The following is a 57,671-nucleotide window of genomic DNA, read 5'->3' on the forward strand; positions in this document are numbered from 1 at the left end:
TTTGACATCTGTAACTCCTCGTTATTCAGATTATATCTGTTAAACAAGGTGTACGGTTAATCGAGGGAGGATCAGAATTTCATTTTTATTGGGTGCGTTTACGGGATTTATAGGGGTAGCTCTAAGAAAATATGTGAATGAATCTGAAGAGTTTATTCAGTTCAAAACCCAAACTATCAAAACAAAATCTTTCAGCACGTTAATTTTAGAACAAAAGAAAAATATCATAATTACATTTGGATTATATGAATTATGTGCATTGATTACGTATGTGGTATTTATGTACATGCCGAATTATTTAATCATTGTTACCGAATACAATAATGAATTCGTTAGACTTATAAATACAATTTCGTTGGCTTTAATGTTGATAATGGTCCCATTTTTTGGGTATTTAGGAGATGTTTATAATCCAAGAAAGCTATTGATTATTTTTTCTTCTTTACTACTTCTTTTGTCATTCCCATTATATAAGATGATGTTAAAGGGATTTTACTGTGTAATTTTTGCCCATTTAATTTTAGCAGTAATATCAGCAGGTTATCAAGGGTTGATTACTTGTTTTGTGCTTTCACGATTAGATATTGAAGTGAGGTATCTGGTTGGAGCAATTGGATATAATTTCAGTTATGTAATTTTTGGAGCAGGATCCCTTTTGCTTTTGTCTGCGACTATCGACAACCCATTGTATGTAAATATTCCTCCAATTGTTATCTGCTTAGGAGCATTGATTTCCTTACTATTTATCTTCACTTTAAGGGTAAAAAATTGATATCTTAGGTGTAAAATATTGACACTTAGTTAATGGCTTGATATCTTTTCAGTATTAGCCACTTCCCTAGAAAAATGATAAAAAAGGATTATGAGCCAATTAATATTACTCCACATCTAACTGAACGAAGAAAATTATAGGAAGCAGGCTGCGAATAGAAGATTACTTATTTTATTCAAATAAATTTCAAACAACCCAACTATTTAAATTCAAAGGTAGCAAAGGAAGCTAAATATGCCTGTACTTCAAGAAAAATTAAATTAACTTTGTCATTGGGGTTTGGAACCCTCTGGAGCGAAAAGATCGCGAACTAACTTCATGATCTATAAGCGATTAAAACCACTAATTAACCGGGCGATGATATTCTAGCCTTGAAAAATATAAATTAATATTGTTCTTAATTAAATCATAATTTTGCTTAACCTACGTTTCCACCCTTGAGGACGTCAATCCCCTCATATCAGTTCGGCGACTGTTGGGACAAATGAGTACTAACTGAATTTTGTTAAAAATATATTTTATTTGGGGATCTACTGTGATGATAAGGAGTTACGAATATGTTTGAATCTGTCCACCAAATTAAAAATCAAGGGAAGCAATACCTTCCAATCTATCATTCCCCCAATGAACTGCTCCATATCCAAAATATTCTACATTCCCAAGCACCTTTGGTTTCTATTAAAAAAATTAATCAACTCCGCCAATTAATAGCAAGAGCAGCAGTAGGTGAGTATTTTTTAATACAATTAGGAGATTGTGCAGAAAGCTTTTCTGAATGCGACAAAGAAACTACCTATGCAAAATTAGACTTTATTCAGCTGCTGGCCGAATTTTTTCAAAGAAAAACTGGAGTTAGGGTAATCCAAGTAGGCCGCATAGCAGGTCAATACGCGAAGCCCAGAAACAATCTCTATGAGATTTCTCACAATAAAAGGATTTATTCCTATTTTGGCGATATGGTGAATCAGTTTCATGAAAAACATCGTACCCCGGATCCTTGGCGAATGCTGCTGAGTTATAATTGTTCAGCATCCATTTATCGAGAAATTAATCAATGGAATCGAGATCTAAGACCGGAACAAAAAATATATACAAGTCATGAAGCATTTTTACTTTACTACGAACAAGCGTTAACTCAGTTGGATAAACGCACGGGATTCTATTACAACCTTTCAACCCATTTTCCCTGGCTTGGTAAACGCACGGTTAGCAGCACTTCACACGTTAACTATCTGAAAAAAATAGCAAATCCTATTGCAGTAAAAATAGGCCCCGATACTTCCATCAAGCATCTTATAAAGACCATCAATGCATTAGATCCAGATTATATCCCTGGACGCATCACACTTATTCCCAGATTAGGAGCGCAATCTGTCCATCGCATTTTGCCGCAATTAATTGATGCGGTGAAAAAAACAAACCGTACAGTTTTATGGAGTTGTGATCCTATGCATGGGAATACCGAAACTATCAGTTCTGGGCTAAAGATTAGGAAACTAGGTCACATTCTTGAGGAGATAAAGAGTTCTTTTGTGATTCATAGAAAAATGGGCAGCAAACTTAATGCCATACATCTTGAAGCAACCCATCAGGATGTGACGGAGTGCTTGGATTACAATTCATCAATTAATGAGTTAGTAACTGACTTTAAAAAAAGCTACAAAAGCCTAGTGGATCCGCGTCTCAATTACGCACAAACTATCCATATGATGCAGGGTATTGCAAAGCTTTATATTGAATATTAATAAGTGATTTAAATATAGAAGCGCAAGAAATTCGCTAGTTAATTTTTAAATTCACAAAAAAGAGATTAAATGTAATAATTTGATCTTTAAACCCATTTATTTTTCAGCTTTGTATGTAAGATACAGCACTGAAAACTATATCTTTTTATTTTCCTTCTCTTGAGTAGATGAAAGTTTTTCTTTGTCAAGAAGATACTCTTTAAGAGTATCAATATCTTCCATGTAAGAAGTGATATAAAATTTACTTCCATCTTTTAAAATTAAATCTAATCCAGGTGCAAATTTAGCAAACCCTGTTAAAAATTTATCTATGATGGAAAATTTTGAAGTTTCTACTAAAAAAATATCAGAAACTGCAAAATTTGTTTTTTTTTCAAAAACATTGGTCAATGTAAAAAAACTATCTTCTTTTTTTATACTCTTTACATAACGACTTCCTGTTAAAATCATGAAGACGTTACATATTCCAAAATAAGCGAGAAAAACTATAACAACTGAGCCAATTATTTTATCTTGTATATCCGAACCGATTACAACACCAAAACCTGCGAGACCTGAAACCCAAAAAAGGACGCAAGCTGTGAAATAATAAAGCGGCTTAGGCAGACAATCTCTAGAACTTAAATGCGTATCACACCAAATCATAATCATAATCCTGTACGTTTACCTAAATAATAACCTACTGAGCTTGTAGGAGCATTAATAAGAGAATCTATCATAGCTTTAGAAAAACCTACATTTACTTCTTTAGTAACAGCATGAGAAACTCTAGCACCTGCTAATGAAAACCCTAAGTAGAAAAGACTGTAATGATTATTTTGGGGATCTCTTAAATATGAATAAGTTTGACCTGCTAAATTTGATAATCCAGCCGAAATATACGGACTACTTAAAAAAGCGCTTAGTCTTGGCTGCAATCCGCCAATGGCCACTAAAGAACCGATTAATGCTCCAACTTCAATATCACGACAATCTCCACCAACCGCAACAGCTCCATACCCTCCTGAAAACCCGCCATATGTTCCATGTGCAGCAAGATTACCCCATTTCACCCCCTTTCCAATTTCAAAACTTGCAAGTCCGATTGGACCTGCATATTCTTTGAAATAATTTTCTTTCGCGACTCTTCTTTCTATATTAAGGATTGATGTCAATGATAAAACATTGTCGATCCCTTCGATAGTACCTTGGGATAATGGAGTTTTTTGTAAAGCAGTTATGGTCTGAAGCTGAAGATTTTCGCCTGTAAACATTCTTCTGATGCCTGTAATGAGCTTATCTGAGCCGTGAGCACCTATTACGAAACCGGGAAGAGCTAAACCCCCGAATGTGCCATCGATTAAAGCTGCAGCGGTTGCTAACTCTCCAATGCCTTCTGCTACTTCCATTGCCCCCTCTACTCGATTACCTATTTTTCCAGCTTGCCACATTGAGGAACCCAATTGCCTCGTCCAATTGACTAGCGCACTTTGCACAAAACTACCTAGTCCGCTAGTTAAGCTATCTGTTTTGGATTCTTTATTTCTCTCAACGGTAATTAATGGGGGTTGATAGGGAATATAGTTTTTTTCATAATCGTTCCATAGCTGATGCATTTTTTCCATGATGGAAGAATGGCTAGTTGTTTCTTGATGAAGGCGCTCATAGAAGCCTTTAGGAATAGGACTGTAGTTTTCTTCATTTGCGGTGTCTGGGGTTGGGCAATATTCTCCTTCAATTGATTCGGGTTGTTCTTCTATGATCGCAGCTGTTTGGGAGTGGATAAATCCATTTCCAATTGCTGAGCCGAGATTGTCGCTGAGGACTTGGGTTGCATTTAAGTTTTCTCCGTTCATTGCGGTTTGCAAGACGTCGGTTGTTAGGGCACTTAATTCGGAATGAATGATACTGCCTCCCGCCTCACCGAGGCGTCGCTCCAGCGATTGAGTTACTGTCCTGCCCGACTTACTTCCGGCGACGCCGCCTAGGATTCCTCTTGCTCCTAGTTCAGACCAGCTAAAATGTTGATGATTTTGTAGTGCTAGGCTTACTCCTTGGCTAACAGCGTCCTCACCCATCATTTGCGCTGCTGTGGAAAAACTAAATCCTGCGGGTGATAGTTTGTCAAATTTTCCGAGTAGGTTTGTAAAAGCCGCGCTTGAATTTAATCCTTGCAAAAGCCCAGCAGAGGCTGCTGTTGAAAAGCCGGAGATTAATGAGCCTTTCAATTTTATACCTTTTTGCAAACCTAAAATATTGGCAAGTCCCTGACCTGCAAGATTGCCAGCCAGACCGGCAGCAAATCCTGCGGCTAGGGAGCCAGTCATGCCTAAAGCTTGACCGGCTAATACTTTCATACCTAAATGCAAGGCCCCACCTAGCCCCCCGCTTAAGCTTGCGCCGATTACGCCAGCAAGAGCCCCAAAAGCCGCGGCCGCTAAGACTGTGGCAATGACAGTGATTGCGGCAATTGCTATTTTCTTAAATAAAGAGGGTGACTTTCGACGCTGCGATACAGGAGTAGGCGTAGTCGAGGGTAACGACGGCGTCGGCAAAGTTGCAGAGGTATCTCCGATCAGTTCGGCACCACTGATGATTCGGCGAGTGCCATCATTATGGTGCTGTCTTGTTGCAACAGGGGGGATTGTAATTCGTTGACCATTATGTAATTGGCTTGGCTGTCTATCGGTAATGCCATTGCTATCCGCAATAAGGTACCACAGACTACTATCCCCATAAACTTGCAGAGCAATACCATCCAAACTATCACCCGCTTGCACGATATAAGTTCCAAGATTGTCTTGTGGAGTATTTGCTAAAATTTCATTATTCGTATCGTTTTGTAAGCTCCCATCTCTCTGCAAAAAATAAGCAGTGATTTCCGGAGCAAACACGCCAAAATCCTCCAAATAAGCCGCCGTTGATCCTGCGCGTGCATTACCTTTTGGCGTAAAGCCACCGTAGACATTTAAATGCTGGATCCCGTTGTTGTCTAATTGCAAATCACCAATAGTTTTACCAGCTACAGTTAGATAGCTTGTTTGACCATTTTTATTTGATCTTGCACGAATTCCTTCAAGGGTACTAATCTTATAATTACTAATGTTATTCCCATCAACCGCTTGATACAGTTGACCATTAACACTGTAGTAACGTCCACTTACTCCATAGGTTTGAGGACCATTATCGATTGATTGAGTGGCTGTATCAGTTGATTGTAGATAACTATCCCAATACACATAGCTATAATGATGAGAGCGCTGTATTAGCGTATTATTTTGATAGAACCTGCCGTCTACATGCTGTAAATTTCCTACAGCATCATAGAAATATTGCTCTGCCTCTGTTTGTTGCCAACTACCTGAAAGCAGTGTGATAGTGCTTTGCATTTGCAATAGATCAGCAACATACTGCATTGTTGTGATACTTGCTGCGTGCCCAAAGGCATCATATAGCCTTTCCTCATCGACTCGTCCTATCTCATCATAATGAATTGTCTTCAATTTGATATTATTTTTGCTAATGATCTCTAATTCATTACTTGTGTTATAGGTATAGTTATATTGTTGAAAGGCACCGTCCTCAAACTTGTAGGCCTTTTTGACGTTACCTGCCGCATCGTAATCGAGATAAGAACTTTGAAGGCCAAATAGGCTAATTTCACCGTTAAGGAAACTCCCTTTGTTAATCAACATGCGATTATTAGCATCATAGGTATAAAAATCATCATTCCTAACTTTCTGATAACCAGTGTAGTTAGCCTCCACCGCGGTATGGCGAATATTACCCCCCGCATCGTACTGATAATCGATACTCAATAGAGCATGATCTTTATCAGGTAGCTGATTCACTTTATCCTGAGGAAGACGACGTTTCACAGTCGTTAAGCGTCCTAAAGCATCATAGGCATAGACATCATTTTCTGTTATCCAACCACCATCACCTGAACCTTGAGTAGTCTTTGAGACCGATTTAGTAATCATATTGCCATCGGCATCATAGCTATAATAATTCGTTTCTTGATATACATTATCGGAATAGGATAAAATTTGACCATCACCTTGATAGCGATAGCTGATGCTTTTACCGGCTGTAGAAGTTTCTTCCAATAAAAGACCATTTTTATTGTATTGATAAGTAGAAGTATGACTGCCTAAATCGGTATGTGATTGCAAGCGTCCATTGGCGTCATACGTCCAGGTTTGAACAAGCCCATTCGCATCTTGTTCAGAAATCTTATGCCCGGCATCATCATAATCTGAGTAACTCAAGCGTCCGCCAGCATCTTTTTTAAGAAATTGATGCCCCAAGTTGTCATACCAAAATAATAAAGAGTGATCTAAAGCGTTGCGTTGGGCGATTAACTCGCCACTTTCGTCATAAGTGTAGGTTTGCTGATTATTTGGTGAGTTGACCTTTGTTAAACGATTGGCTTTATCGTAAACATAAGTCGTTATGCCACCTAGTTCATTCTGATTACTAACTAAATGACCCAATAAATTGTAAGTTTTAATTCGCTGGTGACCCTTAGCATCAATCTCTGTAAGGGCGCGACCTTCGGCATCTAAAATTTTGGCTACGGTATGGCCATTAGCATCTGTCATCGCAATTGCCCGACCTAAGGCGTCGTAGGCATAATAAACGATAGGTTTAAGTGTTTGGGCTTGCATTTTTTCGTCAAAGGCAACCACCTCAGGAAGTTCCTGTTTAACCACTTGATCGAAAGCATTGTATTCATAATGAGTTTCAAACCCTCGCGCACTCGTATGGGATAACACATTACCCCAACGATCAACGCTTTGCTGCTGCGAAATAGTTTCTAAATGAACCTCTTCTCCTAATTTTGTCGCAGTCAGGGTGAACTCTTTGGTCTGGTTTAAACAACGACCCAATCCATCATAGCTATTATTCTGGCGCTGCAAATTAAAATGCCATTGCTCGTTGGTGAATCGCTCTGTTTCGTTAAAGCGTTCCTGTGACAAATCGACCCCCAGGTCTCCATACTCTGCAGAAAAAACATTAGTAGAGCTAACAATCTGGGTAAGGTGATCAATCAAATCATAGACAAAAATCTGATAATAACCTTGAGTATTGGAGCGCCAAATTCTTCCTAAAAAATCATAATCAATATGAGTCGTTAAATTGCCATCAATTCCTTTGGCAGTCATTTCACCAAATACATTATAAACAGCATCTTCAGTCATCAGCAGGCCATTGTTTTTGAAGGTACCTGTCTGTAAAAGATGCCCCTCTTTATCATAGGCATAGCGTTTATCAATAAGTCGCTGACTACCATCTATCTGAGTCAGCTGTTGCCAACTTCGTACTTTTTGACCATTGGCATCATAGCTGTAGTAAACCGCATGATTTAGGCCGTCAATTTCTGCCAATAATCGACCTTGATTGTCATAAATAGCATGCGTACTTACGTCTGCTACCGAAGACTCATTAAGTACATAACTATCTTTGTTTGCAAAAGCAGCTCCCTGAGCAAAACGGGTCACTTCAACCAGTTGTCCTAAAGGATCATAACTGTAGGTTGTCGCCGCTCGCCCCCCTGAAGTAGCAGGGCCTACTTTGGCAATCAATTGACCTAAAGCATCGTAATAACAATAGCTTGTCAATCCTAAAGCGTCTGTTGTTGCGGTTAAATTGCCCAAGGCATCATAGTTATAGTAGGTGGTTAAATCACTGGCTACGGTCGTATATTGATTAGACTCATTAATGAGTTGCTGATAGCTGGCCTGCTTTAGAGTTTTACTGGTTAATCGACCTAGCTCATCGTAACCAAAAACCACATGACGATCTTTTGTGCTGTTATCGGGAATACCGACGTGACTCTCATCCCATTCATTTGCGCGATTGGCGTATTGAAGTTCATCAGTCAGTTCGCCGAAACTACCATAGGAGTAAGTTGTTAGATAATGCTCCGCATCTAAACTCGCTTGCTTTAAGCCATCGTTGTCGTAGTAATAATTGGTCTTGGCCCAATCAATTTCATTACGCTTAACGCTTAGTTCAATGACTTCACCAAAGGCATTATAACGAGTGCGGGTAGTTGGGGTCAGTGTTTCGTAATGTTTTGTTGCGGCGTTATAACTGTGGACTGCCTTCTGTGTAGTTTCGACTAAACGATTATCTAAATCATAACTATAATGCTCTTCCCGATCATAAGTACTGAGCTGTAGCGATTTGGCAAACGTTTCTGCATCATCTATTCCTGTAGACCAGCTTAAGGTATTAGCATAGCGTTTTTTTGACAGCAGATTGCCAACAGCATCATAGCTAAAACCAGTCACCGCGCCTTGAGCATTCAAGCTATACAATAATTGGCCTTTTTTATCGTAGGCATTATAACGCCAATTACCTGCACGATCTTTGCTGGCAATCACTTCCCCATAGGCATTGTATTGCTGTTCTTCGACTAAGGTTTGCGCCTGCTCTTGTCGCAGAGCGCTTGCTTGATTACTAGCGATATTCACGGAGACATTAGGATAGATCGTTTGTATTTTACGGTTATTATTATCATAACGATATTGGATGATTTGATTTAGACGGTCTGGATCGCATACGGTGGCTATAACATTGCCAAAGCTATCATAAGTATGGCGTGTAATTAGAGAGCGGAGTTCTGATACCCATTGTCCAGCTTTTAAACTCATCATTGCCGTGCTGGGTGAACGAGTTTCGATTAAGTGATTTGCTTCGTCGTAGAAATAAGTCCATTGTGCTGCATTGGCCTCAGTCTTTGTCAGTACATTACCGTTGTTGTCATAAGCAAAGTGTGTGGCTTGTTTTTTCGCATCTAGTTTGGTTGTAAGACGACCAATGACATCATAGTTAAAAATAGTGATTCTGTCCTGCTCATCTTGTTTCAAAACTTTTCTTAGACCTTGCTCATCATAAGTGGCTACAGTCAAGCGTTCACCATGAGCAATTTCGCTTGTTACATTGCCTAAAGCATCGTAGCCTCGTTCAAGAACACGACCTTCCGGGCTAATACGGTAAACCTCTCTGCCAGCAGCATCAAAAACGAAATGAGTCAGTCTATCTTGATCACACGTTGATAACTGCTTTTCCCAATCGCTCTTGGAATCCAACGCAAAACGCGTCGCATACTGTAAACTGGCAATCGTATTTCCAACTCCATCATAAAAATAAGCATTAGCAATACCATTAGCACTTAGTTGATAGCTCAATCGACCGGCTTGATCATAGGCATAACGGCTGCATTGATCAAAAGGAGAGGTTTGAATATTCTTACGCAATAGATCGAGTGAATAATGAGCAGATTCAAGTGCTAGATTTGTAGCAAACTTGATTTTGCTAATCATTTGGCCGCTCGCATTATAACTGTATTCAGTTAAATAGTTTTTCTCATCCAGTTGGTACACGAGTTGGTTGAGACCATTGTAGGCAAAATACCGATGTCTCGCTAAAGCTCTCTCCTCCTTGGAAAGCTCAAATACTCCCTTTTTAAGTTCGCCTAAGGATTTCACCGCAGCAAATCGACTGAGGTGGAGCAAATTACCATTACCATCATAATCATAAGATGTACCATAGCCTTGGGCATCGAAGGACAGAGTGACTCGTCCTTCAATATCAAAAAGCCGAAATTGGTATTGATCATTATCAGCTGGTTTCAAAACCAGACGCAGCTCTTTTTCTGTGTAACTTTTAAGAGCTGAAATGCGATTAGCATAGATCAGAGTTTGATATTCATTTCCATTCGCATCATAGATATGTTCTGTGACTACACCGCGCGCATCGATTTGAAAACGGCACTGGTTTTTAGCATCGTAAATAAAATGGCGCGTATTGTTGTTAGCATCGGTTTCGCTGATAAGATTACCATTCTCATCATAGCTATAGCTTGTTCTAAGACTTAGTCCATCAGGATCCAGAATTGTGGCTTTACGTCCTCCTAAAATGTCCCATTCATAGGCGGTTATTCTGTCTTTGCCTTGTGGGCTGCATTCCGTTTTTCGAGTTAATAAACCACGATCATCGTAGGTAAATAAAATGGTTAGATTAAGTCCGTCAGGGTCGGTGCGAGTTTGAATCAGATTCCCACTATCATCGTAGCTGAATTGCTTACGAAGCCCGCTGGCTTCAGTAATTTCTAACTGACGACCAATACCATCGTAGTGGTATTTTGTTGTGAGTGCTAAGCCATGGGGATCAAGCGTTTTAGTTAGTAAGCGTCCTTCTGCATCATAACTATAGTAAATAACTTGTCCACCATTGTCTTGCTGCCAAATCAGATGACCCACCTCGTCATAGTGATAGTATTTGGCCTGCGACTGGGGAGCGCTTTCAGTGATCAATTGTGCTTTAGCATCATAGTAGTAGCGTGTCGTTTGACCATTTGCATCGGTCACTGCGATTTTGTCGCCGAATGCATTGAATTGAGTGACTATTTTGCTTTTTTGACCTGGATGTTGGATTGTTAGGGTATTGTTTTGATCATCATAGCTAAAGTTATTATAGGAATTAGTTTCACTTAAGATACGTCCAAAAGCATCGTAGTCCATTTCCTTTTTAATCTTAGCTGGATTTTCAATAATAATTTTCTCGCCACGGCGGTTATATAGATAGCTTGTTATTCCTCCCCGGGGATCGATTATCTTTTTAACATTGCCAAAAACATCATATTGGGTTTCTGTGTGGCGGTTCACCCCCCCGATATCATCCGCTTGATGACGTACTAATCCTCGTCGATCATAGGCATAACCCTTAACTAATTCATGAGTCTGATCAATGCTGAGACTTGTTAGTTCTAATTCGCCAAACGCATTATATTCGATCGTTTGAAGCCCCCTGCTGCCAGTTAATTTTTTTACTAATTGGCCTAGGGTGTTATATTCGTAGACAATTTTTTCATCGCTTGATTCATCGCGTAATTCATCCAGTTGAGTAGCAAGTTCTGCCGTCGTTAAATCCCTTAAACTTTGCTTCAAAGATTTACTGTAGCGATAAACTGTCTCGACTTGGTTAAAGTGATTGTAGTGATTTTCAGTAACTTGCCCCTCTGCATTGACCGTGTAGGTAAGCAAGCCTGCCTCATTATAAAAATAACGAGTTGTTTGCTTTAATGCATTGGTCAGACTCACCACTCTGCCTGATAAATCATACTCATAATGAAGACTATGTTGTAGCCAGATAGTCTCGATCTCCGCTTCGGCGAGTTGAGGATTTTTTAATAATAGCGCTGCTCCTAAAGCATCTAATTGTTGAATTACCCTTCCCAGCGTATCGTAGCGAAACCGCTGTTGACGCATTTCCTGCGTTTTTGTATCAGTGAGTGTTTTCTCAAGAACTAAGCCATTTTCATCGTAGCGAAATTGGACCAGCAATCCATTTTGCGAGCGTTCCTCGATGAGTTGATCTAAATCATCATAACGATAGGTTGTTAGGTGATCACTAGCCTTTTCTTGTAAATTAAGATCAGTTAAAACTGTATTTTCATGAAGTTTTACAAAGACAGTTTCAGTTAAAACAGTTGAGAAACTGCGCTTTTGAATGAGCAAACCTCTGTCGTTGTATTCATAAGTGATTGCAAATCCTTCCGGATCAATATCAGCCACCTTCAAACCTGCTGTATTGAACAGGCTAAAGCTGTGGATATCATTATCATTCTTCTCGGGAACGACCCACTTCGAGTTCAAGGTAAAACTTGGATGATTTGCATACCGAATGCTTTCTAATAGATTCCCTCGACGATCGTAACGATAAGAGATGGCAGCACCCTCGCCATTCACTTCTGCTTGTAGCCGTCCTTCGCTATCATAAAAATAATAAATACTGCGATCGTTATCACTTAGCTGCAACTTGAGTTCATTGATGGTTAAGTGATGACTGGCTATATAAGACTCTAAACGAATGGCATAAGCTGTCTTGCAGATAACCTGTCCGGCTGGGTTATAGTCAAAAGCGAGAACCGCTCCCTCGGCATTAATTTGATAAGCAATCTGATTAAAATCGTTATAGATAATTTGACTGATACGATCGTCGAGAGTGTTTTTAGGTTTTATCTCAGTCCATTCAGGAATTTTGGTTTTCCAATCGGCAGTTACAGCTTTTTCACTGTAATTGATTGTTTGTACAAGCCTGCCCTCTTCATCATAGCGATACTCAGTCAATTGGCCACCAGGCTCACATTTGGCCTGCAACCGTCCCTCTTCATCATAAAAATAGTAAGAAACACTGCCATCAATGTGAGTTTCAGATTGTAATTGTCCGGCGGCATCATAAGCATATTGAATAGTACCGTAATTCCGCTTGTTAGAATCCAAATACTGGGTCGTTAAAAGTAATCCTGAATGGTCATAGCTACGAATGGTTTGCAAACCTCGAGCATTGGTTTCGACAATTCGTTGATGCATATCATCATATTCAAAGCGCTGAAAATGATTTTGATTATCGCAACTCTGAATTAGGCGTCCTAAATCATCATAAAGATAGCTAGTTATACTAAAACCTTGATTGAGAGGGACGGCTTTCTCCACAAGCCTGCCGGCAGCATCGTAGCGAAACCCTGTCACTAATGCCCTGTAACTGCTTCCCTCACCATTCTCATCAATGCTGGCATAATGTGTTTCTACATCTAAGAGTCCGCGCCAATCATAATGGTAGGAAGAGAGACTGATAGTCTGCGAATCTTGCTCGCTTACCCAGGTTAATAAGTCGTTCAATTCAAGTTTTTGCTGGCACGTTGAATAGCCGGATTTGAGATAAGTACGACTAGTTAGGCATTGACCCTCCTGATTATAGCGATACTCGGACACTGTGCCATCTTTAGCTATTAAGAAACGTAAATGTCCCCGCTCATCGTAAATAAAATGTTTTGTTTCTGGTGTTTCCGGGGAATGATTTCCGTCAAAACGGGTATAGCTGGTTTCACTTAGTAAGCGATGTTCATTGTCATAAACACGTTTCGTCATTTGTCCTGAAGGTTCTTGTACAGTGATGCAATCACCAGCTTCATTATAATCAAACAACCAATGTAAATTAGCTTGATGAACAGCCGTTAAATGCTGTCCTGTGTACTCATAACGAATAGGACTGTTTTCAGGTCCATCAATAGCTGTTAAGCGGCTTTGTTGATCATAATAATAAGTCCAGGTTTCACCTAAACCATTGCGAATGACTGTCCTGCCATCAAAGTATTCATAGTTAGTCGCGCGCTTTTCACCATCAATAAGTTTCTTAACTCGGCCTACACTATCGTAATCAATAAGAAGAGACGTTCCATCCGATTGGCGAATAGCAGAGATTTGGTTGGAATCGCTGACATAATCGTAGCTTATCCAATAAACCTTGCCCTGACCTAGATCACGAGTCACTTTTTGTAAGCGATGTTGGGCATCATAATCATAATGTAAGTGATGAATAATTTCGCCATCGCTGAGCACGTTGAGGTCTTGTAAAAAACCGTTATCAAAAACCCATTTTATGGTTTGCTTATCGCTAGTATCAATAATGGAATCTAATTGTCCCTCCCTATAATTAAATTGTAATTGATGGCCATCTCGATCCCTTAAGCAAGTTAATTGCCCATCGACATTATATTGATAAGAACGAGCATCACTTCCCTCTCGATAAATCCAACGATCTTGCTCGAAACGAAGCGTCCCAGTGCTTCCATCGCTTGCTAAATAGCAGCCTTTCGTTTCATCAAAGGTAAATTGACTGGCATGACCATCTTCGTCAATACGGATCAATTTAGAACCAAGACTATTGGCAACGCCATGCAGGGACAGAGAAGTTTGCGTATTGAAACGCCAATTGTTACCGCCTTCGCCCAATGAGTTGTAACTATGAACTAACTCAAACCCTAAACCGGTGCTTGCTAAAAATCCATCCTTTTGCCGTAATACCAGATTACCATTCGCTGCATTGGTATAAACTGATTCACCACTTTGACCAAGTGCTGCATTGCCCTTTGGCCCATAACTACCTAATTGGCTAAGTGAGGAACCTTTAATACCTAGACCTTCATTCGTAAATAGTTGTGTCATCCTAACAATCCTTTTTTAATTAACTCATCACAAACAATGATAAGGGGGTAACCTCTGACCTCCCTCCAGGAGTGTTTTTAATAGTGAGGTAAATTTTCAATTTTTTTTGAGTAATTTTTGGGGCTTCGTCAGCGATAAGCTTGTTGTTTTCGATTCTTAACCAAGAGGGTTTGACATGATTGTTGGCCCATTCAATGACGTAGGGGGTTTTCTCATACTCAGGAAAAATATCGTGATTAAGAACAAAATCATGATAAAAAGGCTGCCCAGGATAAACGATAGGTAACTGAGGATTCGGCACTTTAAATCGCGGCTTTTGTTCCTCATCGATAGCGATATTTAAAGGCACTCTAATCTTCTCGGAATCGCCACCTCCCCGCGTATTCACATGCAAAGTGATTTGGTATTCTTCCCCTGTGACTTCTTCGGGGACCACAGCTATCAATACCGTAGGTTCAATAGAAGACACTTGCAGCCAGGAGGCTACGGGTTCAATTTTATCGATAACTAATTTCAGATTGGTATCATAGGTAGGATCCTTGACATATTTTCGGACGTCAAAAGAAAACTCGGTGCCCACCGGTTTTTCAAGTGAAAAAGAGGCAATAATAGGCCTAGATTTTGGATCAGTACTAATTGGGATACGAATTTTTAGCGGATTGGAATCACCCCCAGTATTTGAGGATGCAATCAGCGTTACTTCCTTTTCATTGCCAGCCTCAAACAGTGGCACCTCGCCTATCAAGTAATTATTACCTTCGCCGCCAATCCTGAGCCAGTCAGGATGAGTTTCATTGGTATCAATGCGAAAACGCAAAGGATTCCTAAGATTACTGGGTTTTGCTTCGCTTAACTCCATTAAATTGAGTTGATAAGCTTGTCCTGCTGTGGCACTTGGGATGATATGGTTTGCTTGAAATGCGGGTTTATCAGCGGGATTAATGCCAACATGAATGACCAAGTTCTTTGGTAATGCCTGGCCACCAGTATTTGCAGCCCCCACCGTGAAAATATAAACTCCAGTCCTCGTCGGGGTACCAACGATAGAAAAAAGAGCTTGATCAAAGTACAGTCCATCTTGCGAAGTAGGTGTAACCACTCCTTGAGGCAGGTTTCCGACCTGAAGATTTTCGGAATAATAGTTAACATAATTTTTGAGGTTAGCAAGGAAAGATACCTTCGCAGTCGCATTTAATATCGGAATATCCGCCATTGATAAGGGGTGAGGAATAACAACTACAGAAAAAGGAAGATCGTAGAAGAAATTCCAAGGCAGCATTGGATATTCGTAGCCAGTTAAATGATACATTGCTCGCCCATCAATTAATTGCCCGAGCTGGTAGCCTGATATAATCAAATTAAAATAGCAGTCACCACTAAAAGGAAAATTGATTCCCCCCGTTGCAAAATTGGGACACATACCATGATCGACAATGAGTTGCACGCCTAGTGGCAGCCGCCATTCTTGAACGTGTTTTAGATTCTTATGCGTCATTTTTATCGAAATCTTCTGTTGCTCACCGTAATAAACTGTGGTTATAGCAGGGGTTAGATTTTCAAATGTCACTGCTGGATAAGATGCATCCGCCCTCGCGAGTACTGATAGCAGACTCAGCAATAGAAAAAACAAAAACCGCTTCATAATCAATCCTTAATCCATTAGAAAGTGAACTTGCGTACCAATTCAATCAAATTCCATCGAAGCAAATATCGCTTTAGCCCTGGTATTTAACAGGAAAAGTAATAGGAATTGGTTTTAACCGAATAAAAGGCGTTTTAAGTGTGCTGACACTAGACAATAGTGGTTTTGTAAAATATCTCATCATCGTTTCCTATTATTGACTTGCTATGACCAACAAAAATTAATCAAAAAAGGTAGCGAATAGAGAATAGAGAATATTGAGTGATTTGAATTTGATTGAGCTGTTTCCATAATTTTGCTTGCTTTTATTCTTCATGATAAAACTCCATAATTTTCAAGCCTTTCCAGGGCTGACGAAATGCTACTGGATAATTTGATTTTTATCAATAAAGAAAATCGCTTTATTACAATTAAAACGGAATAGACGCTACGGCCTTACTTCATTTCTTTTTGATTTTTTCTAAAATAATAGCTATAGGTTATAAAGCAGCAAATTGCGGGGTTTGTATGAACTCTAAAATGCCAGTTTTATTTATCGGACACGGTAGTCCAACAAATGCGATTGAAAATAATCCCTTCACTCGTACGCTCGTAAAATTAGCAAAAAAAATACCAAAACCTGAAGCCATCCTTTGTATTTCGGCTCATTGGCTAACTGCACAAACCTGGCTAAGCCATACCCCTTATCCAGTAACCCTCCATGATTTTCACAAGGGTCCAGCTGAATTATTTACAGTGAACTACCCTGCTCCAGGTGCACCTGAATTGGCAGAAAAAATCAAGGGCATCATTAATGAACACTCTATAGAACTGGATGAGCATTGGGGGTTTGATCAGGGAGTTTGGATTGTAGGCATATCGATGTATCCCAAGGCCAATATACCCATCGTACAACTTAGTATTAATATGGCAAAACCGAGCGATTTTCATTTTGAGCTGGGCGCAAGTCTTAATGTATTACGTAGACAGGGAGTGCTTATTATAGGCAGCGGCAATATTGTCCATAACGAAAAAAAGCTGCTTTGGGATGATCAATACGGAAAACCCTATCCCTGGGCTATTGAATTTGAAGAACAAGTAAAACGCTGCCTTATACAACGCGATTATACCCCTCTGCAAGGGGATTTACTTTATACGGAAGTGGGTAGGTTTAGTGTTCCCACCCTTGAGCATTATTTGCCTTTGCTTTATGCGTTGGGCGCCTCCGATGCTGAAGATGCACTACAGTTTGAGTTTGAAGGAATCCAATTTGGCTGCGTTTCAATGCTCTCATTAAGCCTTGGACTTTAATTGAATGATAGGCTTATTTTTTAGATTTTTTTACACCCAACATCGATAGCAAAGAATTCATTAAATCACGCATAACTTGTCGCACGACTTGCCTGAACAAGGTATTTTTAGAAATTTTTTCGACAATGGTATCTTCCTGAGCTCCTCGTTTCTTAGGAGTATCTGGGGTCTTTTCAGTCGTTTCAGCTTTTCGAGCTGCTAATACTTCCTGAGCTGATGTTGTTTTCACATGTTTACCATAATGCGACATCAACGTAGAGCTGGCAACCACGGCTACAATTTCTTGTGGACTCAACACTCCCATACGTGACTCAGGTGCACGCACACGGCATTCGACTAGGGGGGTCGGTTGGCCTTCAGCATCTAAGCCACTTACTAAGGCTTCACCAATACTGAGTGAAGTCAAAAGTTCCTCGGTATTATAATAGGTTGTTGGAGGGAAATTTTGTGCCACAAGCTTCATTGCTTTTCGATCTTTCGCGGTAAAAGCCCGAAGTGCATGCTGGATTTTTAATCCCAATTGGCTTAAAACGGAGTCGGGAATATCGTTTGGCGTTTGCGTACAAAAAATTAAGCTCACCCCTTTTGAACGAATCAATTTGACCATCGTATCCAATAAACTTAATAGCGCTTTGCTTGCATTGCTGAATATTAAATGTGCCTCATCGATAAATAACACCAGTTTAGGCTTAGGCGGATCACCCAATTCAGGCATTTGTCGGTAAACATCGGTTAATAATTTAAGCATAAATGTCGAAAATAATTTGGGCTTATCTTGCATATCTAATAAACGTAAAATGGAGATGATTCCAAGCCCCTGGGCATTCGTTCTAACTAAATCCATGACATTGAAGGCAGGTTCACCGAAGAATTGATCACCTCCCTGAGACTCAAGCTCGATGAGTTTTCGGACAATCGTCCCTACAGAAGCAGAAGAAATAGAACCAAAATCGGCTTCAATTTCGGCGTTACCAGCGTCAGTTTGTGCGTATTTTAGCAGCTCTTTGAGATCGGCTAAATCAATTAAAGGTATCTTATTTGTTTTGGCATATTCAAAAAGAATAGTAATGACCCCAGATTGTGTTTCATTAACATCCAACATGCGCGAAAAAAGGACCGACCCAAAATCCGTTATGGTTGAGCGTAAAGGAACACCTTCTTGAATTGAGCCATTCAAACTCAGTAACTCGACAGGAAAAGCGCGTGGAACATAGGTTAGCTCCAGAGATTTGGCACGCGCTTCTATGGAGGGGTCGGCTTCTCCTGCTTCTGCTAATCCGGAAACATCACCTTTGATATCCATGACTAAGCTAGGAACACCGAGCAAAGAGAGTTGTTCGCTAAGTACCTGCATAGTTTTTGTTTTACCACTACCGGTTGCCCCGGCAATTAAGCCATGACGATTGAATGATTTTAATACCAAGTTTACTGGGGATTTATCAAGTAATTTTTCATTGATTAAAATGCCACCTAATTGTACCGCAGGCAATTTTCCCGCTTGATAAGGGCTGCGTAAATCATCGTACATGGGCTACGTCCTTGCTAGTCGTTATAAAACTAATTATAACTCATTAAAGAATTTATGTTCTTTGACAAGAAGGACATAATCCATAAATATTCAATGCATGATCCGTCATTTTAAATTTTGCCTGCGCAGCGATCATTTTTTGTCGTTCCTCAATAATCTTATCAACGAACTCCTCGACTCGACCGCATTTGACACAAACGAGGTGATCATGATGTTCACCCTGGCTCAATTCAAATACAGAATACCCCCCCTCGAAATTATGACGAGAAACCAAACCGGCAGCTTCGAACTGGGTTAGAACACGGTATACAGTAGCTAACCCTACATCTTCGCCCATATCTAGTAAGGCTTTATAAACGCCTTCCGCACTTAAATGGTGATCGTGAGATTGCTCTAAAATTTGCAATACCTTTACTCGCGGCATGGTAATTTTTAACCCTGCCTCTTTCAATTGTTGACTTTCTTCCACCTGTGCTCCTATGTAGCGATATTCAACACCCGGGCTATCCTGGGAGGTGTCTTTCTATAGATGACGTGGTATTATGGCGAAATTTTTCATAGCAGGCAAAAAAATGCGTGTTGTAACAATTTTTACTACTCTAGCGTTAGCATTAACTCTTACTCATTGTGCATCTTACGACTTTTCACGCCAAGTGGTGGAGCAAGGTAATTTATTACCGCACTCCAAGATTGAGCGTCTAAGAATTGGAATGAGCAAAAATGATGTTGCGATTTTAATGGGTACAAGTCTCTTAAGCCCTACCTTTAACAATGACCGTTGGGATTATGCCTATACCTTGCGCAAAGGGAATGGTTCATTATTAGTACATAATTTGAGTTTGTATTTTTCGCATAATAGCTTAGCGCGTATTGAGCATAAGCCTTAATCAATCATAGAATCTACCTGGTTGCTGACAGTCAGATCCAGCACCCAGGAGCGGTCGGATTTGAGGTTTAAAAAATATTAAAAAATGCGCAGCATAGATGCCTATGATTTTCTCGGAAGATGCACCCAATACGGCTGTGCCTAGCTCGATTTAAGCCAATTTTTGACGTAAGACATCGTCTCTTCGATGACTGAAACCGCTTGCTTATAAAGTTTCTCAAAGAGTTCTCGTTGCCCTGATTTCCAATAGCGTTCTAAGTATTGGCAGGCATATTTCATACGAAGGGTGCCGACATAGACAGCACCGCCCTTAATTTTATGCGCCAGCTTTTCCACTTCAGGATAATTGTTTAGCTCAAAAGCTTGCTGCATTTTTTCTTTATCGGCAGGTAATTCGCAACTGATCAGCATTTTAAGTAGTTCGTGTAATCCATCTATCCCACCGCAATTGTTGATTCCTTCTGTCTCGTCCAACAAGGGAAACTGTTGCAGTGTAAATAGAGCTTCATTATTGTTAGGTAAGCCTGGGTGCTGGGCTGTTGCCACTTCTGTTGCCCACGGCGAATCCTTTGCGATATCAAGTTCATATCTTTTTAGTAAATCAGTCATTTGACTTCTTCGGATTGGTTTACTTAATATTTCGTTCATGCCGGATTCTAAAGCTTCCTTTGTGGTTCCAGGTAAGGAATGAGCTGTTAGTCCGATCACAGGAATAGCTGTTCTTGAAAGTTCTTGTTCAAGGTTTCTAAAATGGCGTGTCAAGTCGGTACCTTGCATATCTGGCAATCCGATATCCGACAGTACAAGATGAAAATGGTTCGCTTTGAAGAGTTTTATAGCGCTTGCGCCAGAAGTTGCAGACTGAAATGCGATATTCATTTGGGTTAGCAAGTTCTCTGCAGTTTTAAGAGCAATGGCATTATCTTCAATTAAAAGGATTTTTATTGCTGCACCTGGGGATCTGTTAATTTTTGGTTGCGATTTAGCGAGAAGGTTTGGGAGGAGTGCCGCGGTCTCTATTGTCTGTTTGATGGTCTTAATCGGAATTGATACTGTAAAAGTAGTTCCTTTTCCAGATTGTGATTCAACGCTGATTTTTCCTTTCAATAAATCAATGTATTTTTTGACTATATGTAGTCCGACACCATGACCGACGTAAAGTCCCTGGTAAGAGGATGTACCGCGATAAAATTTTTTATAGATCTTATCAATGGCAGCGTCAGGAATACCACGACCAGTATCACTGATATAAAACTCTAGTCGCGGCCATCTTTTGTTATGGTTAATGAAATTTACTCCGATTTCAATATATCCGCTATCAGTAAACTTAATTGCATTTCCGAGAATATTTAACAAAATACGATGCACTTTGATCTCGTCAGTTTCAATTAATGCGGGGATATCAGCTGGCAATCTGATACGTAAATCAAGATTTTTCAGTTTAATGGTAGGTAATTCAAGATCAGCAATATTATGAATCAGTTTTCTAATGTCTACATTCGAGTAATTAATGCGATTTTCCTTGTTACTTCCTGTTGCAATAATATCTAGCACAGAGTTCAAAAGTGCTAATAATTGCTCACCGCTGATATAGATCATATGAGCATGTTCTTTTTCTCCCTCGGTTTGAACTTTTTCTTCCAAAATGGCAGACATTCCGATTATGCCACTTAATGGAGTACGTATATCGTGGCTCATGTTACGAATAAACTCATCCTTAGAATTATTAGCTTCTAAAAGCGCTCTTTCAGCTTTTATACGCTCGGTTATATCAATATAAATGGCAAGCACACCATATATGTGGCCATGTTCATCAAATAAGGGGACTTTGTTTGTGGACAAAAATCTTTCATGGCCGTCAGAAAGAGTTTGTTTTTCTTCGATATTTAATTTGGGTATGCCTGAGCTGATGACTTCTATATCATCGGCGCGATAAGCACGACTGTCTTTCTTTGATACAGGCAAATCGAAGTCAGTTTTGCCTATGACCTCTGTTTTTGATTTCAAACCTAATGAATCAAGGAAAGCTTTGTTGCAGCCAAGGTAAGCTAGTTTATCGTTTTTCCAGAATACTTGTGCCGGGATATAGTCGAGCATGATATCTCTTAGCTTTTCATCGCGCTCCAATGAACTGACCACGTCCACTTCAGACCCCATAAGAAAAAAGCCTAGGCCATTATTTTGCAGCGCATACCTAGAGATTGACCATTGAATATTTTTTTTACCATGAGTTGACAGCGGAAAATTATTGATACTTTTCTTGTTGACAAAGGATTTCAATTTTTTAAACGATGAAAAAGGGGGAGTTATTTTATAGTGAGAGCAACTTAAAAAATAATCCTTTTCCAACAATATGTCTTTTTTTAGACCGTAAAGCTTCAGAATGGAATTATTGCACTCCAGTACTATTCCTTCAGAATTGAGCAGTATGGCTGGCTGAGAAAAGCCGGCTACAAACTGGTGAATTAATACTGACTCTAGGGTGGATTTTTTCTGATCCGAAAGAGTCATTATTTCCTCCATCGATGTCTAATTTAGATTAGGATTTGTTTGAGATTGGGAGTCTAAGCCCTTTTGTTCTTTTGAGCCACTCTTCTCCTTAAAAAGTGATTGTGGTGCACTTCTGATAGTATAGTCTGAGGATGCGCGCCAGGTATTTAGTTTGCCCGTATTAGGTTCTCCAAGGGCAGGTTTTTCGCTGATTTCACCACGAGAGTTATCCAGAACCCCCTTGGAGACATAGGTTATTCCTTTGTGGGAGATGCAATTACGTTTTTCCAGAAGCGCTATGACCTCTTCTTCAGCATCGAAAATATTATTAATTTTCCCAGGAATAATGTTAATGGTACCTTTATATTCAAAGGTTACCGCACTGCGAAACTCTCGTTTGGTAACTAATTTTGCTAAAACGGCACCTTCCCAGCCAAGATATTTGAAACGGTCTGCAAATTCAGGCCAAAATCGACACATTTCCCTAACGGCCGGAGGCTTCACTTTTGTTTCGATAAATTCATTCGAGACAGAATTTAAAATTGCATGAGCTTCTTCGGGCGTGGGGCAGGACGCCATTATGGTATAGCTACCATGTGTCAGAATGTAAGTATTATCGTAATTATCGGTGTTCACATAAGGCATTAAACAGGGAAACCATCCGTCCATTACAATAAATGAAAAGGGTTTATTACCGGGCTGAAGATCTTTAAAACTTAATGCCAAACAAGGTTGATAAACAACCTCCATCTCTATTGGAAAATCTTCTTTAATCTCAGGCGAAATAAGGGATTGATAACCTGTGCTATTGATTATCTGGTCAAATTCACATTCGATACCATCCTCACTAATAAGGATGGTTTTATCTTCATTGCGAATCAGATTCTCAACTCGATAACCGCATTTAATCGTTACACCAGCATCCTTAAGTTTTTCCTTAAAGACTGAACGCAATCTCTCACCTAGAGCCACACTAGGCTCATCGATGCTCATGGCTACGTGCATTTGTTCATAGCCAAATTCATCACGATTCACCTCTTTACACTCTATTGATTCATGACAGACTTGCATGAAAGTCTCGGTATCTACTTTGGGAGGATTTCCATCAGCATCCAATTCACCCAGTGCGTAAACGGAGTATTCATGGTCGATTATAAGTTCTGGATAGGTAGCGCAAAATTTATCGAAAGTTTCTCTGCAATATTGACGCGTCGAATCGGAGCGGGGATAGTGGGGCCCCTTATGAAGTCTGATACCAAATTTACCTGAAACACCATCGAAGATATCATCATTTTTTTCAAAAATAGTAACTTTATGCCCCAACTTGGATAATACCAGGGCAATATGACACCCATACCATCCACCACCAACTATCCCAATTTCCATCAGAGCCCTACCTCAAATCAATACTCAATCATGATTTAATATTGTACATCATGTCAACATTATTTCATCGCATTGACACAGCAATTGATCAAATAATTCAATATCAAAGCAATTATTTTTAGATAATCGCTCATCCTAAGCTTTTTGTATTGATCTCAGGGTTAAACAAATATTCAGCAGCATTATGATCCTGCAAATAATTACTGATTGCTGGATTAACGACATTTTCATAATAACCATACAATTCCGGTGAATTTTTCTGTAACCATTTCTGTCCTGCATCAGGTCCGAGTGAGCCCATAATTTCAGGAACTCGAACTATCAGCTCTGCTTCCCATTCATTTTGTGGGTAAACTTTAAAAACGTTATTAATTATCTCAAAAGCCGCTTCATCTTGCTCATCGGCTAAGCCAGTTAACATTGTTTTTAAACTATCCTTCGTTATTTCCACAATTTTCTCATACTTTTGTTGTAATTCGAGGTCGTTTTTTGGATAAGGTTTAGCTGAATTTTTAAATAATTGGTGCATGGTAAAATGAGAGGACTCGTGCATGATAAGGCCCAAAACACCATTAATTTCAAGATCTCTTGTCGCTGCAAATACTGAGTTCTTATTAGTGTATAAACCTCGAGGTTCATGAGAGAAAGGTTTTAGTGAACCGACATCCTCAGCATCTACACAGATGATTTTAAATTTCATCCCTAACTCTTTTTCTATTTTCTTTAATGCCAGATCATAGATATCTTGATATTCTTCTTCTGGTGGGGTTTCTTTTATTTGACGATATTCTTTAAATAAAGTTAATCGTCTTGATTCATCAACGGTACCCCTAGTAACGCATAGTCCTAAAAAATTTATCAGCGGGATTAATACTTCATTTTGAGCAACTTCATCCCATTGGCCTGCGAATTGCTCTCTAAGCTTAGAATCTTGAATATATAAGCTGGATTCTATGGCTTGAATGGCCGTCGGTTTATCTGATTTAAGAGGAGTTAATGGGCCAAGATCAATAATGGATTTTTTATTAAGTCTCTGATATTCCCTTACACTTAAACCTTGAGGAATTTCTTGCTCACTTATCTGTTGTTTGCTAACGTCTAATAATAATTTTTCGATGCTAGAAAATTCCTTAGACACAGCTATTTGAAGAGCTGTTGTCCCCGCTTTATTTTCTGCATTAACTTCCGTGTCTTCAAACTCAAGAAGTAATTTGACAACTCGTTCACTCTCGGAATACGTTGCATAATGTAATGGCGTATTTCCTTTTTTATCTCTTATATTCAAATCACAATCAAATTCATCGATTAATCCATCTAGCATTGCAATAAATGCATCTTCATCGATGTCCTGCCAATCCATTTCTTCCTGATCTAATGTCTTATCTACCTCTGAGTCGAAGTTTTTACCAAAGTTAATTTTTTCAATATTAATAGCACACAAATAATGTAAAAGCGTTTTGTTTTCTGTGCCAAATCCATTCCGTAAACACTTGGGATCCTGTCTAATTAAGGCTAGAAATTTTGTATAATCATTAGTTTTTAATGACTCAGTAAACTCTTTAAGTATCGCTTTGATTTTAGCCATAGAAACCTCATAAAATAAGCTTCCTTCAAATCCCACACTGTTCTTTTAAAGAACATTATAGTAATATATACCGCATTGTGCATGGATTATGGATAATTTACTGAGTAAAAATGACAATCGAGACGAAACTAATTGAACGTATTAGAGCTAATGCCCCCGAACTAAAAGCTTTAGATTTATCGAATCAACACTTAGAATATGAAGAGCTGGTTGCCCTCACTAACGCTCTGAAAAATAATACGAATCTTCGTTCCCTTTCGCTTAAAGGAAATCAACTTGATGACCGCTCTATAGCACTTCTTGCCAGTAGTTTGCCTTTAACAGCTATCACTTCACTCGATCTAAGTAATAATTGCATAACTCTTCAAGGATTAGCTGAATTAGCTAAGCATTCAAAGGTAGAAACGCTTAATATGCGCTCTAATAGAATTGAGCAAACAAAGGAAGGAGATATTTCTATTTCAAGCATTTTAGACAACCCTTGGATAAAGCGCTTGGATTTAAGTAACAATAGATTAAATGAGCTCGCGGGCACTGATTTTTTTCCTAAGTTAAAATCAAATACTAGCCTTCAACATTTATCATTAGAAAGTACTCATTTGAATGACGACTCAGGACATTTAATTGCTGATTTCTTACAAACTAATCGCTCCTTAGTATTCTTAAATATCTCTGACAATAATTTAACGGATCTTAGTGCGGTTAATATTGCTTATAACTTACGAAAAAACAGCACTCTAAAACAAGTCTGGCTAAAAGGAAATAAAATCACTAATGAAACACTTGCTGAATTCTATTTTGCTTGTGAGGAAAATAAATCACTCACTTTAATCAACCTTTGTCATAACGCTGTAAGTCCCTCATTAGCTGAATTTTCTGTGACTCCTAGTCCTATTCAATTATTATCTAAAAAACGCTCTAGAAAACAACAACCTCCAACCAACCATGTAAAAGATTTGATCGCTGAAATAAACCAGCTTTTTCAACCAACCGAAAAAAAGGGAATATTCCTCCTAACGCTTTGTCGATTCCTGTATTGCTTTCAGGAAGAGAGGGAAACAGCACCCATTCTACTCATGCCCGCAGAACTAAAATTTCAGATTTTAAATTACTTAACTGAAGAATTATTTACTCCCAATCAGGTTGAAAAAATTATTAGCTATGCCGCCGATAAAAGCACTATCGGAAAAGCAAAAGATTCATTTTTTTATGCGATAGACTGCAGAAAATCATCAAAGCTTTTGCCCGAAGATTCACAACTCAATACTCCTTAAAATTTTGACACCATTCAGCAATAATTCCTCTTTAATTCGCTGAAAATTCTCTTTATCTAGCGCCCTAGTCGCATCTTCAATGAGACAACTTTTAAAGCCTTCTGCAATGGCATCTTTGATGGTGTAATAAACGCAAATATCTGCGCACAAACCACAAAAATAAAGTTCCTGAGCTCCTTTTTCGCGAAGAAAACCAGCTAATCCTGTGCTTTGACGGTTATTGTCATAAAACCCGCTATAGCTATCATTTTCTGGCTGCATTCCTTTGCGAAAAATAGCCTCGATGGAGCGAGTTTCGAGTTGTGGATGCAATTCAGCGCCAATCGTTCCTTGGACACAATGATCCGGCCAAAGTGTTTGTTCGATTCCATGAAGTTCAATTTTTTCAAAAAGTTTTTTGCCGACCTGATTAGAAGCAAAACTTTTATGCTCCGCTGGATGCCAATCTTGAGTAGCAACAATTAAATCAAACTGAGGCTGCAACTTATTAATAATGGGTACAATTAAATCACCTTGAGCAACCTCTAGGCTACCACCGGGCATAAAATCATTTTGAGCATCGATAATGATTAGGGTTTTCATTACATTATCCCCTCATTTTTTTGATCATTGAATCGCGTTGCATTTTAAGTTTAGAGCTTAAGCCAACCTTATAAGTGTGCGGATTAATCAATCGTTTGTACTCGATAGCTAACTTAGCAAGACGCTGTTGGCTATACTCGGCAATCTCAGCAAGCGTTTTAACTGCTGATAAGCGTTTACCCTCTTCCATCACTTTGTGTAATAGCGGCTCTTTCTTATAATTTTTTAAAGAAAGCGATTTTGATTCTTCAAAAGGATGATGCATCATTTCTATAGCCTCTTCATCGACCAGAGTGATCACATCAGCCCCAAAAAATCGACCCTCCGCATCTAAAACGCGATAAGTTTGTTTTTTAAAAGGCAAGGTTATTTTCGATAGCGTTTCCGACAATTTAATACAAGGTTTGTTATTCGCAGCAGCCAATTTATACACGCCATCAAGCGCGGCATCTGGCGCTCCAATGACCAGGTTAGTCCCTACCCCAAAAATATCAATCGGTGCCTCTTGTTCAAGCAAACTCTTCACCACATCTTCGCTGAGTTGATTAGAAGCAATGATTTTGACCTCTTTTAATCCGGCGGCATCTAACATCTGCCGAGCTTTTTTAGATAAATAAGCTAAATCGCCGCTATCCAAGCGAATGCCTTTTAATTTTTTGCCTCGTGCAGCCATTTCTTGAGCAATTTTAATCGCATTAGGAATGCCTGAATGCAAACTATCATAGGTATCTACTAGTAACACACAATGATCCGGCCAACATTCAGCAAAATCGCGAAAAGCCAAAAATTCATCTTCATAACTTTGCACGAACGAATGAGCCATTGTGCCTGCTATTGGAATCTGATAATCACGGCCCGCACAAACATTGCTTGTACTATTAAAACCACCAATGATTGCCGCGCGACTTGCACAATAACCAGCAGGACCTTGAGCTCTGCGCAAACCAAAATCGACTAACTCGCGAGAACCGGCGACTTGACGTATCCGACTTGCTTTAGTCGCTATCAGCGTTTGAAAATTTAATACATTTAAGAGGATAGTTTCTATGAGTTGTGCTTCAATAATATTAGCTTCGACACTAACCACAGGACAGGTGGGAAATATTAAATCACCTTCATTTGCAGCATAGACAGTACCTTTAAATTGAAAACTCTCAAGATAGTTCAGAAAGTCAGAATGAAATCCTTGAGAATGTAAATAGACTATATCTTCCTTGCTAAAAGAATAATTTTCCAGGATTTTCAATAACTCTTCTAACCCCGCAAAGATGGCATAGCCTCCTTCAAAAGGCAGTTTTCGAAAAAAATAATCAAAAGTTGCAAGATGATTGTTTTGTTTTTTTAGGAAATAAACTTGAGCCATGGTCAACTGATACTTATCAGTATAAGTTGCTGTATAATTGATCATTTTATTGTGCAACCTTTTCTTGAGAGTTGTCCTTAAAAAGCCAGAACAGAATGAAAAATCGATTTGAACTTGCTTTCATTCGCAATGACGACCGCTTTAATTCAGTTTTGTACCTTAGTTTTGGATTTTGCTCGCTGACGTCTTTTCTCTTTGGGATCTAAGATAAGTGGTCGATACAACTCAATCCGATCCCCTGCTCGAAGTATAGTATCAAGGGAAACTGGCTTAGAAAAAATACCCACAGCCAACTCACTTAAACTTGGATTTGTTTTTAAAATTTCTGATTGGTTCAAGGCATCAGCAACAGTTGCCCCTGTCTCTAAACTAAGAGACAGGTGCACTAATGATTGATTGGCAGCGATATAAACTAGCTCAACCTTTACCATATATGACCTCAGCGCGATCACAAAATGCATCCACCATCTTATCAGTGACCTGCTCAAATATAGGACCTAAAAGAAGAGAAAACATCCGACCAGCAAACTCAAACTCTAAATCAAAAGAAACTTTGCAGCCTTCTGGCTCTTCATCAAAACGCCAAAATCCTTCTAGATGACTGAAGGGGCCATCCACTAAACGAATTTCTATCATTTTATTGGCTTGCAATAGGTTGCGAGTGGTAAATGATTTACTCATACCCGCTGCAGCAATCACTAAGGTCGCCTGGACTTCATCTTCATCACGATGATGCACTAGGCTTTCAGAACAATAGGGTAAAAACTCTGCATAATGTTCAACCTCGTTGACCAAACCATACATTTGCTCGCAAGTAAAAGGAACTACTCTTGATTTTTTAACCACAGTCATCAATTCGCTCCTTTTGCCTGAACGCTAAGCCAACTGGAAAGGTCATTAAGTTCTTCCGCACAAACTGAATGCTCCATTAAATAGTTATGCGTAGAAACAGAATAACCCGCCGCGGTTAACCATTCAGCAGATTGTTTTGTCCACATAGGTAAAACAATCGGATCGTATTGGCCGCCAGCAACAAAGATGGGCGTTTCTTTAGGTAAATTAGTTTTGCATTGATCAGCTAAAGGTAAATAGGCTGATAAGGCAATGACGCCAGCGAGTGGGCTAGTCATATGTAAAGCGGTGTACAAAGCCATTGCACCACCTTGCGAAAATCCAGCTAAAAAAATTTGCTCTGTAGTAAAACCCTCTTCAATTTGGCTATCTATTACTTGGCGAATGAACTCTTCAGATTGCAAAATTCCTTCTCTATCCTCTCTATCTGTTAATTTCATGCCACTAATGTCATACCATGCACGCATTGATAGACCATTATTGAGGGTCACAGGACGTATTGGGGCGTCCAGAAAAACATGGCGTAGCGCCACACTGTCAACTATAAGTTGTTCGGCAAGACTTGCCATATCGGAAGCATCCGCCCCCAAACCATGCATCCAAATGACGCAGGCATCAGCTTGCTGTTCTGGTTTTTTAATGTAAACGTTCAACCATATCTCCGGCAAAAAACTCAAATTATCACCAATGCGTTCGATTATAGCAAGGTTAATGACAACACCTAACTATCTGTTAAAGCCTGTGCTAGAATTTGCTGTTTTTTTTCTATGGGTCTTTTTATGTTCTTAGCACAAATTCAGTCTTTATTTGCAATAATCGATAGTAAACCCAAAGGATTTCAAATTGATGAAGCCATTTTCCAACAAATTGTTTCCATTTATTGCTTATGTGACAGCCTTACTCAAACTTATCTAATCGAAGAATTAGCCAAAAGACCTGTTTTGCAATTTGCTGAGCTTTACAGTAAAAAGATGTCGGGGGAAATAGGACAAACCGCCTTACAAATGTTGCAATCAATCAACCAACAAACAGTTAAGCTTGAAAATGAAAAAATAGCCTTGTTTAGGAGCCGAGCTCTTACAGTTATACCTAGTTTAAAAGTACTCGAACTCAGTAGAGAAGAATGGCTTAAAGCACAATCTCTCGTAGAGGAGCGACAACTAAAACGGCTTACCCGAAAAACACTGCTCATTGTTTTTAGCGAAACAAAACACACTGACATTAGCAAATTAATCAACGATCTTACGAAAACATCAAAAAGTCGAGCTGCAAAACCTGTTTTCAACTCTAATAAAGAAGAACGTCCCTTGAAAAAGTATCGGCGATATATAGAGGGCGAAAATCGACTTATGTTTGCCGGTGCAACTGAGTTGCACTCTCCCTTGAAAAAAACGGGGGTTCGCATTATGTCTTCACCACCTCGACGCGTATTCAGCGAAAAACCCAAAGTTTTATGGAGCCCTGGAGAAACGCAAAAAATACGCCCCGTTATGACTAAAAAACTAGGTACGTTTTTCGAGCCAATAACTCCTGAACCCCCAACTCAGCGAACCAGACGGACAACAGCAAGTGCTGAAATTATACGACACCAATACCCTGGTTATGTATATAAACGTCCTGGTCCGATTAGTTTTACTATAACCTCTGAAACTATGGAAAACCGAAAAGGCGTTAAAAGACCAACCAGTCAACGGCAATTAACGGGAGCGCCTTGTGTTGAGGTATTTAAAGTAGAAGGCTACGGCGATGAGCACATTGTAATCAATGGTCGTCAATGTCATTGGTCCCATTTAATTGCTTATTTTTTAGGCGGGATTCATAGTAAAGAAAATCTTGCCCCGACAACTGCTGCTGCAAATTACAATATTTTGGATACTGTTGAGAATTTTATCGCCGACAAAATATTAAACAAGGATAAAGAAGAGCGAGTTGGTGAACTACGCTTGGAAGTTACTCCTTATTATGCCCCGGAGAATAAAGGCCATATTCCCGATTTACTCTACTTTAACTTGAATTGGACTTCTCCTAAACATCCCAATGTTTATTTGAAAGAAACCATTGAAATTAAACCTAGCTCCTTTAGACGCTTTACTGACAGAATGCAAAAATCATTTTCAGTGTTTAGAAAAGTAGAGGAAGATATCTTAGTCAAAAGAGCGGAAAAAGGTGACCAAGAACATGACTCTCCTTTCAAACCACCGAACCTTAAAAAAGAGGTCAGGCAGAAGATTAGCTTCCTCTCTTTCTATCAACCGCTGCCCGCTGAGCCTCAGGCAATAGAGGAAACTAATGAAACTCCCGATAGTTTGAGTATTTATCAGTCAACCTCGTAGCAGTTTATTGAGAGTTTCTTTATACTGAACTATTTACAGTCTGATGATTAATCATGCGCTTGTTTCCTCTTATACTAATTAGTTGTATGGTTGTAGGCGTTTTATGCGCTTGCGGCCAAAAAGGGCCACTTTACCTACCCGAAAACAAGAAATCACATCCAAGCAATCTGCCTAAAGCTGTGAGAGACTAAATGATACGATTTACGAAAATGCATGGGTTGGGTAATGATTTTATGGTGATTGATGCGCTCCACCAGCAAATCAATTTATCGCCGGGTCAAATTCGCGCACTTTCTCGACGTGATACTGGTGTAGGATTTGATCAGTGTTTACTTGTCGAAGCCAGTCAAGAACCTGGAATTGATTTTTTTTATCGCATTTTTAATGCTGATGGCCATGAAGTAGGCCAATGTGGGAATGGAGCACGTTGCCTTGCACGCTTTGCTCAACATTATGGTCTGACCAATAAAAAAACAATTGCAATCGCAACCTACACCACAAAGATGCAACTGAACCTCAATGAAGACAATACCGTCACCGTCGATTTTGGACAACCAAGACTAAAGCCAGAAGACATTCCTTTATTAGCGAATCATCAAGCAGTTCTTTATCAATTGCCTCTAAAAGATGGTTCAAGTTGCAAAGTACATGCGATCAACGTAGGAAACCCTCATGCAGTCACGGTAGTTGACGATCTGACAACCGCAGATCTAGCAACACTAGGAAAGCAAATTAGCGAACATCCGCTTTTTCCAGAACAAACTAATGCCGGCTTCATGCAGATTATCGATGCAAATCATATCCGCCTACGCGTTTATGAACGGGGCTGTGGGGAAACGCAAGCTTGTGGCAGCGGCGCCATTGCCGCTGCAGCAATAGGTCGCTTATGTCATCATTTAGACGAGCAAATTCATATCAATTTACCGGGTGGCGACCTCACCGTGAATTGGCCAGATACTAAAGGCCCTATCTATTTAACTGGACCCGCTACCTTCGTTTATGAAGGAGTATTAATGTCATGCGAATAGTGATTTTAGGTGCAGGTCAAGTGGGTGGGGCACTCGCACGTAACTTAGCACGCGAAGATAATGACATCACTCTAGTGGATTTAAATGAAGAGCGTCTTCGTGAACTGCAACACCGCTTGGATATCCAAACTGTACAGGGTTCTGGATCTCATCCTAATGTTTTAATCGAAGCAGGAATCGAACAAGCCGATATGCTCATTGCTGTGACTAACAGTGATGAAATTAATATGATGGGTTGTCAGATTGCTTATAGCCTATTTCGTACCCCTACTAAAATAGCCCGTATCCGCTCGCAATACTACTATGATTATCCACAGTTGTTTCGTAATGATCATGTGCCTGTAGACGTCTGTATTAGTCCTGAAAAACTGGTCACCCAACATATTGAGAATTTGATTAATTACCCAGGAGCGACTCAAGTTCTTGAATTTGCTGAAGGACAGGTTTTGTTAATGACTATTAAACCTTCGCCAAATTGTTTGATGATAGGGAAAACTATTCAGCAGCTCTATCAACATTTACATCCCATCGAAGCCCGCGTAGTGGCCATTTTTCGTGACAAAGTTGCGCTAGAACCACAAGACAACTGCGAAATTATCACTGGCGATGCCGTCTTGTTTGCTGCTTCATCCTCGGCAATTCAACAAGTATTGACGGCTTTGGGTTGTTATAAGCATCCTAATAACCGAATTATGATTGCCGGAGGAGGCAATATCGGTTCAAAACTCGCTCAGGCTCTAGAAAGTCAGTATCGAATCAAAGTCATTGATCGCAATTTAATGCGCGCCAGCGAACTCGCTTCTCATTTACACAAAGGGACTGTTTTACAAGGTGATATTGCGGATCGGGATCTCTTAATCAGTGAAAACATTGAATTTACCGATGTATTTTGTGCAGTGACCGATGACGACGAAGCCAACATCATGTCAAGTTTGCAAGCCAAGCGCTTAGGTGCACGCTATGCTATTGCACTGATTAATCGCAATGCCTATGTAGAATTGATTGAGGATAGCCCCATCGACCACGCGATTTCGCCCCAATTGGTTACTATTGGTAGCATACTTGCTAAACTACGGCGTGGAAATATGGTCAAGATCTATCGATTGCAAGATAACGAAGCAGAAGCCATTGAACTCATAACACATGGCGACGAATTGACTTCTCAAGTGGTAGGACGCAAGCTATCACAAATTGGGTTACCGCCCAGTTGTTCTATTGCGGCGCTAACGCGAGGTGAGAAAGTGCTCATGCCTCATCCCGATCTAGTTCTTGCATCCGGCGATCATGTTATTCTATTGCTGCTGAAAAAACGTTATGTTCGCCAAGTAGAATCGCTGTTTCAAGTAAGTTTGACTTTTATGTCCTAGGAGTTCTCTTATTTAAAGAGAGAAAGAAATGAATGCAAATTAAAACCATTCTTCGCCTTTTAGGCTTGCTTTTAATGATTTTTAGTCTAAGCATGCTGACCCCATTGGCAATCAATTTTATTTTTCATGACAATTTCTGGTTACCCTTTGTTATTGCCTTTATCTGTACCTTTGGGACAGGCTTTCTATTATGGCTAAGCTGTCGTACTCAACAACAAGAGCTTAAAATTCGTGATGGTTTTCTTATCGTCGTTTTATTTTGGTTTGTGCTCTGTTTTTTTGCCTCCTTGCCTTTTATTTTTGCACTACATTATCAAAATCATGGCATGACAGATGCCTTTTTTGAATCGGTATCCGGCTTTACCACAACCGGTGCAAGCATTATTAAAGACCTTCAAGGTTTGCCTCGGTCTGTTTTATTTTACCGACAGCAACTGCAATTTCTGGGCGGAATGGGTATCGTTGTTTTAGCTGTTGCGATTTTACCTATGTTGGGTGTGGGAGGAATGCAACTTTATCGAGCGGAAACACCAGGTCCGATGAAAGACTCCAAACTAACACCCAGGATTGCCCAAACCGCCAAAGCCCTATGGTTTATTTATCTGCTGTTAACGCTAGCTTGTATGTTCTGTTATTGGACAGCGGGAATGAATTGGTTTGACGCCTTGGGTGAAAGTTTTGCCACTGTTTCTACAGGTGGATTTTCACTGCACGATAACAGTTTTGCTTATTATGATAGTGATATAATCGAATTAATTGCCTGCTTTTTTATGTTGCTGGGAGGTACCAATTTCGCTCTCCATTTTATTGCTTTCAAAAAACGAAGCATCTTTCATTATTGGCAGGATGAAGAATTCCGCAATTATATCTTTTTTTTGCTGAGCGCCAGTCTGCTGGTGACGATAAGTCTTATCTTCTATGGTTTTTTTAGTGCCAACCATCATGCCCTTATCAAATCCTTATTCAATGTCATTTCTATGGCAACAACCACCGGATTTGTTTCCGCACCATTCAGTAATTGGCCCACCTACATTCCATTTCTTATTATGCTCTTAGCCTTAATCGGCGGTTGCGCCGGTTCTACCAGTGGGGGCGTAAAAGTCATTCGAGCCCTATTAATCTATAAACAAAGTAAGCGCGAGATTGTCCGCCTTCTTCATCCCCATGCCATTATTCCAATCAAATTTGGTAAGCACAGCTTGTCTGAGCCCATTTTACAGTCCATGTGGGGCTTTCTCTCTGTATTCATCGCTCTTTTTGTTGGCTTAGTTTTACTTTTTATGGCTTTAGGGAATGATTTTGTCACTTCATGTTCTGCCATTACAGCGGCTTTATCCAATTCCGGTGCAGGGATTGGTGGTATTCAGGAAACTTTCGCTCTACTTACCCAACCCAGCAAATGGGTCCTAATTTTTGCTATGTTAGCTGGACGCTTGGAAATATTTTCACTGCTTATTCTTTTTTCACCTTCTTTTTGGCAAAAATAGTTATGCCTCTGGCAAAACAAGGGCTTAAACTGTACAGCTGTTTTATCTGCTGTTATCATGGATTTATGAAAACATGCGCAAAACTGTTTATCTGTCTGCTTATTAGTTGCCTGGTTTTACTCTCGCTAAAGCCATTATTTTCCTGTGCGAGTAACAAAAACACTCTGCATTCAATCCGTTACTCAGCGATAACGAATGACTGTTCGAGTCGAACACCAGCCGTTAGTTATTGTCAATTATCGACTTACTATACGCTGACGGAAAATGAACTTTCTGCGATACCTTATTTATTTATCATGGTCGGAGCGCTCTTTTTTACTCACGCTCAATTAGTTTCTAATTCACCCTTCTCTCGGCTCTTCAAACCGCCTATCCTCCTCAAATAATGCTCGTCTAGACCTAATCGATAATTCTTAGCTTGGATTTATCGATTGGGAAATCAATTGATTTTATGAGGATAAACATGAAAAATTTAACCCGCCTTCTTGGCTTAATGGCGTTAATGCTTATTTCACATGCTAGTTGGTCTTTCTCTTGGGAATTTGAAAGTTCAAACCCAGAGATGATTATGAGTTTTATTCAAGGCAATAGTGCTTTGGTTTATTTAGGGACGTTCTTTGTACTTGGTCTTTTATTGGCTTTTACACCCTGTGTTCTGCCAATGATACCAATTTTATCCGGCATCATTGTTGGTCAAGATTCATTGTCCACTCCCAAGGCCGTCAAACTCTCTTTGAGTTATGTGTTTGGAATGGCGATCACTTATGCTGCAGCAGGTGTACTTGCTGGTTTCATGGGTTCTACGGTGCAAACGCTGATGCAACGACCAACGGTCATTGTGGGTTTTAGTCTCATTTTTGTATTAATGGCCTTAGCTATGTTTGGGCTATTTGAATTGCGCCTACCCTCCAAAATGAATACCCGTTTGAATACTTTTAGTCAAAAATCGAACAAGCATAATTTTCTTTCTGCTATGCTGATAGGGATTATCTCCACTCTAATTGTTTCACCCTGTGTGACTGCCCCACTGATTGGCGTATTAACTTACATTGGCCAAAGCGGTCAAGCCTTCAATGGCGGGTTAATCTTGTTTGTGATGGCCTTGGGAATGGGAGTTCCGCTGATTTTAGTGGGCGCCGGCTACGGTTCAATGCTCCCTAAAACGGGTTCATGGATGATAAGAATCAAACAATTCTTCGGTATTGTCATGCTCGGCATAGCCATTTGGATGTTAGGACGTGTATTACCAATAATGATAACTAAATTACTATGGTCAGCACTCCTGATTATTTCTGGAATATGTTTTGGTCTGTTAAAGCCAGAGGGGACCTCAGCTCGTTTCTTGCAAATAATGGGACTTATCGCCTTAGTCTTTGGTGGTATCGTTTCTTACACTACCCTAGCACCCATTGTGGAAGCCAAAACGGTTAAGTTGAATAAACCTCATGCACCCTTTATTGAAGTGAGCAATTTGCAAGCTATTGAGCAGGAATTAGCTCGGGCCAAAAAGGAAAATAAACCGATCTTCTTAGAATTTTCTGCCAGCTGGTGTAGCGATTGTCAGGATATGGATACTAAAGTATTTAATCAATCTGAGGTTGTAAAAGCCATGACCGGTTTAGTGAGTGTGAAAGTTAATGTGAGTGATAATAATGAAGAAGTTGCCAACATAAAGAAGGCCTTTGCGATTTATGGGACACCTACAATGCTATTTTTTGATGCTAAAGGACAAGCACTTAATCACTTAACATCAGTGGGCTATATCAATAAAGCAAGCATGCTGGGCTTACTTAACCAAGTACAGCTCGGTTAAGCTAGATCTGCACTAATGGAGCAACTGTCACGAAAAGACAGTTGCTCCATTTTAAAGCATTCCGACCTATACTTATTTAATAAGAAAAACTTGTAAGAGATACCTATGAAAACGAGGTATGCACGCCTAATCATTTTGCTGTCCTGCTTGTTTTGCTCTTCCCTTCAAGCCACCACTGTAAGAATTGGGGCTCCAACCTTTGCCCCTCCTTTTGCTGTCGATATGCAACACTACACCGTTGAAGGTTTCGATGTCGAATTAATGAATACAATTTGTGCCGATTTAAATTGGCAATGCGAGTTTTTACCTATAAAAAACAATAACTTATTCGAAGCGCTCGATCAGAATCAAGTTGATTTTATAATAGGGGGAATTATTATTTCGCCTGAGCGTAGGTTAATCTACTTATTTAGTAATCCTTATCTACCCAGCAATGGGGGCTTTATTGTACTCCCTCAATCCCCCTTCAAATTATTAACTGATTTAAAAAATAAACGAATAGGTACTTTGCAAGGAGGATTATTTGGTGATTATTTGGCCAAAAATTTTACTATGCCGATAAAAGTCATCTCTTATGCCTTAGCTCCTGATTTGATTCTCGCAGTGAAAAATGGCGACGTGGATGCTGCGTTTATAAACTACTACACTGCGCTACACTTAGAGCATCAGTATTCTGGGCTTATTAGGTCCATCAATCAGCCTATTGAATTAGGTGAGGGAATCGGAATTGCAACTTCTTTTAAAAACGCGGATAAAATTGAACAAATAAATCAGTTATTGAAAAAATACGAATCGGATGGAACTTATGTAAAATTATATAATTACTATTTCCAATTTTTTGCTAAATGACATTTGCTGTCAAATGGACTTGAAAAATCATTTGGGCGCTGGACTCGATGATTTTTCTTCAACAGCTGTATCTTTATGTAAATCTGCAAAAACTTTAGCACCGGATATATGCATGGTTTTTATGTAGTCTACTAATAATTTTTGCTCCTGCTCAGTAACGGGGCGGTTTGCCTCTAAATTCTTCAGGGTTTGCAAACGCGAATCACTTCTCTGAATTGCAGCTTCCAATTCTTTAGACTCTTTAGGTGAAGATTGTTTTAATTGCTCTACAAAAGCAGATTTGAAAAGTGTTATTTGTTCAATTAATTCAAGAATAAGTGATTTATTATTGGCTATTGACTTTGCCATTGAAGAATAGTTGGCCTCAGAAAAAAACCTACCTCTATATTGTGTTGGTGTTGGCATATAATATCCTAAAAAATTAACAATGATTTAGCAGACCGCTTTTAAGTATTTTTAGCCTACCTACTTAAATATTAGCAAAAGAAAGCATAATTAATTCCACCTCCTAGCTATAGCATTGCCTATTTCAGCGATATCCCTATGCTTTGTCCTTGAAAAATTGAAATTTTTTATTGAAAAAATAGCTAAATAATTGTTTTAGTTTATTGATGCCAGTACAGCTTATTTTTTGCCTAATGAAAGTGCTTTTTTAATTATAGACTACTAAATGAGCTTGTAGCCCTAAAAAATCACCTTTCGCGCAAAAAATAGATGGTTTTTTGTTGATACAACTTATAATATTGATTAATCACAATAAAAATGAGTATGTCGATATGATAATTAGTCTCACTCTGCAATGGATACATAGCCATGAAATCGATACTCTTTTTCCTGATCACCGGATTACAAGCTCTGAGCTTGCAAAAGAATACTCTCAAGTCAAAGAAATAAATCGCCAGTTAATTGCTCAAGCACGAATCGCGAAGCTAAGTGCGTCTTCTCCATTTGCAGCCCATGAGAAACTTGAACAAAGCCATCAATTATTGAATTTCATCGATTTATCACTACCTTATATTAAAGACGAATCCTGTGATCTACTTTTGTCTGCTTTAAGTTATTTATTATTAATTCCCCAAGAAAAACAGCCACCTAAATCCGAAGAAAAAATTCTTTTCTTATTTAATCAGTTAATTCATGAAGATAAAGCAGCGGCTCTTGATTTTTATAATCAGAACAATGCCCTTTTCGCCAATCATAATGAAATCAATCAGCATGTAGATCGCGTAATTAAATTAGGTAAAGCATTGCCTCTTGTTAAACATCAATTAGCTGAATTAAAAAATATTTTGAAAAATCAAGAAAATCCTTTAGGCCTTGTCAATTTAATCAAAGAAGAATCCGTTGATAATACTGAGAAATATGCCGCATTTATTCTTTGGTTAATTCAACGCCGTGTTCCGGTGAAACAAATTATAGCATCACATCTGCTACATGATTTCATGTGTTATCACCTAGCCTACCTAGGCTCGCCCCAATGCGAAATTAATCATTTATACGATATTTTGAACGAATTTCCTGAAGCTCAATCGCTGATTGCAGAAGCGAAAAAAGTCAGTTGCGGAGAGCGTGGTTTTCTAAAATTTGCTCTAGATGGTTCTCGAGGAGAGAATCTACGTCAAGTTGAAGCGCTGCCTGTAGCTTGGGAATTTTCTCCGAATACAGATAATTTTACAGCACTCGTAGACTTATTCAGCCAATCTTTTCTTCCTGCGGCAGTTATTTGGTTCGCGCAAACAGAGAATCCAGATTGGTTCGATTTATTAAATCGCCATTTAAATCAGCCTGTAGTAATAGCTAACCAATTACCTGCACTAATTAACTATGTCGGCCGGCTAAATAAGCCTCTATTAGCTAGCGTTTTGGCCAAACTAATCGATGATTCGACCGCAGAACAACTAGCCGCAAATCACGACGGGGCAATTCTTTATTTATTAGCTGACAAGCCTTCCCTAATTCAGCAAATTCAAACCGAGGATGTACATGCTTATATAAAGCAGATGAGTGCAACTGCAAATATCGATACCATTATGCAATTACTTGTATTGCTTAAAATCTTGATAAGGAATCAACATCCCTCTGCGAATATCGTTTTTGATGCCCTGATTGATAATCTTTATCATCATCCTCAACTACTCGATGATAATACGCTAGTACACCAACTAAAACGCTACCCAGCCTGGTCGCATCAACTTAAAAGTCGATCCGATTTTTTACATGTTCAGCTCGCCACATGCATTGAGGAAAATACCAAAGATGAATTAGATAGTTCTCGATACAATTTTATGGAAGACGTTTGGCTTGAAATCAATAGAAAATTAGCTGTCATCCATAGTCTTGATCAGCAACTCCATTCTGAGCCACGTAATAAATATTTTTTATTGGCTCAAATCGCATGCAGTTCCTACAGAAAACTTGGCTCAAACTTTAATATTGATAGGTTCATTGAGGCCTTATCATTACCAGATCTAAGGAGCGAAGAGGGGATAAGCCTCCATGAAAGAACGCTGGTTGAAGTGCTAACCGCTATCGATGACGAGTCAATCCGAAAGGAGCTCATTGCAAAATTAGAAGGCGAACCCATTTCCTGTTTGAATTGGATGACTAAAGATTATGGCGAAACCTCTGTTTTTATCAAAGCAGCTGGGCAAGGAAATAAGGGGCTTCTTCGCTTGATGGGTGCTCAACACCGAGTAGAAAAACAATGTTGGAATGCGGCAACACTTATAGCAGCACAAACTGGGCACTGGTCAACGGTTTCTTATCTCTGTCGAATTGCGCCTAAAAAAATCTTTCGTGACACACTAAGCAAGGTCTTGGTTTTAGCAGCACAAGCTGGAGAATTAAGCATCGTAAATCAAATTTGCGATAGAGCAACCTTTTTTTCACTGAAAGCCACCTACCCGCAAGGACTTGAAGCAGCCGTCATTAATAATCATCTACCCATCGTCATACAGCTTTATACTCCGTCTGGCTATAAACCTAGCAAAAATATGAGTGAAAAACTCTTTACTTTAGCACTTAGGTATAAACGTTTCTCTATTGCAACTTATCTATGCGATTTACCGAATGCTTTTGCGCCTCATCAGGTGCAAATTAACAATGCCTTTAAGCAGGCCATTGCAAAGAATGATATTGACACCGTGCAATGCCTTGGCAACTTAACTACACTCAAGCCTGATCCACTTATCTTTTCGCAAGGATTTAAGACAGCTGCCTCACTGGGCCTTACTCCAATGCTGGTTTGTCTAAGTACCCTACCCGGTACAACGATAGATAAAACCCTCCTAAAAAACTCCATAGCCGAAGCGGCGAGTCAAGGCCGTCTAACCACTCTAATCGAGCTACTTAAAATGACCCCATCTAGTGCTCATAAAGAGGCTGTAGCGATTAGTTTACAAGCAGCAACCATGGCAGGACAATTATTTATTACTAAGATTGTTTGTGAGCACACTCCTCCCTCTACCACTTTACAACAAACAATTGATTCCTTATTCGTTTGGGCAATACAGTCCAAGAAACCACAAGCTGCTGAATCCTTTTGTAAGCTAACTATCAACAGGCCAAGACCTAGCGCATTGACAAAAGCTTTATCTGAAGCAATTAAAAATGGTTATTCCGACCTCATTAACTTGATATGCCAAGCCCTTTCGCCCCTTAAGCAAGAATGCATTAATGATTCAATTTTACTTGCAATTAAACATCAGCGGGCCGATATTCTTGTTTGCTTGTATGAATTACCAGAAAACAAACCCAACGCCAAATTTATTAGAATAGCGATCGACAGAGCCCGGTCTAGCCAACAAGTAAAGATCGTTAATTATTTACAGTCCAAATTTACAGATCTAAAAAAAGAAAGGAATGTCGCTGAACAATTAGAAAACTTTGGGGTATTCAAATACAAAACAGAGGGAGAACAGATCCAGGCAAGTCGATCATACACTTACTAAAGGAGTTAAGTTTCTTTTAATTTCCATCGCTTGTGTAACCACATCCACTGTTCCGGGCGAGCCAAAATAATACGCTCCAACGCTTGATTATAGGATAGCGTATTGCGGTAAATTGACTCTTGAACACTGTCATATTCTTGCCATGGAATAGGTTCATAAAACTCAAGCACATGCTTTCCATTCGGTAAGCGATACCCTGCTGCCGGCACAACCGGCACACCAGTATGGCGGGCAAAACTTGCTAAACTACGATAGGTGCCTGCCTTTTTACCAAAAAATTCCGCCGCAACACCATCTCTATTGACTAGGGAAGCATGTTGATCCAAAACAAAAACCACCGCATGATTTTGCTCAAGCGCATCACAAACTTGCTGCAACGAATTTTTTTTTGGAATAACATTAAGACCGGCTTGATAATAGCGTTTGAATAAAATTTTCTCGATTAACTTAGAACCTAGCGTGCGGCGAATAAAGTGAAACTGTCCCTGGAATTCTTTGAAATTTAAAATACCCCCTATAGGAGCAAATTCCCAATTACCAAAATGGCCAGTGAGTACCAGCACACCGCGTTTTTCGGCGACGATTTCTAGTAAGCGCTCATAACCTCGTACTTCGACTTGCTCACGTAGTTTCTTTTCGCTCATGAATCGCAATTGAATCGCTTCTTTTATCGAAGTCGCTAAATGGGAGTAAAATGCTTTTGCGAGTTGCAGCTTTTCTGTGGCAGTCAGTTGCTCCCCAAACACTTGGTCGATATTGGCTTTAATCACCGCATGGCGATAAGGCAGATAACGGTGTAAAAACCGACCTGCCAAGGAAATACGTACCTTTGCTATTTTATTTGCTAAATCACTCACAAGCTTTAATCACCAAACATGCATTCATACTGGCAAAACCGCGATTGATAATCATCGTGGTTTTATTCGCCCCCAATTGTCTATGTTCAGCACTGAGATTTAACCCCTCACACAGAGGTGCTGGTTGAGCAAAATTTGCAATACCAGGAACACAGTTATCGCGAATTGCATGAGTTGCCATGACTGCATCTAAAATTCCAGAAGCAGTAATTGTATGACCATAGGCCCATTTAAAGGCCGTAACCGGTACTTGCCTGCCATCAAAAACAGTACGAATTGCCTGAGCTTCGCTGTCATCTGATTTATTATTACCATTGCCATGGGCGACAATCATACCGACATCAGCGGTATCAATACCTTGCTCGTCAAGCGTTCGTGATAATAAATTAGCCAAATGACCACCTTCTGCTTCGATGGAAAACAAACCAGAGGCTTCGCTTGCCGCCATTCCAGCTCTAATTTCACCATAGCAAGTTGCGGAACGAGCGCGCGCACTTTCTTCGGTTTCCAATATTAAGGCCGCTGCGCCATCAGACAATAGCGTTCCATCATGTTCTACATCAAACGGCTTTAAATGCCGCGTACTAAGCACCCCTATTTTTTCATAATAGAAAAGCGATTGCGGTTCGATAACATCATAGGCCACCACAATAGCACGCTCGGCTTGTCCCTGTTTAAGCGCTTGATAGGCTTCAATAATAGCCTGCATACCACCTACAGCATGGTTAGTAATATTATGATTTGGTCCTTTAAAGCCGTAACTAATCCCGGTATAAGCCAAAACATTATTCGGTAAAATGCGTAACAACCACATGGGGTGAACTTCAGTAAACAATTGACTTGCAAAACTTTGTAGGTCATCGCCAGTTTTAGCTAAAAGCGGTAAAAAATCTTCTTGCTGGAAATATTTATTACCTGGAGATCCGACATAGACTGCTGTTTGTTCATTGAAAAAATCGGCATTTTCTAAGGTTTCGCGATAATTAAGCAGTTCACTATGCTGTACCGCTTGCACTGCTGCATTAATTCCCAACACATCTTGACGAGAAATAACTTTCATAAGCTTGCGATCGGGCAACATTTTCGCAGGTTGGTAATTTTTAAGCTCGCCACCTAATCTATGTGACCAGGAGGATAAATCCCATTGCTCGATCTCAGCAAGACCACTTTGTTTCGCTCGTATTGATTGCCAGGTTTGTTCGGCTGTTTCACCACAAGGAGTTAGGGCACTTAAGCCAGTAATAAAAACGCGATTGGATTTACTCATCGAACCACTCCTTCAAATTCTGGATGTTTAAACAGCAAGCAGCTATTTGAGCCACCAAAACCGAAGGAATTGGATAACACCACACCTACCGATTTTTCGCGCGGACCATCTATCACATAATCCAAATCACAATCTGGATCAGGCGTAGTCAAATTGGCAGTTTTAGGAATTTTTGCATGATGAATAGACATGACTGAAAGTACAGCCTCTAAAGCGCCTGCAGCTGCGATAAGATGCCCGGTCTGACTCTTTGTTGAGCTGATAGGCAATTTTTTAGCTTTGTCGCCGAATACCGCTTTAACCGCATTAGTTTCACTCAAGTCATTCATTTTGGTCGATGTACCATGCGCATTGATATAGTCGACGTCGCTTGCTTTTACGCCAGCATCCTGTAGGGCGCGTTCGATAGCTTGGATAGCACCATCACCATTGGGATGTGAATCAGTAATACGATATGAACTGAGTGAATTACCTTCGCCTGCCAATTCAGCATAAATTCTAGCGCCACGAGCTTTTGCTTTAGACCACTCTTCCAAAATTAAAAAAGCAGCGCCTTCACCCAACACAAAACCATTGCGTGTACCATCGAAAGGTCGGCTCGCTGTTTCTGGAGTAGCATTATAAGTTGATAAGGCACCCAAAAGGCAAAAACTCGATACTCCTAAGGGATTAATCATCGAATCAAAGCCACCAGCCAACATAAAATCGGCCTCACCCCGGCGAATAACCTGCATGGCTAAACCCAAAGCCTGACCACCAGAGGCACAAGCGGTATGGACTGAAGAAGCGTAACCTTCGATACCAAATTGCTGGATCAGTAAAGACAAGCCAGAATTGGATGTCGTCTTTCCAAAATCAACTAAACTGTAGAAATCTCGCGTACGTTCCTGCAGCAGTTTCCAATCAGGTGTGCCTTCATTCGCACAAGCTTCTTGAAAGCGTTTCAGATAAGAAAACTCAGCCGTCATCATGCCACTTCCAGTGACCACTCCCCAACGCGAAGCGTCTTGCTGAGTTGGCTTTACCCCGGCGTCTATAAATGCTTGATACGCCGCATCCAAGGCATATCGAGTAAACTGCATTGAAAACCGATTATGTTTTCCCATAACAGCCTCGGGATGCGGCTGAAATTGTTTGACTTCAGCAGCAATATCGGTTGGAAAACCACTGGCGTCGAAGTGACTTATCTTTGCGATCCCAGACCGACCAGCTAATAAATTGCGCCAAGTAGACTGAACGTCATTACCTAGAGGCGATACGACGCCCAAGCCTGTAATTGCGACTCGTCTGTTTTTCATATTTTTAATTACCTTTTGCCATCATCACAACATCTAAAACACACACTCGTCTGCCGTCTACTTCGCTACGGTAATTTAAGATTAATTGCTCTGAATTTTGTTCTTTGACTTTCAGATGAGATCTAAGCACGTCACCAGGATGAACAAATTCATTCATTTTGATTCGACGTAACTCACTGACCTGATAATTCGGCTTAAAAGCCCCGCGTGCTACAAATTCACGAGCTAAATTGAGCTTACATTCCAACAAAACAGTCATTGGTAAAACAGGTTTGTGGGGAAAATGATCGGGGAAATAAGGCGCTGCTCGCGTTACATATTTTTCGGCAGTGAGGCTAACACCTGGGTCGGAATTGAGGATCCGATCAAAGGTCATCGATAGACCAGGTCGTGCCGAAGTGATTGATATCAACTCTGAGTTGCTTAGTAGCTGTTCAGATTCAGAACGCTGCGGCCAATCACCAGGACGATTTATTTCAGCAAACTGGCGACGAACCACTTGCTCATCAATGAAATCGGTCATGGGTAATAAAGGACCTAAAGCGCCATCCAGGCTAAATACAACTTCATCGCCGACATAAGCAACACTACGATATTGCACCGCTTTGTCGTCAACTGACTCGATAATCGATTCCAGCAGCAAGGTTTCTCCCACATAGGCCGGCCTATGCAAGCGTGCACTAGCAGCCATGCCGGCAACAGGCCTTAGCGTGAAGTCATTGCTGAACATAACATTCCACGCAGCCAGTTGCCCTAAAGTTTCCCCGATTAAAGAGGGGATAAAGCAAAGCCTTCCTTGTCCATCAGGACAAAGGTAAACATCATCATGCGTGATGTGCTTTACCCCTCGCGCTAATTCACCAGGTAATAACTGCAGAATTCGATCGACAAATAAGAATCCCATTAGGAAACAGTTTCACAAGTTTGTTCACTCGCAGCCATTACGACCAACTTACAAAAAGTTTCAACAGTGAACAACATCGGAATCTCATTCACCTTTAAATTCGCCTTAAAATACTCTGCAGGAACTTCACTCAAATAGTTTTTAAGTGCTTGCATACCCTTAACAGTTAATGCGCCGCCCTTCTCAAACTCGTCCTCTGCTAAGTCGCCTCGTGCATTTTTCTCTAATTGGCCACGGGGAATTTTAATACTAAATTCTTTCTCTAATTGGAAAACCAAATCAAGGAAATCAATGGACTCGGCACCCAAATCGCCAATTAAACGGCTGTTCAAAGACACTTCCTCTTCGTCAATAACCAACACATCAGCGATAATTTCCCTTACTTTCGGGTAAACGGTCTCTACATTCATGTTTTATCCTCAAAGCTCACCTAGTTCACAAAACCTCAGAGTATATCATAAAATTTTGATAGGCAGCTACGCCAACTTGCAAAAGAAAATTAGTCTTTTTTATGAAAGTAAAATTTAGATTTTGTAGTAGCTAAATTAGAATAAGGGTTGCTGAATGAAATGGTCATTTTTTTCATTTGTATGAAAATGCACCCCTAAACCAAGTAATCTTATTGCTTTCTGCTCTTTATAATTTTTGTTAAATAAATCATGAAATAACATTAGATCAACTTGAGTACTTTTTGCCTCCACTGTTGTTAGTTGAAAGTCAGCGAATTTGATTTTCACATACTGATTTTTAATCAAAAAATTGGGAGCGGAGTCCTTAATTCGTCTCAGCAACTTTTTATACAATTCATCAATAATCTCCAAAGCCTGAGCTGCGTCACGAATGTTTTCTGTCAAGGTAGTTTCGACACTCAAGGATTTTCGCTTCCTATTGGGTTGCACTGGACGCTCGTCAATGCCGCGGCATTGATTGTAAAGATGCTGGCCCAATTTGCCAAAATGTTGCACCAAAACATGCAAAGGTATTTCTTGCAAATCAGCGCATTTTATAATGTTCATATTATGCAATTTCCTGGCAGTTACTTTTCCAACTCCAAAAAGTTTAACAACAGCTAACTGATTAACAAATGCCGTAACTTGCTCCGGTCGAATGACAAATAAACCATTTGGTTTTTTCCATGCACTCGCAATTTTTGCCAAAAATTTATTAGGCGCGACACCAGCAGAAGCTGTTAATTTTTCGGCTTTCCAAATATTAGAACGAATCGCTTCAGCTATCCAAGTTGCGCTGCCTTGGTGTTGAGAACAATCCGTTACATCGAGAAAAGCCTCATCTAATGACAGAGGCTCGACGAGCTCAGTAAATTCCTTAAAAATTGAATTGATAACTTGAGATACCTGGCGATATTTGAGCATGTCCACTGGTAATACCACAAGATCAGGACAAAGACGCAGGGCAATGACCGTTGGCATTGCTGAATGCACACCATATTGGCGAGCAATATAATTACAAGTACAAAGAACACCTCGCCGATCAGTACTGCCGCCAACAGCGACGGGCTTATTCGCCAAAGAAGGATTGTCTCTTATTTCTATCGCGGCATAAAAACAATCCATATCAATATGGATAATTTTGCGTAGTTTAGTCATTTATGCTCGGGTTGCAGGGTGTTGCTGCATGATTAAGTTTCTGAACCCCAGGGTCAAGCCACGGTGATTCGCCGCTAGCTAGGTTGAACTTTGCCTAAGCTACAATGCAATAAACATCAATTATATCAGCTTTTGAGTAAACCCAACTTCATTTACTCCTATAAAAATAAGCCTCAATTGAAATCTTATTGCCCGTTTTTTAATCTGACTTTTTAGTTGTTATCTCGTTAAGCAGATGCTAAAGTTTCGCCTTTTTATAACGGAATACTCCCGATGAAATACTTTTTTAATGTTCATCTCTCTAATTCACCGCCAAGCACCTTGATTAATAATGTTGACCTTATGGGTCACCTTGTCATGGCCAATACGAGCCTATGATTGGTTTAAAGATTTCTAAATTGGTATTGGGTTTATTCTTTTGTTTGCTTAGTCAATTATTAGCAGCTTCTAGTATAGATATCGGCGATAAAATACAAAAAAATTTTGATGATAACCTTTTTAAGCTCAAACCGATTATTCAATCACATTATGCTGTTCGCTTATATCGAATCACGGGAAGAAAAGACTACTTATATCCCATTATTTCCTTTCAATTTGTTGAAAGTATACAATTACAACAACTACTCAAAAAAACACCCAGGTTTTCATCGATAAAGTTTAATAAAAATATTAGCTTACCTCGAAATTATAACAGCCATTCCAGGGCACAAAAACGAAAAGCGCTACTCGCTCAGCTACCCGAGCTTAGCAACACGCTTAAAATACTACTCATCTTGGACCATGCACAACAGTTCAATACTTTAAATTCACCTTTGTATCCTCATACCCAAATGGCCTTAGCACATGTTAAGAAAAATATTCACTCTTTAAGTGCGTTTCTTCTAAACCCTTTAGTGATAAAAATATCCGCCGCCCAGGTGGCTAATTTTGTTTATTTACTTCATCGATTAGAGTTAATCGACCTTAGGGAAGAATACATTGATCGTTTTCAGACCGTGTTCGCAAATAGCAACGACAGTATGCTCAACGACAAAATGTTTGAAGATAAAATTTACGGTATGACGCACATTATTATCGCGGCCAGTGATTACTACCAAAAAAAATTAGCTTACAAGCAATTTGCCTGGATATATGAATATTTCGATCAGCATATCGATGAAATTTTAAGAAGAACCAAACCTGATGTCATTGCTGAAGTAGGATTAAGTTTTTGTTTAATTGATAAGACTAATCATTCTTCCTCGCTCGATAGAATTAAGCGGTTTTTAAAAAATAAATTTAATCCTAATCAACAAACCATCCCCAATAAATCGGGAAGCAATGATTTAAATTTAGCAGAGCATCGCAATGTGTTAGCAATTATGCTCTTTAAATGGCCATCAAAACTTTATTCCGGTCCTGATTTGGCGGCGGCGACTGATTTTTTCAGTACCTTGCATCAAAATCAACCCTTATAATAACTCGCAGTTTTCCCTTTTCTCTAGAAATGGGAGGATTTGAAATCTATGCTTATAATAATAATTCTTAATGGCCTCAGAAATTATGAAAACAGTTTTTCATTTAGCTTTTCCAGTCCATGATTTTGATTTGGCAAAACATTTTTATCTAGAGCAGCTAGGCTGTACTTTAGGTCGCGAGTCAGAGCATGCCTTGATTCTCCAATTGGGCACGCATCAAATTGTTGCTCATAAAATTGCTAGCCTGCTGCCCATGCAAGAGGGAATTTATCCTCGTCATTTTGGTTTGATCTTTTTGGATAAAGATGAATTTGAACTCTTTGTACAACGATTGACGAACAAGCAGGTACAATTTGAAATTCCCTTAAAAACACGCTTTCCTAACTCTAAAATTGAGCATCAATCTTTTTTCCTTAAAGATCCCAGCAATAACTTGCTTGAATTTAAATATTATACCTATCAGTCTGCTATCTTTGGGGAAAAGGAATTTAAAAAAATTGGTGAAAGTTAAGCGGCCTGACCTATACTCATTCTCCCCTGGAGAGACCGTTTTTTTTTGCTAGAGAATCCTTAATTCTGGGTTTATGATAAATAAACTTTAGAACCTCATAAGGAATATTTCTTGGATCAGCATTATTTTGCTAGCACCGCATTTTTGCCTAAGGGCTGGGCTGAGAATGTTCTTATTACAGTCGATGAGGCTGGATATATAAGTAATATTAGTCCGAATCACTCATCATCCAGCACAGCAACTCTCCTCAAAGGGATTGTATTACCTGGCATGTTAAATCTACATTCTCATGCTTTTCAACGCGCCATGGCTGGTCTGGCGGAACATGCAACGGGTGAGAAAGATAGCTTTTGGACTTGGCGGGAAGTCATGTACCAATTTCTTGCAAAACTGACACCGGAGGATTTGCAAATAATCGCAGCTCAAGTGTACGTAGAAATGCTGAAGGCCGGGTATACTACCGTTGGCGAATTTCATTATGTCCATCATCAACCTAATGGCCAACCCTATCAAGATCGTAGCTTAATTTCGCAGCACATCATTGCCGCTGCAAAAGAAACAGGCCTAGCCATCACCCTTCTACCTACCTTGTATCATTACAGCGGATTCGGTAGGCAACCCGCCACTGCAAATCAAAAGCGATTCATTAATGATGAAACACAAATCTTAGATATTATTTCCTCACTGTTGGCCAATTATTCTCACGATCCTCAAGTCACTATTGGTTTAGCACATCATTCACTACGAGCCATTAGTCCAGAAATGTTACGGCAGGCTACCGAGGGCTTGAAAAGCCTCGCGACTCAGAGCCCTATTCATATCCACATCGCAGAACAAACCAAAGAAGTCGACGATTGCATTCGTTGGAGCGCTCAACGCCCAGTCGAGTGGCTGCTTAATAATATGAATATTGACCCCTATTGGTGTCTTGTCCATGCGACTCATATGACGGAAACTGAAACGAAACGCCTTGCTGCCAGCGGTGCGATTGTCGGTCTTTGCCCAACAACTGAGGCTAACCTAGGCGATGGTTTATTTAATCTCCCTGATTATCTTGAGGCACAAGGGCGTTGGGGTATAGGTAGCGACAGCAATATTTCGGTGAGTGTGATTGAAGAATTACGCCTACTTGAGTATGGTCAACGCTTGCTCCGTCGAGAACGAGCCCTTGTCAAAACAGCTGTAGAACCTTCCGTTGGCACCACTTTATACCAAATGGCTCTTCGAGGTGGCGCGCAAGCACTAGGGCGTTCTGCGGGGAGTATTGAAATTGGCAAACGTGCCGACTTCATTGTCCTCGATGCGCAAAACCCTGCTTTACTATCGCGAACAAATCATTTGATTTTAGATAGCCTGATCTTTTCAGGAAACGTCAATCCAATTCGCCATGTTATTGCAGGGGGGCAACAGGTCGTTAAAGACTTCAAGCATTTTGCCGAAGATAAGCTGCTAAATGCTTATGCAAAAACAATTAAAAAACTTTTCAGCTAGAGGTAAGCTCTGATGGAATTATTTAACTATTTACCCGGCACTGTGCCTGTTATTTTGAGCATCCCGCATGCCGGCACGTATGTCCCAGACAATTTATTGCAACGATTTACCCAACCCGCCAAACGACTTCCCGATACCGATTGGCATCTTGAACAACTTTACGCCTTTGCTCACAAAATGGGTATTCATATGTTGGTCGCGACTCACTCTCGTTACGTGATTGATCTAAATCGCTCCTCCGATGGAAAATCGCTCTACCCCGGGAAATTTACCACGAGTTTATGCCCAACGACTTTATTTAATGGTTCACCCATTTATCAACAAGGTCTGGAACCCGATGAGAAAGAAATACAAGCTCGCATTAAAACCTATTGGCAGCCTTATCACAATAAACTGCAATCGCTTATTGCAGAATTAAAACTTAATAATCGAGTTGCGATCTTTGACGCACACTCCATTCGCTCACAAGTCCCCTCACTTTTTGACGGCGTATTAGCTAGCATTAATTTAGGTACTGCTGATGGGCAATCGACACGTCAGGGGCTTGCGGACAAGCTCAGGGATTATTGTGAAAACACAAATTATTCAACTGTGCTCAACGGCCGTTTTAAAGGAGGATATATTACACGGCATTATGGAAATCCCACTGAAAAGGTCGACGCAATTCAATTAGAATTTACCCAGCTTAATTACATGGAAGAGTCATTTCCTTTTGCTTATGACCTGAATAAAGCAAAGGAATGTCAATTAATGCTTTCTAAATTGCTTTCTCTATTAATCATTGAGACGCAAACGCAAGAAATATAAAGATAGTTGGAGGTAGGGCCAATGCCTGGGGAATCTTCACTTTTTTTTGAATAATATTTCGAGCCAAATCCATTGTTTTACTGAACCGTTCAGCCTGAGGAGGAGCGCCAGCGACGTCTCGAAGGCCTGTCCTGAGGCAGGTACTCGAAGGTGCTTTGCACCAAGGCTTCGAGACAGCGCTACGCGCTTCCTCAGCCCGAACGGATCAAGCTACTGATTGGAGCAACACCTATTTTTGTTCAAAAAAAAAGTGAAGATACCTCAGGGCCAAGGTCCAACTATCCTACTCGACTATAACCCGCATCAACAAACAAAGTATGAGCATTAATCATTTGTGCTTCGGGTAAACACAATAAATAAACCGCATCCGCAACATCTTCGGTAGTTAGAGGACGAGCTGAAAGAGAATGTGCCTGATATTCATCAAGAAGCTGTTCACGATTAGGGAAATGTTTTAATGCATCCGTATCAACAACTCCAGCAGAAACTGTATTCACAGTAATCTCATGTTCTGCTAATTCAAGACTCAATGAACGAACTAAAGCTTCCAGCGCCGCCTTTGAAGCACCAATGAAACTGTAATTTGGAATCGCTCGATGCGCCCCCAAACTAGATAAAGCAATCACACGCCCGCGTCGACTCATGAGCGAGATACCTTCTGAGACTAAATGATTCAAAGCAAGGGCATTTGTTTCCATGCACCAACGCCAATGCTTGGTCGACATTTTTAAAGCCGGTTTTAACACCCCGCTCGCCGCGTTACTAATGAGAAAATCGAGTTGAGAAAAATGCTTGCGAAAGCCGCTAAACATCTCTTTGACTGACTGTTGATCCGCAACATTAGCTTGAATAGCCACAGCCTTTCGGCCTAAGGCTTTTATTTCTTCAACCAGAATTTGGGCTTCATCAGAACTATTGTAATAAACAATAGCTATATCAGCTCCGTTTCGCGCGAGTTTAAGCGCTGTTGCCTTTCCAATGCCACGCGCCCCACCGGTAATCAGAGCAACTTTATTAGCAAACTTTAAGGACATTTAGTTATCCCCTTCAACAAAAATTGCCTGAAACTACAATGAAACACTAACCTTGTCAATAACTCAAATCAAGTCATCAAGGCAACTATGCCTCTTTGAAAATTGCTCGTCTAAAAATTTAAAACTGCTATTATTTCCTTTAATTTTTATAACTTAGAATGAAAATGGATTTTGCTTTTAAATTACGATCACTCCTCGTAAAAATTAGCCATCAAGGACAAAAAAAATTAATTTTCTCTTTTTTAATACTTCCCTCCTTGCTCCATGCTAATAATTTAACTCTCTTTATTTCCGGCGGACCTCATTTTCCCAAGTTAAATCAAGAACAGTTGGTAAGAATGAATTCTTGGGTTAGCACTGATTACCAAAGCTATCAAAAAAATCATTGGAAAGGATTTTGGGGAGGAGGCTTCAACCATTCGTTTGAAAAAATATCCAAGCGGTTTAATCTTTCCTTAGGCCTAGCCGGATATTCCCTTGACTTGGGTCCTGTGCAAGGAAAAGTTTATCCCTTTATCAACGGTGGATTCTTTGACGCCTTAGATTATCGCTTTAATGCAAGAAACTATTCACTGATGGCTGAATCACGTCTAACTTACGCTAATTGTAATTGGCAACCTTTCCTTTTAGCTGGAGTTGGACAAGCATGGAATCGCTTAAAGAATTATACCGAAATCACGGCTAATTTCGCATCGAGTGCTACGCCACTCTCTCCTGGATTTAGTAACCATAGACATCACAATTTCGCTTATGAATTAGGACTTGGGCTTCAACATCCGCTCTTCGAAGATAAATTACATAAGATCAGCTATCTTGCTTCTTTAGGTTATCGTTATTTTAATTTAGGTAAAGCTAGACTTAATTATCTTCCCGAACAAACGCCCTCGTCTCAGTTAGGCATCAACAACTTACATACCCAAAGCATCGTATTTTCAATCGATGTTTCTTTCAATTAATACTAACAATCAGGATAAAGTAGTATGAAAAAATGGATAACTAGTTTGATTGTTTTGATACTTTCACTGTCTGCATTTGCACATGCCTCAGCTTTATTTGAGATTGTGCCAAGCAGCTCTGCTCCAATCGCGATTTCATCTTCAGGACAAACTTATCTGACCTATACAATTAAAAATAATAGCTCTCAAATCATTAATACTCTTTCGATAGATCCTAATTATGGCGGCGCGGGAAATTTTTTAGTACTTTATGCAAACAATAATCAGTGCGGCATTCTAGCCCCTGGGGCTGTTTGTAACTTTATAGTCACTATACAAGGAATTAATCTACCCGCAGTGACAAGCTTAATGCCTCGTGTTTGTGGATATAATAATACGGCTTGTTCAATTCCCACTTTGAATAATCGCGTGTTGGTTATCGCTAGTCCGAATATTCCCTACTCTGGTTTTCCTACTCCCTATGCCGGCAGCTTCTATCCCATTTACAACTCTGGTCCGCCTCAATGGATTGTGCCTACACCCTCTATGCCTTTTAACCGAGTGAGTAGCATTTTTGTCGCTTTCGCCCACACTTACCCACTCAATAATGGCGCTATTTTCACCTATGAAACTGGTCAACCTGATGAACCCACGAGACTCATATACCTATCACAAATTGCACGAAGCGTTAATCCTGCTATCAAAATTTTAATTTCATTGGGTTGGGGGAAAAATGATTGGACTTATATTAATAATGACTATATCAATCATGCTAACTTATTCGTGCCGAGCGTGGTGCAATTTATTCGTGACAATCGCTTAGATGGACTTGATATCGATGATGAAGAAATCGGCGGCTCCACGGGCATTATCCCCCAAAGTAATTTTGACGGCGTTATCGCCAACCTTCGAAATGCTTTAAATTATGCCTCCTTGCTTGATGGCAAACCCTATTATTTAACCATCACACCTGCAGGAAATAATATACAACCGGGAGGAATTGAGCATACACAAATCACTGCTCAAAATATGAATAGTTTTAACTTAATTAATATTCAAAGTTACTATAATGGTAGCGAAACGTTTGGCGTCGATCTTTTATATAATCTTATCGCTATCGGTTATCCTCCCAAACAAATTGCTAATGGGATCGATACAGAAAAATGTGCACCTAATTGGCCGCCTTATCTTAATTTAGCAGGTTTATTTAATTGGAATATGCCTGCTGATAGCGTCTGTCTTTTTCAATATACCGAACAACTTGCGGATATTGTCGGCTATAATGGATAATGCTCTTCCAATTTAAGAATCCTGGGTATCGCCACTCAAGATTCTTAAATTGGCTAAATTTTAGATTAGTTGAGCACTTACCCTTGTCTCATAGCACCTAAGTTTGTACCATTTGCACACCATATAAAGAGATACGTAATTAATGAAGCATTCTTGGTTAAACAGCGTCTTTCCGATTGCTGCCATCTTTTCGTTCCGCATGTTGGGATTATTTATGCTAATCCCTGTATTTACCGTATTTGCAACCCATCTTCAGGGCGCAACTCCTGCGCTTATTGGTTTGGCGTTAGGCAGTTATGGATTAAGCCAAGGAATTTTGCAAATGCCCTTCGGCATGTTATCGGATCGTTTTGGCAGAAAACCGATACTGACTATCGGCTTATTATTTTTTGTTTTTGGCAGCATCATGGGTGCGCTTAGTCATTCTATTTACACGATGATCCTCGCGCGAACTTTACAAGGAACTGGCGCTATTGGCAGTGTATTAATTGCCTTACTTGCCGACCTCACGCCCGATGAACAACGAACTAAAGCGATGGCAGTGATTGGCATGACGATTGGCCTTTCATTTAGTCTTGCTATGGTGCTCAGCCCGGCACTCACTCATTATTATGGCTTAGCTGGTATTTTTTATTTGACCGCAGTCTTAGCGCTATTAGGTTTATTTTTACTTCACACAGTCATTCCAACACCAAAGAAAGAACGATTCCATATCGATAGTGAAGCTGATTCTTCTCTTTTCAAAACAGTACTCCAAAACACCCATCTGCAGCGTTTAAATGCTGGAATTTTCTTTCAGCATTTCATTCTGACGGCCACATTTTATGCAATACCCTTCCTTCTACAGAAACAAATCAAACTAGGTAATTTAGCCGAACAATGGCATTTTTACCTCCCTTTAATGATTGTCTCTTTTCTGGTTATGGTGCCCTTTATTCTTTTAGCAGAAAAAAAGCGACAGATGAAATTTGTCTTTTTGCTATCCGTGTTTATCATCTTGGTTGCTCAATTTTTTCTCGCGCTAATGAGCCAACATTGGCTTAGTTTATGTGTTTTAATGTTTCTTTATTTTGCTGCTTTTAATATTCTCGAGGCGCTGTTACCTTCCCTCGTTTCAAAACAAGCAGGCCCCACTTCTAAAGGCACCGCGATGGGTGTTTATTCCAGCAGCCAATTTCTAGGAATTTTTGTTGGCGGCCTAGCGGCGGGTATATTGTATCAATTTGCGGGAAACGTGGGCATCTTCTTTTGCAACGCAGCAATTAGCTTATTTTGGTTGACCATTAGTCTTTTCATGAAACCCGAAGCTTATCTTTCAGCGTTGATTTTAAGTTATCCTTCTCCAGTAAAAAATGAAGCCGATTTAATTAAACAATTGAAAAAACTGCCTGGGCTCAAAGATGCTCTTATTGCCAAAGAAGAGCGGGTTATTTATGTGAGAGTCAACAAAGCAATCTATCAATCTGGAAGCGCTGAAAAAATTTTGCGCGACTTTAACACTTAATCTCCCTACGAATTTAAAATTAGATTAGTTATACTCGGATATAAATTCTTAGGCGACTTGGATTCCCAGCTGATTTGAAGGGAAATGCCCCAGTCTAAAATAGCGTTTTGCAACATCTTGAGTATATAATTCAGCTCTAACTTTCGCATGCAGGAGAATAAAAAATGGCTCGTGGAATTAATAAGGTTATCTTAGTAGGGAATGTCGGTGTTGACCCCGACGTAAGATATATGCCAAACGGTAATGCGGTGACCACTTTATCGATAGCGACCAGTGAAACATGGAAGGATAAACAAACTGGGGAAAAGCAAGAACGTACAGAATGGCACCGAGTTGTCTGTTTTAATCGTCTCGGTGAAATTGCAGGCGAATACATTCGCAAAGGTTCCAAAGTATACGTTGAAGGCAGCTTACGCACCCGCAAATGGCAGGATCCGCAAGGACAAGATCGTTATACAACTGAAATTGTAGCCGCCGATATTCAGATG

At 39.9% G+C, this 57,671-nt stretch carries 43 protein-coding genes (1 of these 43 running past the window's edge); 22 read left to right on the forward strand and 21 right to left on the reverse strand.

Annotated features, from left to right (window positions below; genetic code table 11):
• The first annotated feature begins 133 nt into the window (after positions 1 to 133).
• Together Ldro_RS03075 and Ldro_RS03080 are read left to right on the forward strand one after the other, a co-directional pair.
• Entirely contained in the window at positions 134 to 772 is a 639-nt protein-coding gene (locus tag Ldro_RS03075; protein ID WP_131764365.1) for an MFS transporter, read from the forward strand.
• Positions 773 to 1,329: 557 nt separating this feature from the next.
• Entirely contained in the window at positions 1,330 to 2,517 is a 1,188-nt protein-coding gene (locus Ldro_RS03080; RefSeq protein ID WP_058494969.1) for a 3-deoxy-7-phosphoheptulonate synthase, read from the forward strand.
• 135 nt (positions 2,518 to 2,652) lie between these two features.
• Here Ldro_RS03080 and Ldro_RS03085 read toward each other — a convergent pair whose 3' ends face one another.
• From Ldro_RS03085 to Ldro_RS03095, 3 genes are read right to left on the reverse strand one after another with little or no spacing between them, the layout of a single operon-like run.
• On the reverse strand, positions 2,653 to 3,162 hold the full coding sequence (locus Ldro_RS03085; protein ID WP_058494970.1) for a hypothetical protein: 510 nt from the start codon (positions 3,160 to 3,162) through the stop codon (positions 2,653 to 2,655).
• Between the two features lie 2 nt (positions 3,163 to 3,164).
• Entirely contained in the window at positions 3,165 to 14,516 is an 11,352-nt protein-coding gene (locus Ldro_RS03090) for an RHS repeat domain-containing protein (protein WP_058494971.1), read from the reverse strand.
• Between the two features lie 19 nt (positions 14,517 to 14,535).
• The gene (locus Ldro_RS03095) at positions 14,536 to 16,158 is read right to left on the reverse strand and encodes a hypothetical protein (RefSeq protein ID WP_058494972.1); all 1,623 of its coding nucleotides are present in this window, start codon (positions 16,156 to 16,158) and stop codon (positions 14,536 to 14,538) included.
• A 507-nt stretch (positions 16,159 to 16,665) separates the two neighbouring features.
• Between Ldro_RS03095 and ygiD the strand changes: the two genes are divergently transcribed.
• Positions 16,666 to 17,448, forward strand: a complete 783-nt coding sequence (ygiD, locus tag Ldro_RS03100) for a 4,5-DOPA-extradiol-dioxygenase (protein ID WP_058494973.1) — start codon at positions 16,666 to 16,668, stop codon at positions 17,446 to 17,448.
• Between the two features lie 13 nt (positions 17,449 to 17,461).
• Here the strand turns inward: ygiD and Ldro_RS03105 are convergent, their stop codons facing one another.
• Both Ldro_RS03105 and fur read right to left on the reverse strand, forming a co-directional pair.
• Positions 17,462 to 18,976 (reverse strand): helicase HerA-like domain-containing protein, encoded by a 1,515-nt coding sequence (locus tag Ldro_RS03105; protein WP_058494974.1) that lies wholly within the window; start codon positions 18,974 to 18,976, stop codon positions 17,462 to 17,464.
• 52 nt (positions 18,977 to 19,028) lie between these two features.
• Complete coding sequence (gene fur / locus Ldro_RS03110) at positions 19,029 to 19,445, reverse strand: ferric iron uptake transcriptional regulator (protein WP_058494975.1); 417 nt, start codon at positions 19,443 to 19,445, stop codon at positions 19,029 to 19,031.
• 73 nt (positions 19,446 to 19,518) lie between these two features.
• On the opposite strand from fur, the gene Ldro_RS03115 reads away from it, so the two are divergent.
• Positions 19,519 to 19,863, forward strand: a complete 345-nt coding sequence (locus Ldro_RS03115; protein WP_058494976.1) for an outer membrane protein assembly factor BamE — start codon at positions 19,519 to 19,521, stop codon at positions 19,861 to 19,863.
• Positions 19,864 to 20,003: 140 nt separating this feature from the next.
• Here the strand turns inward: Ldro_RS03115 and Ldro_RS03120 are convergent, their stop codons facing one another.
• The 3 genes from Ldro_RS03120 to Ldro_RS03130 form a co-directional block, all read right to left on the reverse strand.
• A complete protein-coding gene (locus Ldro_RS03120) occupies positions 20,004 to 22,373 on the reverse strand; it encodes an ATP-binding protein (RefSeq protein ID WP_058494977.1) in 2,370 nt (789 codons plus the stop codon).
• Between the two features lie 18 nt (positions 22,374 to 22,391).
• Positions 22,392 to 23,738, reverse strand: coding sequence for an FAD-dependent oxidoreductase (locus Ldro_RS03125; RefSeq protein WP_058494978.1), 1,347 nt, complete (start codon positions 23,736 to 23,738; stop codon positions 22,392 to 22,394).
• Positions 23,739 to 23,868: 130 nt separating this feature from the next.
• Entirely contained in the window at positions 23,869 to 25,323 is a 1,455-nt protein-coding gene (locus tag Ldro_RS03130) for an ankyrin repeat domain-containing protein (protein ID WP_058494979.1), read from the reverse strand.
• A 110-nt stretch (positions 25,324 to 25,433) separates the two neighbouring features.
• Between Ldro_RS03130 and Ldro_RS03135 the strand changes: the two genes are divergently transcribed.
• The gene (locus Ldro_RS03135; RefSeq protein ID WP_058494980.1) at positions 25,434 to 26,597 is read left to right on the forward strand and encodes a leucine-rich repeat domain-containing protein; all 1,164 of its coding nucleotides are present in this window, start codon (positions 25,434 to 25,436) and stop codon (positions 26,595 to 26,597) included.
• Here Ldro_RS03135 and pncA read toward each other — a convergent pair.
• The 5 genes from pncA to Ldro_RS03160 form a co-directional block, all read right to left on the reverse strand.
• The gene (gene pncA / locus Ldro_RS03140) at positions 26,577 to 27,179 is read right to left on the reverse strand and encodes a bifunctional nicotinamidase/pyrazinamidase (protein WP_058494981.1); all 603 of its coding nucleotides are present in this window, start codon (positions 27,177 to 27,179) and stop codon (positions 26,577 to 26,579) included. The genes Ldro_RS03135 and pncA overlap by 21 nt on opposite strands.
• A gap of 4 nt (positions 27,180 to 27,183) precedes the next feature.
• Positions 27,184 to 28,587, reverse strand: coding sequence for a nicotinate phosphoribosyltransferase (locus tag Ldro_RS03145; protein ID WP_058494982.1), 1,404 nt, complete (start codon positions 28,585 to 28,587; stop codon positions 27,184 to 27,186).
• Positions 28,588 to 28,688: 101 nt separating this feature from the next.
• Positions 28,689 to 28,973 carry an RnfH family protein gene (locus Ldro_RS03150; RefSeq protein ID WP_058494983.1) on the reverse strand — a complete coding sequence of 95 codons (285 nt, stop codon included), beginning with the start codon at positions 28,971 to 28,973 and terminating at the stop codon, positions 28,689 to 28,691.
• Complete coding sequence (locus Ldro_RS03155) at positions 28,960 to 29,394, reverse strand: type II toxin-antitoxin system RatA family toxin (protein WP_058494984.1); 435 nt, start codon at positions 29,392 to 29,394, stop codon at positions 28,960 to 28,962. The genes Ldro_RS03150 and Ldro_RS03155 overlap by 14 nt, the downstream gene beginning before the upstream one ends.
• Positions 29,394 to 30,047 carry an alpha/beta hydrolase gene (locus tag Ldro_RS03160; protein ID WP_083497887.1) on the reverse strand — a complete coding sequence of 218 codons (654 nt, stop codon included), beginning with the start codon at positions 30,045 to 30,047 and terminating at the stop codon, positions 29,394 to 29,396. Before Ldro_RS03160 ends, Ldro_RS03155 begins: the two co-directional genes overlap by 1 nt.
• A 126-nt stretch (positions 30,048 to 30,173) precedes the next feature.
• On the opposite strand from Ldro_RS03160, the gene Ldro_RS03165 reads away from it, so the two are divergent.
• The 8 genes from Ldro_RS03165 (at position 30,174) to Ldro_RS03190 (ending at position 38,271) form a co-directional block, all read left to right on the forward strand.
• Complete coding sequence (locus Ldro_RS03165) at positions 30,174 to 31,727, forward strand: hypothetical protein (RefSeq protein WP_058494985.1); 1,554 nt, start codon at positions 30,174 to 30,176, stop codon at positions 31,725 to 31,727.
• A gap of 53 nt (positions 31,728 to 31,780) precedes the next feature.
• Positions 31,781 to 31,918 carry an LPS translocon maturation chaperone LptM gene (gene lptM / locus Ldro_RS16230; RefSeq protein WP_131764367.1) on the forward strand — a complete coding sequence of 46 codons (138 nt, stop codon included), beginning with the start codon at positions 31,781 to 31,783 and terminating at the stop codon, positions 31,916 to 31,918.
• Entirely contained in the window at positions 31,919 to 32,755 is an 837-nt protein-coding gene (dapF, locus tag Ldro_RS03170) for a diaminopimelate epimerase (RefSeq protein WP_058494986.1), read from the forward strand.
• On the forward strand, positions 32,746 to 34,122 hold the full coding sequence (trkA, locus tag Ldro_RS03175) for a Trk system potassium transporter TrkA (RefSeq protein ID WP_058494987.1): 1,377 nt from the start codon (positions 32,746 to 32,748) through the stop codon (positions 34,120 to 34,122). The genes dapF and trkA overlap by 10 nt, the downstream gene beginning before the upstream one ends.
• A gap of 32 nt (positions 34,123 to 34,154) precedes the next feature.
• The gene (locus tag Ldro_RS03180) at positions 34,155 to 35,609 is read left to right on the forward strand and encodes a TrkH family potassium uptake protein (protein ID WP_058494988.1); all 1,455 of its coding nucleotides are present in this window, start codon (positions 34,155 to 34,157) and stop codon (positions 35,607 to 35,609) included.
• A gap of 65 nt (positions 35,610 to 35,674) precedes the next feature.
• Positions 35,675 to 35,995, forward strand: a complete 321-nt coding sequence (locus tag Ldro_RS17085; protein WP_476630044.1) for a lpg1681 family protein — start codon at positions 35,675 to 35,677, stop codon at positions 35,993 to 35,995.
• Between the two features lie 77 nt (positions 35,996 to 36,072).
• Positions 36,073 to 37,422: a protein-disulfide reductase DsbD gene (gene dsbD / locus Ldro_RS03185; protein ID WP_058494989.1), complete on the forward strand. Its 1,350-nt coding sequence runs from the start codon at positions 36,073 to 36,075 to the stop codon at positions 37,420 to 37,422.
• 105 nt (positions 37,423 to 37,527) lie between these two features.
• Positions 37,528 to 38,271, forward strand: a complete 744-nt coding sequence (locus tag Ldro_RS03190; protein WP_058494990.1) for a transporter substrate-binding domain-containing protein — start codon at positions 37,528 to 37,530, stop codon at positions 38,269 to 38,271.
• A 27-nt stretch (positions 38,272 to 38,298) separates the two neighbouring features.
• Here the strand turns inward: Ldro_RS03190 and Ldro_RS03195 are convergent, their stop codons facing one another.
• A complete protein-coding gene (locus tag Ldro_RS03195; RefSeq protein ID WP_058494991.1) occupies positions 38,299 to 38,676 on the reverse strand; it encodes a hypothetical protein in 378 nt (125 codons plus the stop codon).
• A gap of 371 nt (positions 38,677 to 39,047) precedes the next feature.
• Between Ldro_RS03195 and Ldro_RS03200 the strand changes: the two genes are divergently transcribed.
• The gene (locus Ldro_RS03200; RefSeq protein ID WP_058494992.1) at positions 39,048 to 42,221 is read left to right on the forward strand and encodes a hypothetical protein; all 3,174 of its coding nucleotides are present in this window, start codon (positions 39,048 to 39,050) and stop codon (positions 42,219 to 42,221) included.
• Positions 42,222 to 42,226: 5 nt separating this feature from the next.
• On the opposite strand, the gene Ldro_RS03205 is transcribed toward Ldro_RS03200, so the two are convergent.
• The 6 genes from Ldro_RS03205 to dinB form a co-directional block, all read right to left on the reverse strand.
• Complete coding sequence (locus Ldro_RS03205; RefSeq protein ID WP_058494993.1) at positions 42,227 to 43,078, reverse strand: lysophospholipid acyltransferase family protein; 852 nt, start codon at positions 43,076 to 43,078, stop codon at positions 42,227 to 42,229.
• Entirely contained in the window at positions 43,071 to 44,345 is a 1,275-nt protein-coding gene (locus tag Ldro_RS03210; RefSeq protein WP_058494994.1) for a beta-ketoacyl-[acyl-carrier-protein] synthase family protein, read from the reverse strand. Before Ldro_RS03210 ends, Ldro_RS03205 begins: the two co-directional genes overlap by 8 nt.
• The gene (locus Ldro_RS03215; RefSeq protein WP_058494995.1) at positions 44,342 to 45,643 is read right to left on the reverse strand and encodes a beta-ketoacyl-[acyl-carrier-protein] synthase family protein; all 1,302 of its coding nucleotides are present in this window, start codon (positions 45,641 to 45,643) and stop codon (positions 44,342 to 44,344) included. The genes Ldro_RS03210 and Ldro_RS03215 overlap by 4 nt, the downstream gene beginning before the upstream one ends.
• A gap of 4 nt (positions 45,644 to 45,647) precedes the next feature.
• Positions 45,648 to 46,547, reverse strand: a complete 900-nt coding sequence (locus Ldro_RS03220; protein WP_058494996.1) for an ApeI family dehydratase — start codon at positions 46,545 to 46,547, stop codon at positions 45,648 to 45,650.
• Positions 46,547 to 46,957, reverse strand: coding sequence for an acyl carrier protein (locus Ldro_RS03225; protein ID WP_058494997.1), 411 nt, complete (start codon positions 46,955 to 46,957; stop codon positions 46,547 to 46,549). Before Ldro_RS03225 ends, Ldro_RS03220 begins: the two co-directional genes overlap by 1 nt.
• 135 nt (positions 46,958 to 47,092) lie before the next feature.
• Entirely contained in the window at positions 47,093 to 48,154 is a 1,062-nt protein-coding gene (gene dinB, locus Ldro_RS03230) for a DNA polymerase IV (protein ID WP_058494998.1), read from the reverse strand.
• 374 nt (positions 48,155 to 48,528) lie between these two features.
• Between dinB and Ldro_RS03235 the strand changes: the two genes are divergently transcribed.
• From Ldro_RS03235 to hutG, 4 genes are all read left to right on the forward strand, one after another.
• A complete protein-coding gene (locus Ldro_RS03235; protein ID WP_058494999.1) occupies positions 48,529 to 49,611 on the forward strand; it encodes a DUF3541 domain-containing protein in 1,083 nt (360 codons plus the stop codon).
• 85 nt (positions 49,612 to 49,696) lie between these two features.
• Positions 49,697 to 50,122, forward strand: coding sequence for a VOC family protein (locus Ldro_RS03240; protein WP_058495046.1), 426 nt, complete (start codon positions 49,697 to 49,699; stop codon positions 50,120 to 50,122).
• 111 nt (positions 50,123 to 50,233) lie between these two features.
• Positions 50,234 to 51,613, forward strand: coding sequence for a formimidoylglutamate deiminase (locus tag Ldro_RS03245; protein WP_058495000.1), 1,380 nt, complete (start codon positions 50,234 to 50,236; stop codon positions 51,611 to 51,613).
• A gap of 12 nt (positions 51,614 to 51,625) precedes the next feature.
• Positions 51,626 to 52,420, forward strand: a complete 795-nt coding sequence (gene hutG / locus Ldro_RS03250) for an N-formylglutamate deformylase (protein ID WP_058495001.1) — start codon at positions 51,626 to 51,628, stop codon at positions 52,418 to 52,420.
• A gap of 278 nt (positions 52,421 to 52,698) precedes the next feature.
• Here the strand turns inward: hutG and fabL are convergent, their stop codons facing one another.
• Positions 52,699 to 53,454 (reverse strand): enoyl-[acyl-carrier-protein] reductase FabL, encoded by a 756-nt coding sequence (gene fabL, locus Ldro_RS03255; RefSeq protein ID WP_058495002.1) that lies wholly within the window; start codon positions 53,452 to 53,454, stop codon positions 52,699 to 52,701.
• A 164-nt stretch (positions 53,455 to 53,618) separates the two neighbouring features.
• Between fabL and Ldro_RS03260 the strand changes: the two genes are divergently transcribed.
• The 4 genes from Ldro_RS03260 to ssb form a co-directional block, all read left to right on the forward strand.
• Positions 53,619 to 54,410: an outer membrane protein gene (locus Ldro_RS03260; protein WP_058495003.1), complete on the forward strand. Its 792-nt coding sequence runs from the start codon at positions 53,619 to 53,621 to the stop codon at positions 54,408 to 54,410.
• Between the two features lie 24 nt (positions 54,411 to 54,434).
• Positions 54,435 to 55,679, forward strand: coding sequence for a glycoside hydrolase family 18 protein (locus Ldro_RS03265; RefSeq protein ID WP_058495004.1), 1,245 nt, complete (start codon positions 54,435 to 54,437; stop codon positions 55,677 to 55,679).
• A 142-nt stretch (positions 55,680 to 55,821) separates the two neighbouring features.
• Positions 55,822 to 57,183 carry an MFS transporter gene (locus Ldro_RS03270; protein WP_058495005.1) on the forward strand — a complete coding sequence of 454 codons (1,362 nt, stop codon included), beginning with the start codon at positions 55,822 to 55,824 and terminating at the stop codon, positions 57,181 to 57,183.
• A gap of 164 nt (positions 57,184 to 57,347) precedes the next feature.
• Positions 57,348 to 57,671, forward strand: partial view of a single-stranded DNA-binding protein gene (ssb, locus tag Ldro_RS03275; RefSeq protein WP_058495006.1) — the 5' portion only. It continues 150 nt past the right edge of the window; 324 of the gene's 474 nt are visible here — the first part of the coding sequence; it begins with the start codon at positions 57,348 to 57,350; its stop codon lies beyond the right edge, outside the window.

The organism is Legionella drozanskii LLAP-1 (genome assembly GCF_001467585.1).
In the GTDB taxonomy this organism is placed as follows: domain Bacteria; phylum Pseudomonadota; class Gammaproteobacteria; order Legionellales; family Legionellaceae; genus Tatlockia; species Tatlockia drozanskii.

Bases quoted from the DNA above. Each gene is read 5' to 3' on its own strand.
- Ldro_RS03080 (WP_058494969.1), top strand. From the start codon at position 1,330: ATGTTTGAATCTGTCCACCAAATTAAAAATCAAGGGAAGCAATACCTT.
- Ldro_RS03085 (WP_058494970.1), bottom strand. From the start codon at position 3,162: ATGATTTGGTGTGATACGCATTTAAGTTCTAGAGATTGTCTGCCTAAG.
- Ldro_RS03090 (WP_058494971.1), bottom strand. From the start codon at position 14,516: ATGACACAACTATTTACGAATGAAGGTCTAGGTATTAAAGGTTCCTCA.
- Ldro_RS03095 (WP_058494972.1), bottom strand. From the start codon at position 16,158: ATGAAGCGGTTTTTGTTTTTTCTATTGCTGAGTCTGCTATCAGTACTC.
- ygiD (WP_058494973.1), top strand. From the start codon at position 16,666: ATGAACTCTAAAATGCCAGTTTTATTTATCGGACACGGTAGTCCAACA.
- Ldro_RS03105 (WP_058494974.1), bottom strand. From the start codon at position 18,976: ATGTACGATGATTTACGCAGCCCTTATCAAGCGGGAAAATTGCCTGCG.
- Ldro_RS03115 (WP_058494976.1), top strand. From the start codon at position 19,519: ATGGCGAAATTTTTCATAGCAGGCAAAAAAATGCGTGTTGTAACAATT.
- Ldro_RS03120 (WP_058494977.1), bottom strand. From the start codon at position 22,373: ATGACTCTTTCGGATCAGAAAAAATCCACCCTAGAGTCAGTATTAATT.
- Ldro_RS03125 (WP_058494978.1), bottom strand. From the start codon at position 23,738: ATGGAAATTGGGATAGTTGGTGGTGGATGGTATGGGTGTCATATTGCC.
- Ldro_RS03130 (WP_058494979.1), bottom strand. From the start codon at position 25,323: ATGGCTAAAATCAAAGCGATACTTAAAGAGTTTACTGAGTCATTAAAA.
- Ldro_RS03135 (WP_058494980.1), top strand. From the start codon at position 25,434: ATGACAATCGAGACGAAACTAATTGAACGTATTAGAGCTAATGCCCCC.
- pncA (WP_058494981.1), bottom strand. From the start codon at position 27,179: ATGAAAACCCTAATCATTATCGATGCTCAAAATGATTTTATGCCCGGT.
- Ldro_RS03145 (WP_058494982.1), bottom strand. From the start codon at position 28,587: ATGATCAATTATACAGCAACTTATACTGATAAGTATCAGTTGACCATG.
- Ldro_RS03150 (WP_058494983.1), bottom strand. From the start codon at position 28,973: ATGGTAAAGGTTGAGCTAGTTTATATCGCTGCCAATCAATCATTAGTG.
- Ldro_RS03155 (WP_058494984.1), bottom strand. From the start codon at position 29,394: ATGACTGTGGTTAAAAAATCAAGAGTAGTTCCTTTTACTTGCGAGCAA.
- Ldro_RS03165 (WP_058494985.1), top strand. From the start codon at position 30,174: ATGTTCTTAGCACAAATTCAGTCTTTATTTGCAATAATCGATAGTAAA.
- lptM (WP_131764367.1), top strand. From the start codon at position 31,781: ATGCGCTTGTTTCCTCTTATACTAATTAGTTGTATGGTTGTAGGCGTT.
- dapF (WP_058494986.1), top strand. From the start codon at position 31,919: ATGATACGATTTACGAAAATGCATGGGTTGGGTAATGATTTTATGGTG.
- trkA (WP_058494987.1), top strand. From the start codon at position 32,746: ATGCGAATAGTGATTTTAGGTGCAGGTCAAGTGGGTGGGGCACTCGCA.
- Ldro_RS03180 (WP_058494988.1), top strand. From the start codon at position 34,155: ATGCAAATTAAAACCATTCTTCGCCTTTTAGGCTTGCTTTTAATGATT.
- Ldro_RS17085 (WP_476630044.1), top strand. From the start codon at position 35,675: ATGAAAACATGCGCAAAACTGTTTATCTGTCTGCTTATTAGTTGCCTG.
- dsbD (WP_058494989.1), top strand. From the start codon at position 36,073: ATGAAAAATTTAACCCGCCTTCTTGGCTTAATGGCGTTAATGCTTATT.
- Ldro_RS03190 (WP_058494990.1), top strand. From the start codon at position 37,528: ATGAAAACGAGGTATGCACGCCTAATCATTTTGCTGTCCTGCTTGTTT.
- Ldro_RS03195 (WP_058494991.1), bottom strand. From the start codon at position 38,676: ATGCCAACACCAACACAATATAGAGGTAGGTTTTTTTCTGAGGCCAAC.
- Ldro_RS03200 (WP_058494992.1), top strand. From the start codon at position 39,048: ATGATAATTAGTCTCACTCTGCAATGGATACATAGCCATGAAATCGAT.
- Ldro_RS03210 (WP_058494994.1), bottom strand. From the start codon at position 44,345: ATGAGTAAATCCAATCGCGTTTTTATTACTGGCTTAAGTGCCCTAACT.
- Ldro_RS03215 (WP_058494995.1), bottom strand. From the start codon at position 45,643: ATGAAAAACAGACGAGTCGCAATTACAGGCTTGGGCGTCGTATCGCCT.
- Ldro_RS03220 (WP_058494996.1), bottom strand. From the start codon at position 46,547: ATGGGATTCTTATTTGTCGATCGAATTCTGCAGTTATTACCTGGTGAA.
- Ldro_RS03225 (WP_058494997.1), bottom strand. From the start codon at position 46,957: ATGAATGTAGAGACCGTTTACCCGAAAGTAAGGGAAATTATCGCTGAT.
- dinB (WP_058494998.1), bottom strand. From the start codon at position 48,154: ATGACTAAACTACGCAAAATTATCCATATTGATATGGATTGTTTTTAT.
- Ldro_RS03235 (WP_058494999.1), top strand. From the start codon at position 48,529: ATGATTGGTTTAAAGATTTCTAAATTGGTATTGGGTTTATTCTTTTGT.
- Ldro_RS03240 (WP_058495046.1), top strand. From the start codon at position 49,697: ATGAAAACAGTTTTTCATTTAGCTTTTCCAGTCCATGATTTTGATTTG.
- hutG (WP_058495001.1), top strand. From the start codon at position 51,626: ATGGAATTATTTAACTATTTACCCGGCACTGTGCCTGTTATTTTGAGC.
- fabL (WP_058495002.1), bottom strand. From the start codon at position 53,454: ATGTCCTTAAAGTTTGCTAATAAAGTTGCTCTGATTACCGGTGGGGCG.
- Ldro_RS03260 (WP_058495003.1), top strand. From the start codon at position 53,619: ATGGATTTTGCTTTTAAATTACGATCACTCCTCGTAAAAATTAGCCAT.
- Ldro_RS03265 (WP_058495004.1), top strand. From the start codon at position 54,435: ATGAAAAAATGGATAACTAGTTTGATTGTTTTGATACTTTCACTGTCT.
- Ldro_RS03270 (WP_058495005.1), top strand. From the start codon at position 55,822: ATGAAGCATTCTTGGTTAAACAGCGTCTTTCCGATTGCTGCCATCTTT.